Origin of the sequence: Xanthomonas sp. DAR 34887 (assembly GCF_041245805.1) — a bacterium.
Taxonomy (GTDB): Bacteria; Pseudomonadota; Gammaproteobacteria; order Xanthomonadales; family Xanthomonadaceae; genus Xanthomonas_A; species Xanthomonas_A tesorieronis.
Map to the genome: position 1 here is coordinate 5,285,507 of NZ_CP162490.1, position 51,643 is coordinate 5,337,149.

Consider the following 51,643-nt stretch of genomic DNA (forward strand, 5'->3'; position numbering starts at 1 on the left):
AAGATCCCGGAGCAATCCATCCCCGACAAGCTGCTCGACGAGGGCCGCGCGATCGTGGTGATCCCGGACACGCTCAAGGCCGGCCTGGTCATCGGCGGCCGCCGCGGCCATGGCCTGATGTCGGTCAAGCGCCCGGACGGCACCTGGTCCAACCCGGTGTTCGTCAAGCTCACCGGCGGCAGCATCGGCTTCCAGGTCGGCGTGCAGTCCTCCGATGTGGTGCTGGTGTTCCGCAACGACCGCAGCCTGGACAACATCGTCAACGGCAAGTTCACCCTCGGCGCCGATGCCGGCGTCGCCGCCGGTCCGGTCGGGCGCAATGCCGCCGCCGCCACCGATGGCCAGCTCAAGGCCGAGATCTGGTCGTGGTCGCGCGCGCGCGGCCTGTTCGCCGGCGTGGCGCTGGACGGCGCGGCGCTGCAGATCGACGATGCCGCCGACCTCAACGTGTACGGCGGCAACACCACCCCGCGCATGATCTTCGAAGGCCGCACCACCACGCTGCCGTCCAACGACGTGGTCGCGTTCCGCGACAAGCTCGAGGAAGCCACCTACGCGGCGCGGCAGAACCGCGGCACCGACAGCGGCGATCGCAGCACCGCCATGGCGCCGCCACCGCCGCCGGCGGCGCAGACCGCCCCTCCGCCGGTCGCCGAACCCGCCAACGGCGCCAGCACCGCGCCGTTGCAGGCGCCGCCGCAGACGCCGCCGCAGCAGGGCTTCCAGCCGGTGTCCGAAGGCGAGATCCGCACCGAGTCGCTGGACGGCAACCGCTAGAAACCGCGGCACGACGTGCAGCACTGAACGCACCGCGGCGCGGTGCGTTATCCTCCTTGTTCCTTACGACTTCTCTGCGAGCGGATCATGGGCGGTTTTAGCATCTGGCACTGGCTTGTGGTGCTGGTGATCGTGCTGCTGGTGTTCGGCACCAAGCGGCTGACCAGCGGCGCCAAGGATCTGGGCAGTGCGGTCAAGGAATTCAAGAAAGGCATGCGCGACGACGACAAACCCGCCGGCCAGCTCGGCGACGAGTCGCGCAGCAGCGAGCAGTCCCGCCAGACCCAGGCCGAACGCGACCACGACGCGCGCTGAATAGGAAGCTGTCGGCGTGTTCGATATCGGATTCAGCGAACTGCTGCTGATCGCTGTGGTGGCGTTGGTGGTGCTCGGCCCCGAACGCCTGCCGAAGGCGGCGCGCTTCGCCGGCCTGTGGGTGCGCCGCGCGCGCGCGCAGTGGGACTCGGTGAAACAGGAACTGGAGCGCGAGCTGGAAGCGGAGGAACTCAAGCGCAGCCTGCAGGATGTGCAGGCCTCGCTGCGCCAGGCCGAATCGCAGTTGCGCGACAGCGGCCAGCAGTTGCAGCGCGAGACCGAGGCGCTGCGCCGCGAGATCGACCCGACCGGACCCGAACCGCCGGCCGAGGCCGCGCCGGCGGCCATCGAACCGCAACCGACGTCGCCAGCAGCGGAACCGTTGCCGCCGTCCGCCGCTCCCGCCGCCGCGGTGCCGGCCGGCGCGACACCCGCGCCGACCGCACAGACGCACGCGGCAGGCGACGCGACACCGCCCGCCGCGCACGACCCTGCCCCCGCACCGCCGACGCCGGGCGCCGCATCGCCAAACGGCGACCCTGAGACGCCGCGATGAATCCGGAAGCCGAAAGCAGCCTGATCGAGCATCTGGTCGAATTGCGCGCGCGCCTGGTGCGCGCGCTGACCGGCCTGGGCGTGGTGGTGCTGGCGCTGCTGCCCTTCTCCAAGACCATCTACACCTGGCTGGCCGCGCCGATGCTGGCGCAGCTGCCGATCGGGCAGAGCGTGATCGCCACCCATCCGGCTGGCGCGGTCTTCGCCCCACTCAAGCTGACCTTCTTCGTCGGCGTGTTCATCGCCGCGCCGTGGTTGCTGTACCAGGCCTGGGCGTTCGTCGCGCCCGGCCTGTACCAGCGCGAGAAGCGCCTGGCGCTGCCGCTGCTGGCCTCGGCAGTGCTGCTGTTCTACGTGGGCTGCGCCTTCGCCTATTTCCTGGTGCTGCCGGCGGTATTCCACTTCCTGACCACGTTCAAGCCGGACATCATCCAGCTCACCCCCGACGCCGGCGCCTACCTGGACTTCGTGCTGGCGATCTTCTTCGCCTTCGGCGCCAGCTTCGAACTGCCGGTGGCACTGGTGATCCTGGCCCTGCTCGGCTGGGTCACCCCGCAGCAGCTGCGCGACGGCCGCGGCTACGCGGTGGTCGGCATCTTCGTGCTGGCCGCGGTGCTGACCCCGCCGGACGTGGTCTCGCAGCTGATGCTGGCGATCCCGATGTGCCTGCTGTACGAGATCGGCATCATTGCGGCCAGTGCGGTAACCAAGAAGCCGGGATTGGAGATTCGGGATTAGGGATTCGCAAAGGCTGGCGCGGCGGCGCCTTTGCCGTGCGGGAACGCCTCTGGCCTTGTCGATCGTGGCGGCCAAACCGTGGGGACCGAAGCCCCTCCTACAGATGCGAGCGACCTGCCAGGGTCGACAATCACCTGCGCAGCAATGGCCGGGAAGCCGTCAGCTTCCGCTTTTACGAATCCCCAATCCCAACTCCCCAATCCCGGCCCTCAGGCCGCAAACACATTGGAAGGCGGCGGCGGCACTGCCGGCGCGGCATCGCCGTTGTGCACGAACATCTGCTTCCAGGCCGCATAGACCGCGCCGGCCAGCGCCGGCATCGCCAGCGCCATCAGCAGCAATTGCGCGACCAGGGCGGCGATGGTCGGCCCGGCCAGCGCCTGCACCAGCAGGATCACCACCACCAGGGCGAAATACAGCGCGAACATCGCGATGAAGGCGAGGACGAAGAACACCAGCATCGCCGGCAGGTTGTGCAGGCAGGCACGCAGGCTGTTGCGCATCGCCGCCAGACCGCCGCGGCCGTCGAACATCACCTGCGGGGCGAGCACGAACAGGGTCAGCGTCACCGCCACGAAGCCCACGAACACCATCAGCAGCCACAGCAGGATGCGCATCGCCGGCAGCGTGGCCACCAGCTGCTCGACCTGCGCCGGATCCGGCTGGGCACTGGACTGGCCGAGCTCGTTGAGCTTGTTCATGACCGTCCCCAGCTGTTCCCAGCCGCTCTGACCGACCACGACCAAGGCCAGCGCCCCCAGCCCCAGACCCACCAGCACCTGCGGCAGCAGCGCCACCAGCAGGCGCGGCGCACGGCCGTCGTGCAAGCCCTGCAGCAGGTGCGCCGGCTGCGCGAGACGGCCCTGGTCCACTTCGCGCACCGCCCACACCAGCCCGCCGAACAACAGCGGTCCGGCCAGGCCCAGCAGCAGTTGCGCCAGCATGCCCAAGGTCGGGTTCAGCGCGCCCAGCAGCAGCGCCAACAGCGCCGCCAGGCCCCAGATCACGCCCAGCAGGCCCAGCGCCAGCGGCGCCCGGCGCAGCAGCGCAATTCCGCTCAACAGCCATTCCGCGCCGGCCGAGGCCGGCAGCTTGCGAATCTCGATCATTGCCAATCCGAAGTGGGGGAACGCCGTACAGCGCGGCGCCTGCACAGATTATCGCGGTTTTGCCTGGCCGCCGGCGGTTTGCTGGCCGCGCGCGTGCTGAACGAAGCGCCGCAGCAGCTTGCGCGCCAGCGGCGCGGCGCTGACCTCGCGAGCGATGGTACGGGCGCAGCGGCCGGCGCTGCGTAGACACTCGGCGCGGGCGTGCACGTAGCCGCGCATGTGGTGAGTGGCGAACTCCGGGTGGAACTGCACGCCCCAGGCCGCCTCGCCCCAGCGGAAGGCGTGGCACTGGTCCTGCGCCGAGCGCGCCAGCACGGTGGCGCCGGCCGGCGCGCGCAGCACCGTCTGCAGGTGCGTGGCGTGGGCCGGGAAGCGTTCGGGCAGGCCGGCGAACAGCGGGTCGTCGAACGCCGGCGGATGCAGGTCGATGTGCACGGTGCCCGATTCGCGCCCGGCCGGGTTGTAGGCGACTTCCCCGCCCAGCGCGTGCGCCAGCAGCTGATGCCCGTAGCAGATGCCCAGCAGCGGGGTGCCGGCGTGGGCGGCCTCGCGCAGCCAGTCGGCCGAGCGCTCGCTCCACTCGGCGCGGTCGGTGACGAAGGCCGCCGAGCCGGTGACGATGATCCCGGCGAATCCCGTGCGCGCCGGCAACGCGGCGCCGCCGGCGACATTGGCGACCACGGTGTCGCGCGCAGCCAGGCCGGCGGCGACGCGGATCCAGTGCGGGAAGCGCCCATAGCGCCGCATCGTCGCCACCGGCTCGCCGGTTTCGAGGATCAGGAAGGGCGCAGGCGTCATCGGCAGGCGGCAACTCTTGGGGGGATGACCCGATTGTAGACAGACCTTTCCGGCTTTTTCCAAGCCTGTGGCGCATTGCGCAGCTGGCGCGGGTGCCAATTCAGCTGCACGACAGTCGCACGGCACGGCCTGGCGCCTGCGATGGCGTCAGCGTCGCGCGGCGACCGCGCGCTCAGAGCAACGACAGCGAATGTGCCAGCGACAGGCGCAGGTCGATGTCCAGCAGGCGGCCGTCGGCGGTGTGCAGCAGCAGATGGTCCGGCTGCTCGCGCGCATCCAGCACCACGTCCACCGGCGTCTCCAGCGTGGCGATGCACATGGCATTGGCGAAGCGGACCACGAAGTAGCGGCGGCGGTCGCTCAATTGCACACCGATCAGCATGCCCTGCGCGAGCGCGACGAAGTCTTGGCCCAGCAGTTGTTCCGCCTGCAGCTGCGGCAGCACGCAGGCACGCTGATCTGCGCCGTCGCGGTAGACGAACGCCACCGTGCCGTCCTCGCGCACGTCCAGCTGCGGCTGCTGGATCGCGCCGCAGCGATGCGGCATCGCCGGCAGGCCATCCAGCAGCGCGATGTCGTCGCGCCCGCGCAGGCGCCGCTGCGGCAACGCATAGCTCCAGTCCTGCAAGGTGCTGCCTGCGCGTACCAGGAACACCTCGCAGTCGGCGAAGAAGCCGGCGGCGGCGATCGGCCCGGGCAAGTCGCCGACATGCCACAGCACCTCGCCCAGGCCCTTGCCCACGTCGATCACCAGGATGCGGTCGTTCACCACCACGGTCCAACCGGTGCCATTGAGCGTGGGAGCGGCGAACTGCAAGGCCAGCGCACCGAGTTCGACGCTGCTGCGCGTGGCCAGATCCAGGCGCGCGATCCGCGCGACGTGCTCGCGCGGCGCCACCGCCAACGCCACCTGCCCGCTGGCCGCGAGCACCAAGCGGTAGGCCGGCACCGGGTAGCGCTGGACCACGCGGCCGCGTGCATCCAGCACGGCCGCGCCGGCCTCGCCGAGAGCGACCAGATAGTGCCGGTCGGGCAGGATCGCCGCGTCGTGGATCCGTTGCACGCCGGCGGCGGGCAGCGGCAGGTCCAGCGCCGTATCCCGCTGCCAGAACGGCGACGGCGTGCCGGCCTGCGCGACACGCCATGGCGGCATGTCGCTCTTCAGGCAGGCATCGCCGGCCAACTGCAGCAGCCCGTCCAGATCGCTGCGCCCCAGGCCGTTGCGGCCGACGCTGCAATCGGCGGCGACGGCCGGCAGCACGCAGGCGGCCAGGCGGTGCAGCGCGGCGCTGTTGCCCTTGATCGCCAGCAGGGCGTCGGCCAAGGCGGCCCGCGGGACCGGGTCGGTGCCCGGGTCGGCCAGCGTCTCTATCCTGTCCTCGTACTGCTGCAAGGTGTCCGGCAACAGGCTGGCGCGCTGCACCAGTGCGCGCGCCGACAGCGCGGCGCCCGCGTGCTCGGCCGCCAAGAGCCATTGCAACGCCTGCTCGCGCGCCTCGCGCAGCGGCCACACCACCTCGACCGCTTCCAGCCAGTGGCCGCCTTCGACCAGTGCCTGCCCCCATTCCAGCCGCAGCCGCGCCGCCAGCGCCGGATCGGCGTCCTGCAACTGCCGGACCGCGTCGGCGAAGGCGCCGTCGCGTCGCGCCACCTGGATCGCGCGGCGATGGTCGCCGGCCAACATCAGCAGGCGGATGATCAGTGCCGGCGGCATGTCCCAGCCCAGCGCCAGCTCGGCGGCCTGCGCATGGCGGCCGTGCCGGACCAGATAGTCCAGCGCCTCCTGCCGCGCATTGAGCAATTCGGCCAGCACGAACACGGCCTCGTCGATCCGGCCCCTGCGATCCAGGGCGGCGAACGCGTCGCGGTACATGCGCCGCAGGTGCGCGGTCAGGCCTTCGTCCAGGCCGAGGTTGGCGCTGCGCCCGATGCGACCGGACAGCTGCAGGCTGTCGCGCCGGCCCGGGGAGCCGAACGCCTGGCCCAGAGATTGTCCGTCCCCGTCCAGCGGCAGGGCATTGCGCAGCGCCTCGTCCAGGTCACCGTGTTCGAACATGGCCATCATGCGGCGCAGATAGGCGCCGTGCCGATAGCCGATCAGCTTGCCGAGGCGGCTGATCGCAGCCAGCCGCGCCAGCGTGTCGCGCCAGGCGCTGGGCCGCCCGCTCGACTGGCGCGCGGGCACGCCACCGCGTGGCGTGGCCGCCGCCGATGGCCGTGGCAGCACGCGCGACAACAGCGCGAGGGCGGCGCCCAGTACACCCTCGCGCACCGCGGCCATGCCGCCGCGCAGCGCTCCCGCCGGACGTGCGCCGGCCATCGCCTGCAGGAACGCCTCGCTCTCCGCGCTGCGCGGCGGGATGGCCTGGCCGAGCGCGCCGCGCACGTCCTTGCCCTGCAGCTGCGCCACCTCCAGCGCCGGCGGTGGGACGCGGCAATCGTAGGTGTCGTGCAGCGGGTAGTCGTCCAGCGCGATCGCTTCGGACAGGTCCAGGCGCGTGCCCTGATCGAAACGCAGTCCCTGCACCGCGGCGCCGGCGATCAGGCCGATGTCGATGGCCGCACACCCGGCCAGTTCCGCCGCCGTCAGCGGCGCCGAACACAGCACCCCCTGCAAGCGGCGCAGCGGCACCGCGTCCAGCGTTTCGCAGTACAGCGGCTGCGCGCGGGCGAAGCACAGCGCGTCGCCCTGCGCGAAGCGATAGGCCCGGCAACCGGGATGCCAGGCGGCCAGCATGCGCGCCAGCCGCTGCGGCGCAGGCAGCACGCCGGCGGGCCACCACAGGCCATCGAGGTCCTGCAGGCCGCGCCACACCGGATCGCGTACGGCGCTGGCCGCAGTCGTCGCCTTCATCACCTCATTCACCGGCATCGCCCCCGCGCTGCCCGCGCACGCGCAGCAGCACGCGACGGCCGCCGTCGCCCAGGACCAGCACCTGTCCTTCCAGGTCGACCAGGGCCACCGCGGCGCCATCGAAGGAGACCGACGCGGCGCTGATGGCGCTGGATGCCTGGAACACGACCTCCTGGTCCTGCGCGCCGAGGGCGACCAGGGCGCGGCGGTCCGGGCGCAGCATCAGCAGCCGGCTGCGCTCGCCATCCTGCGGATCCGGGACCAGGCCCAGCAGCTTCCAGTCCGGCGGCGGGCGCAGTTCGAATTCGGAATACCCCTGCTGCGGCCCGCCTTGGTACAGGCGGCACACGCGCCCGCCTGCTTGCGCGCCGGCGCGGTACTCGATGCAGATCCCGCCCTGCCACTGGCCATCCTGCGTCAGCGCGCGGAACGCGAGCTGGGTCGGCCGCGATGGCGCGGTCAACTGGGTCAGCAGTTCGATGTTGCCCTCGCGGTGCATGCAGCTGATACGCAGGTGACCGGACGCGTAGCGCGCATACACCAGCCGCTGCGCGTCGATCTGCTGCATCGCCAGCACCTCGTCGTCCACCTGGGCGTGAGCGGGGCCATCGCGTCCAGGCCAAGTGCTGGCATTGGTCCACGACAGCAGGCGCCCGGCGCCATCCAGGATGACCACGCGCTGCGTGTGTGCCTTGTTCGCACCGCCCTTGAGCCAGGCGCAATGCAGCCAGCGCGCGGTGCCCGGCACCACGGCGAAGGCATCGGCCGGCGGCCGCGCGACGACGCCGAAGCCCGGCATCTTCCAGAACTGCAGGCCGCTGTGGATCGCCACCACCCCGGCGAAATCCTTGTGCACGATGACGCCGCAGAGCAGTTCGGCGCCGGAGGTCCATGCGCTGTAGCGCGGCCCGGCCTTCTTGTGGCGGGCTTCGCGCGGCACCTGCAGCATCACTGCCTGGTGCTCGCCCGCCAGCGGCAGCGCCACGTAGCGTCCATCGACACTGAACAGCGGCGGCTGCCGCAACGACACCCTGCCCTTCAGCGTATCGGTCGGCGCCGCCACCGGTTGCGGCAGCGGCGTGTCGAACTCTCCGCGCAGCAGGCGCGCGGCGCAGGCCGGGCGTGGCATGGCGAGCGCCAACGCGCGGCGCGCCTGCCCGGTCCGCACCGCCACGTGCAGCTGGCGATCGAAGCCCTGGCGTACCTTCACGCTGCGCTCGCCGCCGGCAACGACCTCCTCGTAGCCGGTGATCCACCAGCACTCGCTGGCGGCCTGGCCGCTCCCGGCGAGATGCGCGCGCCAGGCGCTGCGGTCGGCGTCTGTCGCCAATTGGTGCGTGCGGGCCCGCAGCAGCGCGCGCAACGCGTCCGCCGTGCCGGCGTCGTGCATCTCGCCCGGCCGCTGCAGCACGCCCCAGGCGAAACGCGCGCGGGCCGCTTGCGCGCGGCGCGCCAGCAGGATCCACATCGCCACATGCAGCAGGCGCGGCGCGCCGCGCTGTGCGGGGCCGGCGTCGAACAGCGCGACGACCAGCGCGTCGGTCTGGCACTGGATCAGCTTCGGCGCCAGGAACAGGTGCTCGTGGTGCGCGGCGCGGCGCAGAAATTCGTCGGGCAGCAGGTCGGCCACCGCCCACTCGCTCAACAGCAGGCGTTCGTATGGTCCACGGCGACGCAGATCCTCGATGCCGTCCGGATCGGCGATGCCGTGCTGCACGTGCGCCGCACCGCGGCCGAGCAGCGGCTCCAGCCGCACCAGCCAGTCGCCGAGCAGCGCGGCGATGTCCGGCTCGAACCATGCCAGCCAGGCATGCCATGGCTGCAACGCCGGCGGCAGCGTCGGTGCCGCGGTCATGCCGCCCAGCGCCCGCGGATCTGCTCCACCAGCGTGGCGCCGAACGGCAACAGCCGGCTCAGCGGCACCAGCGCCGCCGGCGCGGGCAGCAGCAGCCAGGGCGGTCCGGGATGGCGGCGCGCGACCGCCCGTTCCAGCAGATCCAGCGCGGCGTTTGGCCGCTGCGCGGTCGGCAGCCACAGCGCCGGCGCCTCCGGGCGCGGCGCGATGTACAGCACGCCGTCCAGCCACGGCAGCGCCGCCGCCGGTCCGGTCACGACCAACAGGGTGTCGCTGGCGGTCGCCATCAGCGCATCCGGCGTCTGGCTGCGCGCGGCATTGTCCAGCAGGCGCCGCGCCAGCTCGCCCATGCCCACGACGCCCTGCGGCGGCGGCGGCGCAGGATCGTCGCGCCACGTCCAGGTCATGCGGTGGCGCCGATCCGTTCGATCAGGCGCGTGCGTTCGGCCGCAAGCGCCGGCGGCATCGACGCCGCGGTGAAGTTGGCGTCGATCTCGCGCAACACGTCGGCGGCGCTGCGTGCGGCGACGCCGTCGGCAGCGGCGGCAGCCAGGCAGCTCTGCGCGGCCTCCAGCAACCGCGCCACGCGCGACATCGGCTGCAGGGCCGCATGTTCCACCGCGGCGCGCAGGGTCGGATTGGTGGCCAGCGCCAGGGTGTCGCGCAGCGCGTCTTGCGCGGCGGCCTGCGCCTCGCGCGTGGGCATCACATAGAACAGCGGCCACAGGTCGGCTTCGGTGGCGACGCTGCGTCCGGCCAACACGGTGGCTGCGGCCACCAGGCGCTGGGTCTTGACGATGCGGCGGTCGGACAGCATCAGCCCGGCCTCGCGCAGTTTGCGGATTGCCCGCGCCAAGGCGCTGCGTGCGTCGTCCATCTGCACCTGCCGCACCTGGCCGGCGAGCATGTCCAGGTCGGCCAGGTCGGCCGCATGCACCACCTCGGCGCGCTCGGCCTGCCAGCCGCCGGCCAGCAGGGCTTCCAGCTGGTGGTCCGGCACCGCATCGACGAACAAGTGCAGCAGGAAGCGGTCGGCGAAGGCCGCCAGCGACTCGTCCTCGGGGAGCGCGTTGGCTGCGCCCACGCAGATGCGCAGCGGGCAGGCCACGTCGGTATGGCCACGCCGGAAACGGCGTTCGTTCAACACCCCGAGCAAGGTGTTGAGGATGGCGGTTGAGCCCAGGAAGACCTCGTCGAGGAAGGCGACGTCCGCCTCCGGCAGCATGCCGGCCACGTCGGTTTCGACCAGGCCTTCGCGCAGCTTGCGCAGGTCCACCGGACCGAACAGCTCGGACGGCTCGGTGAAGCGGCCCAGCAGATACTCGAAATAGCGGCCGCCGAGGGCGGCGGCCACGCGCCTGACCACGGCGCTCTTGGCCGTGCCGGGCGGACCGACGATCAGCAGGTGTTCCTGGGCGATGGCGGCCAGCACCATCAGCTCGGCGAGCTGGTCGCGCTCGACCAGACCGACAGTGGCGGAATGGACGGCCGCGCGGACGCGCGCTGCGGCGGATTCGATGGAGACAGGCATGCAGGCTATCGAAGATGCGCGGCGTGCGCGAAAGTCGCCACGGCGCGCGGAGCGGGAGGGTCCGCCGACTTTAGATCAATTTGAATGCAGCGCAAACCGCGCCACTCACGCCTCGCCAGTGGAACGCGCGCGCCCTCGCGCGAATCGATCGACGTCGTCCATGCCAGCCTCTCGTCTGTGCGCCGCGACGCACACCACAGGCTCACTCGCGCGGCGGCAGTACCGATAGCACTTCCTCGATGGTGGTCAGGCCGGCGGCGACTTTTTCCAGGCCGGCGCGGCGCAGGCTGCGCACGCCTTCGGCCTGCGCGGCGCGGCTGAAGCCGGCCAGGTCCATGTCGGCGCGGATCAGGCTGCGCAGGCGCGGCGTCACCGGCAGCAGTTCGTACAGGCCGACCCGCCCCAGGTAGCCGGTGCGGCGGCATTCCAGGCAGCCGACCGGGGCGTGCACCTGCAGGTCTTCGGGCAGCGCTTCGCCCGGCGCGCGCAGCGCATCCCATTCGCTCTCGCTGAGCGTGTGCGGGCGCTTGCAGTGGCCGCACAGGGTGCGCACCAGGCGCTGCGCCAGCACGCCGTTGAGGGTGGAGGCGACCAGGTAGTGCGGCACGCCCAGGTCGAGCAGGCGGGTCACCGCCGAGGGCGCATCGTTGGTGTGCAGGGTGGACAGCACCAGGTGCCCGGTCAGCGAGGCCTGCACCGCCATCTGCGCGGTTTCCAGGTCGCGGATTTCGCCGATCATGATGATGTCCGGGTCCTGCCGCAGCAGGGTGCGCACGCCGCTGGCGAAGTCCAGGTCGATGTTGGTCTGCACCTGCATCTGATTGAACTCCGGCGCGATCATCTCGATCGGGTCCTCGACGCTGCACACGTTCACGTCGGGGGTGGCCAGGCGTTTGAGCGTGGAATACAGCGTGGTGGTCTTGCCGGAGCCGGTCGGGCCGGTGACCAGCACGATGCCGTGCGGGCGCTCGACCAGCGCCGCCCACCCGGCCGCTTCCTGCGCGCTGAAGCCGAGCTGGTCTACGCTCTTGAACGCCGCGTCCGGGTCGAAGATGCGCATCACGCACTTCTCGCCGAACGCGGTGGGCATGGTGGACAGGCGCATCTCGGTCTCGCGCCCGCCCGGCGAACGGGTCTTGATGCGCCCGTCCTGCGGCCGCCGCCGCTCGGCCAGGTCCATGCGCCCGAGCACCTTGATCCGGCTGACGATGGCGGTCATCACCGCCGGCGGCACTTCCAGCACCTTGTGCAGCACGCCGTCGATGCGGAAGCGCATGCGCCCGGCCTCGCGCCGCGGTTCCAGGTGGATGTCGCTGGCGCGCTGCTCGAAGGCGTACTGCAGCAGCCAGTCGACGATGTGCACGATGTGGTGGTCGTCGGCGTTGACGTCGCCGCCGCGGCCCAGTTCCACAAGCTGCTCGAAGCTGGGCAGGCCGCTGCTCTGCTCGGTGCGCCCGTCCTTGGCGCCGCGCACCGAGCGGGTCACGCCGAAGAACTCCATCGTGTAGCGGTGCAGGTCCAGCGGGTTGACCACCGCGATCTCGATCCGGCGCCGCGCCAGGTGCTGCACGTCGGCCAGCCAGTCCAGCGCCAGCGGCTCGCTGGTCGCCACCAGCAGGCGTTCGCCGTCCAGCGCCAGCGGCAGAATGCGGTGGCGGCGCGCGTAGGCGTGCGAGACCACGGCGGTAACCGCGGCCACGTCGACCCGGGTCGGATCGATGCGCAGGTAGCGCAGGCCGCAGCGCTGCGCCAGCCATTCGGTCAGCCGTTCCAGGCCCAGCTCGCTGCCGGGCGGACGGGTGGCGGCCAGTTTCAGGTTGGACAGCAGCACCAGCGGATGCACATCGCTGACGGTGCGCGTGGACTGCGCGGAGAACTGCACGCGGCCACGTTCGGCCGGCGCGACCAGGCCGTCGGCGAGCAGCGCGGCGGCCACGCGCTCGAAACTCAGGCGCCCGGGCGGCAGCGGCACGGTCACGGGGGCGGGCACGGCGGGCGGCTGCGCGGCAGGTCGCGAATCCATGATCAGGTCCGGTGCGCGGAAGTCCCCGCAAGTCGGTCGCTATACTAGCGCACCCCTTTACCGGCCCCTTGCTAGATGTCCGTCTCCCGGTCCGTTCCGATCACGTTCCAGGGTCTGATCCAGACCCTCAACCAGTTCTGGGCGCAGCACGGCTGCGTGCTGATCCAATCGCTGGACCTGGAAGTGGGGGCCGGCACCTTCCATCCGTCCACGTTCCTGCGCGCGCTCGGGCCGGAGCCGTGGAATGCGGCCTACGTGCAGCCGAGCCGGCGGCCCACCGACGGCCGCTACGGCGAGAACCCGAACCGCCTGCAGCGCTACTACCAGTACCAGGTGGCGATGAAGCCGAACCCGGACAACATCCAGCAGCTGTACCTGGACTCGTTGCAGGCGCTGGGCATCGATCCGCTGGTGCACGACCTGCGCTTCGTCGAGGACAACTGGGAATCGCCGACGCTCGGCGCCTGGGGCCTGGGCTGGGAGGTGTGGCTCAACGGCATGGAGGTCACCCAGTTCACCTACTTCCAGCAGGCCGGCGGCCTGGAGTGCAAGCCGGTGCTGGGCGAGATCACCTACGGTCTCGAGCGCCTATGCATGTACCTGCAGAACTGCGACAACGTCTACGACCTGGTGTGGACCTACGGCCCGGACGGCGCGCCGGTGACCTACGGCGACGTCTACCACCAGAACGAGGTGGAGCAGAGCGCATACAACTTCGAGCATGCCGACGTGGCCGAGCTGTTCCACCGCTTCGACGCCTGCGAGCGCGAAGCGCAGACGCTGGTCGACGTCGGCCTGCCGCTGCCGGCCTACGAACAGGTGACCAAGGCCAGCCACGCCTTCAACCTGCTCGACGCGCGCCGCGCGATCTCGGTGACCGAGCGCCAGCGCTACATCCTGCGCGTGCGCGCGCTGGCGCAGGCGGTGGCCAAGGCCTACTACGCGCAGCGCGAGAAGCTGGGCTTCCCCGGCGTGAAGCGCTGAGTCCATAAAGCCCCTTTCCCACCGGGAGAGGGGTTGGGGTGAGGGTCCGCGGCGAAGCCCTGCAGACCTGAACTTCCACAGGCTCCGCCGTACCCTCATCCGCCCCTTCGGGGCACCTTCTCCCGCAGGGAGAAGGGAACCGCTAGCAAGGTCTGACACATGAGCGCACTACATCCCCTGCTGATCGAACTGGGTACCGAGGAACTGCCGGTCAAGGCGCTGCCGGGCCTGGCGCAGGCCTTGTTCGACGGCGTGATCGCCGGGCTGGAGAAGCGCGGCATCGCGGTCGAACGCGGCGACGCCAAGCCGCTGTCCACCCCGCGCCGGCTGGCGGTGCTGCTGCCGGGCGTGGCCGCCGAACAGCCGGAGCAGCGCTCGGAAGTGCTCGGCCCCTATCTCAACATCGCCCTGGACGCCGACGGCCAGCCGACCAAGGCCTTGGCCGGCTTCGCCGCCAAGGCCGGCATCGACTGGACCGCGCTCGAGCGCACCAGCGACGCCAAGGGCGAGCGCTTCGTGCACCGCGCCGTGACCCCGGGCGCGCAGACCGCCGCGCTGCTGCCGGAGATCCTGCGCGAGGCGATCGCGGCGATGCCGATCCCCAAACCGATGCGCTGGGGCGACCACGACTACGGCTTCGCGCGGCCGGTGCATTGGCTGGTGCTGCTGTTCGGCAGCGCCGTGGTGCCGGTGCAGGTGTTCGGCGTGCAGGCCGGCCGCGACAGTCGCGGCCACCGCTTCCTGCACGACGCGCCGGTCGCCCTGGCGCAGCCCGGCGACTACGTGGCCGCGCTGGAAGCGGCGCAGGTGCTGGTGGACCCGGATGCGCGCCGCGCGCGGATCGTCGCCGAGGTCGAGCAGGCCGCGCGCCAGGCCGGTGGCAGCGCGCGCATCGCCGAGGACAATCTGGAGCAGGTGGTGAACCTGGTCGAATGGCCGTCGGCGGTGCTGTGCAAGTTCGAGCCGGCGTTCCTGGCGGTGCCGCAGGAAGCGTTGATCGAGACCATGGAGAGCAACCAGAAGTTCTTCCCGGTGCTGGATGCCGGCGACAAGCTCACCGAGCACTTCATCGGCATCGCCAACATCGTCTCGCGCGATGTGGCCGAAGTGGCCAAGGGCTACGAGCGGGTGATCCGCCCGCGCTTCGCCGACGCCAAGTTCTTCTTCGACGAAGACCTCAAGCAGGGCCTGGAGGCGATGGGCGCCGGCCTGGCCAGCGTCACCTACCAGGCCAAGCTCGGCAGCATCGCCGACAAGGTGCAGCGCGTGGCCGCGCTGGCCGAGGCGATCGCGCCAATGGCCGGCGTGGACGCCGCGCAGGCGCGCCGCGCCGCCGAGTTGAGCAAGAACGATCTGCAGTCGCGCATGGTCAACGAATTCCCCGAACTGCAGGGCATCGCCGGCCGCCACTACGCCGTCGCCGCCGGCGAGCCCAGCGAGATCGCCCTGGCGATCGACGAGGCCTACCAGCCGCGCTTCGCCGGCGACGACATCGCGCTGTCGCCGCTGGGCAAGGTGCTGGCGATCGCCGAGCGTTTGGACACGCTGGCCGGTGGGTTTGCCGCGAGGTTGAAGCCGACCGGCAACAAGGATCCGTTCGCGCTGCGGCGCAACGCGCTGGGGTTGGCGCGGACGGTGATTGAGAGTGGGTTTGAGTTAGATATACAAGAGTTGATTCGGAGATCTCGGCTTGCGGCCTTGATTTTTTCTAATGCAGCGGCGGGTTCTGAAGCAAGGCGTTCTTTCGCCGAGGCCATTAGAAAGATCGGGGCTCTGGGCGTAGATACATCGGATCTGAAGTATGACGGTGGCTTTCTAATCACCAGAGAAATCTGGGACGAGGCCGCGAAGTTCGAAGACATCTACGACTTCATCTTAGATCGTCTACGCGGCTATTACGCTGACAAGGGCGTGCCGGTAATCCATTTCAATGCAGTGGCGGAACTGAAGCCGGCCTCGCTCTACGATTTCGACCGCCGCATCGATGCGATCGGCATCTTCGCCACGTTGCCGGAGGCCGAGGCGCTGGCCGCGGCCAACAAGCGCATCCGCAACATCCTGCGCAAGGCCGAGGGCGCGATTCCGGCGCAGATCGACCTGGCGCTGCTGCGCGAGCCGGCCGAAAGCGCGTTGGCCGAAGCGGTGGAAGCGGCGATCGTGGAAACCGACGGCGCGCTGCGCCAGCACGACTACGTCACCGTGCTGAACTTTCTGGCGCGCCTGCGGCCGCAGGTGGACGCGTTCTTCGACGGGGTGATGGTCAACGTCGAAGACCCCGCGCTGCGCGGCAACCGCCTGGCCCTGCTCAAGCGCTTGGGCGACCGCCTCGGCAGCGTCGCGGCGATCGAGCATCTGTCGTCGTAAGCGGCGCACGCAGCGGGCAGATGCATGGAGGGGCTGCGAAAGCAGCCTCTTCTTTTTGTGGGGAGCGGCTTCAGCTGCGGTGCGCAAAGCCGGCAGCGCCACAACCAAGTGAAATCGCGTCGGGACTGAAGTCCCTCCCACAGTGCACCCGACCGGCTATGTCCGAGCGCCTGTTTTTAAGCCCCTCTCCCCTCGGGAGAGGGGTTGGGGTGAGGGTACGTCGGCGCAGCAACAGCCCGGTGCGCTCGAACTTTTCCGGCTTCGCCCGTACCCTCATCCGCCCCTGCGGGGCACCTTCCCCGAAGAGGGGGCCATGGTCCCGAGGGGAGAAGGGAACAGCTGGCGCATCCCGCCATATTGCCCGCCAGCCGCGGCACCCGCAGCGCGACGCAAAACCGCCGTTGCGAATCCCCAATCCCCAATCCCCAATCCCCAATCCCCAATCCCCAATCCCTGCTTCTAATCGAACAACGCCTGGATCGCCGCCAAGCCCGCATTGGCGCGTTCCTTCTTGCGCTCAGCGTCGGCCACCGGGTCGGCGCCGTCGCGCTGCATTTCCTCGGCGGGGATTTCGGCGAAGAAGCGGCTGGGCTTGAGCCGGATGTGCTCGCCGAACTTGCGGGTCAGCTTGCTGTAGCTCATCCACAGCTGTTCCTTGGCGCGGGTGATGCCCACGTACAGCAGGCGCCGCTCTTCCTGCAGGTTGCCCTCCTCCAGGCTCACCTCGTGCGGCAGCACGCCGTCCTCGCAGCCGACGATGAACACGTAGCGGAACTCCAGGCCCTTGGACGCGTGCATCGTCATCATCCGCACCTGGTTGCCGCCGTCGTCCTTGTCGTTGCGCGACAGCAGCGCCAGCTGCGCCGCCAGGTCGCCGACGGTGGCGCCGCGCGGGCCGCCCTCGAACCACTTGGCCAGTTCCTCCAGGTTGCCGCGGCGGCGCTGGAAGGTGGCTTCGTCCTTGCATTGGCTGCGCAGCTCGCGGATCAGTCCGGACTGCTCGGCAAGCTGGCGCACCACATCGGCCGAAGACAGCGTCTGCGAGGCGCTACGCAACTCGTGCAGCACGTCGACGAAATCGCTCAGGCCGTTGGCCGCGCGTGGCGGCAATTGCTGCAGCGCGCCCATCGACTCGGCCGCGCGCGACATCGGCAGATGCTTGGCCGACGCCAGTTCGGCCAGCTTGGCCAGCGAGGTCGCGCCGACCTCGCGCTTGGGCGCCTGCACCGCGCGCAGGAACGCGGCATCGTCGTCCGGATTGACCAGCAGCCGCAGCCACGACAGCACGTCCTTCACTTCCTGCCGTTCCAGGAACGCGGTGCCGCCGGTGATGTGGTACGGCACGCCAGCGATCTGCAAGGCCTTTTCCAGCGGCCGCGACTGGAAGTTGCCGCGGAACAGGATGCAGAAATCGCTCCACGGCACCTGTTTGGCGGTGCCCAGGTAGGCGATCTCGGCGGCGACCTTCTCCGCCTCGTGCTCGCTGTCGCGGCACTCCCACACGCGGATGCGCTCGCCGTCGGCCTGGTCGCTCCACAGCGTCTTCAGGTGCTCGTGCGGGTTGTGCGCGATCAGCGCGTTGGCCGCGCGCAGCACGCGGTTGGAGCAGCGGTAGTTCTGCTCCAGCTTGATGATCTGCAGGGCCGGATAGTCGCGTCCCATCTGCGTCAGGTTTTCCGGGTTGGCGCCGCGCCAGGCGTAGATGCTCTGGTCGTCGTCGCCCACGCAGGTGAAGTTGCCGCGCGGGCCGGCCAGCATCTTCAACATCCGGTATTGCGCATCGTTGGTGTCCTGGCTCTCGTCCACCAGCAGGTAGCCGATGCGCTCGCGCCATGCCATGACGATGTCCTCGTTCTCCTCCAGCACCTGCACCGGCAGGCGGATCAGGTCGTCGAAGTCCACCGCGTTGAAGGTGCTCAGCCGCGCCTGGTAGCGCTCGTACAGGCTGGCCGCTTCCTGCTCGCGGGTGCTGCGCGCGGCGGCCATCGCCTGCTCCGGCGACAGCCCGGCGTTCTTGGCGCGCGAGATCAGGTTCTTGGCGTCGTCGATCGCATCGGGTTTGGCGCCGTGCATCAGGTCCTTGATCTGCGCGGCGGCATCGTCGGCGTCGAAGATCGAGAAGCCGCGCTTGAGGCCGACCGCGGCGTGCTCGATCTGCAGGAACTTCAGCCCCAGCGCGTGGAAGGTGCAGATGGTCAGGCCGTCGGCGGCGTCGCCGCGGATGCGCTTGGCCACGCGCTCGCGCATTTCCTTGGCCGACTTGTTGGTGAAGGTGATCGCGGCGATGCGCTTGGCCGGGTAGCGGCCGGTGGCGATCAGGTGCGCGATCTTTTCCACGATCACGCGGGTCTTGCCGCTGCCGGCGCCGGCCAGCACCAGCAGCGGGCCTTCGCAATGCAGCACCGCGGCGCGTTGGGGGGGATTGAGACCGTGCATGAAGAGGTTTCCTGGGCCGCGCATTGTAGCGGGCGCCGACCGGCGGCGAGGACCGCCCCGCCGCGCTGGCGCTGAACGGGTTTTCCCGCGCGCATCCGGCCTGCGGCGGAGCCGGCCGCCGCGCTAGAATCGGGCCATGGCGAAACTGTATTTCTACTATTCGGCGATGAACGCCGGCAAGACCACGACGCTGCTGCAGTCGGCGCACAACTATCGCGAGCGCGGCATGCGCACCGCGATCCTGACCCCGCAGCTGGACCACCGCGACGGCAGCGGCATCGTCGCCTCGCGCATCGGTCTGCGCGCCGATGGCAACACCTTCGTGCCGGACACCGATCTGCTGGCGCTGCTGCAGGACGACATCGCCGGCAACGGCGCGCTGCATTGCGTGCTGGTGGACGAGGCGCAGTTCCTCAGCCGCGCGCAGGTCTGGCAGCTCAGCGAGGTGGTCGACCGGCTGCGCATTCCGGTGCTGTGCTACGGCCTGCGCACCGATTTTCGCGGCGAGTTGTTCGAGGGCAGCCAGTACCTGCTGGCCTGGGCCGACGAGCTGCAGGAGATCAAGACCATCTGCCACACCGGCAGCAAGGCGACGATGACCGTGCGCGTGGACGCGGACGGCCATGCCGTGCAGGACGGCCCGCAGGTGGAGATCGGCGGCAACGAGCGCTACGTGTCGGTAAGCCGCGCAGAATTCAAGAAGATCATGCGCGGCGAGGGCCGCATCGATCCGTTGCAGATCGCGTTGCCGCGGTAGTCCATCCGCTGCGCCAGGCTGACCACTGCGGCGCCAGACGAACCACGACGTTGGCCGGAGGCTGCGCTGCATTTCGCGGTGCAGTCGCATGCGCAGGCGAACGCCACGCGAGCGCCATGCACTGTCCTGGTGCGTCCCATTCGCCGATTCGGTTCGGTCGCGTTCGACGCGACACCGAGCATGAACGCCGGTTGAAAACTGCAGCGCGGCCCTCGGCCGCATAGGCCATCAGTCTATGGATCGCGGCCACGACGCGCCCATAGAATCGTCGGCGATCGTACTCATGGGAAGAGTTCTATGCAGCAGTTCAAGGGATACGTCGTCGGCGGCTGCGCCGCACTTGCCGTTGCGGTGGCGCTGGCGCTGTCCGCGCCGGCCACCGCCGCCGACAACGCGCGTACGTTCGACGACATTCCGGCGCAGGTGCTGACCGACGGTTTCCTCGAGGCGCACCTGGACCTGTTCTATCGGCGCGCCGGTATCCGCGCCGACAAGAAGGGCGAGTTCGCCGAGGCCAGGAAGAGCTACCAGCTCGCCGCGCGCTATGCCGACAAGCCGTCGCAGGCGCGGCTGGGCGAGATGTATTGGGAAGGCCAAGGTGGGGCGCAGGATCGCGCGATGGGGTTCCTGTGGATGGCGCTGGCCTCCGAGCGCGGCTATGAGGCCTTCACCGCACGCAAGATGGAGTACTGGAACCAGCTCACGCCCGAAGAGCGGCAGCGCGCGATCAAGCAGGACAAGAAGATGCTCGCCACCTATGGCGATGCGGTCGCCAAGCCGCGGCAGGAAGCGGTCCTGCGCCGCGAGGCGGCGCGCAGCACCGGCAGCATGCTCGGCCACTCCGGCGCCTCCGCCTTGCAGATCAACGGCCCGCGCGGCGGCAGCATCGATCCGGAGGTGTTCTACGCCAAGGAATTCTGGGAGCCGGGGGCGTACTGGAAGCTGCAGGACCGGGTCTGGGACGGCCGCACGCCGGGGCGTGTGGATATCGGCGATGTCGAGGACATCACCCAGGAAAGCGCGCCGAAGCCGCAGGAACCGGGCAAGCCCTGAGCCGGCTGCGACCCGACGCCGGACACGCCGCACGTCGGGACTGAAGTCCCTCCCACAGCCGCGAGCTTCTGTAGGCGCGGCGCCAGCCGCGACGGGTGAAGCCGGAACTGCACCGGCGGCGGACACTGTCTGTCGGGGCTGAAGCCCCTCCTACAGTGCACCCGGCACGGTAACTGCGCGGTTTGTAGGAGCGGCTTCAGCCGCGACAACTAACGTCGGGCACTGCATGCGGGGCCGCTGCCGCGCACCGCGCGGCAGCGGCCGGCCATGCTCAATACAGCTTGCGCTCGGCCGCCGGTGGCGGCGTCCACTGGTACAGCCAGGTCTCGGTCAGCGGCCTGTCGCCGGAGCGCAGGAACAGGCGAATGTCGATCTGCTGCGTGCCCTCGTCCGGCGGCACCACGTCGAACATCGCACGGTAGCCGGAGAGTTCGTGCAGCGGCCGCGCCGAGACGATCTCGGTGCTGCCGCGGCTCAGCTGCAGCACCGCCTCGACCTTGGCGTCCTTGTCCTTGCCGAGCTTGGCCAGCTCGCCGCCGACGAAGTCCACCGCGAAGCGCCAGGAGAAATGGCTGCGCTTCTGCCCGACCACGCCGCCCAGGCCGGTGCGCGTGGCCACGCACTGCGCCAGCGGCGAGGACGCCGGCGGCTGCGCGCCCCAGTACAGGCGATAGCCGAACAGCAGCTCCTGCCCGGGCTGCGGCTTGTCCTGCGGATTCCAGAACGCGACGATGTTGTCGAAGGTCTCGTCGACGGTGGGAATCTCCACCAGCTGCACCGAACCCTTGCCCCAGCCCTGCTTCGGTTCCACCCACAGGCACGGGCGCTTGTCGTAGTACACGCCGTCGTCGTGGTAGTGGTCGAAGTTGCGGTCGCGCTGCAGCAGGCCGAAGCCGCGCGGGTTCTCGTCGACGAACATGTTGAAGCGCAGCTGCGGCGGATTGCACAGCGGCCGCCAGATCCATTCGCCGCCGCCGGTCCACATCGCCAGGCCGTCGGTGTCGTGGATCTCCGGGCGCCAGTCCCAGTCCATGCGGCGGTCGTTCTCGCCGACCTGGTACATGCTGGTGCACGGCCCCAGGCCCAGCCGCTCGATGCTCTTGCGCGGATACAGTGCGCTGTCGATGTCCATCAGCAGCACGTCGCCGTTGGTGATCGCGAAGCGGTAGGCGCCGGCCACGCTCGGCGAGTCCAGCAGCGCGTACACCACCACCGTGTCCGAGCCGGCCTTGGGCTGCTCCAGCCAGTAGGCGATGAAGTCCGGGAATTCCTCCGGGCCGCCGGTGCCGGTATCGATCGCCAGGCCGCGCGCGGACTGCCCGTACTGGCCTTCCTTGCCCACCGCGCGGAAATAGCTGGCGCCGAGGAACGCGGCGAAGTCGCGGTCGGTGTCCTGCTTGGTATTGAGGCGGAAACCGGCGAAACCCAGGTCCTTGGGCAGATGCTTGCCCTTCAGCCCGCTGCTGCCGTAATCGAACGCGGCGCCGTCGTAGGCCAGTTCCTGCGCCTGCCCGTCGACCAGGTCGAACATGTGCACCGGCGACTTGAAGTACAGGCCCAGGTGGAAGAACTTGGCCTGGAACTTCGACGCGTTGTCCACCGCCCACAACGCATGGTCCTGGCGGTAGCGGATCGACTGGTACTGGTCCCAGTTCAGCGACTCCAGCGGCCCCGGCAGCACCCGCTTGTGGCTCTGGTAGGGCTCCTGGGCCATGGCCCGGGCGCGGCCCTTGAGCCAGGCGTAGTCGAAGGGCTGCGGCTTGCCCAGCCGGCGCAGGCCGACCGCGGGTGCGGCCTGGCCGAGCATCGGCATCGCGGGCAAGCCCATGGCGGCGAAGGCGGCGGCGGCGTTCTTGAGGAAATCGCGTCGTTGCATGGGCCGGATCGAAGCGGAAAGGGCCTCCATCATAGACAAGCGGTGTTGAACGCGAGAGCTAGGGCGCTTGTTCGATTCCCAAGCGGGTCGCATTGGGTCGGTCGGGGCGCCCGCCGGTGCGGCGTGGTGCGGCGTATGGCGGGCGGTGAGGTCGCTGGCGCCCGACAGGCCCGACCCGCGCGGCCGCGCGCGCTTGCGCTGGCGCTGCGTCATCGCCCGCTCGGAATTCTTCCACGCCTCAATGCTCTTCTTGCCCCGCGCACGCGCGCACGCACGGAGCGGCGCGATCCGCGTGGGGATTGACGACGTTCCCCCTAGGGCGTCGCGCAGGCCCCGTCCAACGCCAGCGCCGCGGCGTGCCCGCACAGGAAGGCGCGCTGCTGCGCCGGGTCGTCGCCGCCGGCGTAATCCAGCAAGGTCCATTGCTCCTCGGCCTGCATGGTCTGGCCCGGCGCCAGGGTCCGGTACGGCGCGTGCACCTCCATTTCCAGCAGGCCGCTGCCCGGATCGGCGGCCGCCGCATCCAGGTAGAACTCGACCTGGCCCTGCTCGGGATGGATCCGCGCCAACGGCTGATGCGCGAAACGGATCACCCAGGCCTGACCGCCGGAGAAGGCGGCGATCCAGCCCGCCGAAGGCTGCAGCAACAGCTTGCCGCGTTGTCCAGCGCTGCCGGGCGGCGCCGCCGCCAGCGCCATCAGTCCGCCTTGCAGCACGTACTGCGGCGGGGCATAGCCTGCGCCATCGCTGGGCTGCACGCGGATATCGGCGGCCGCTGCGACCGGCACCAGCACCCGCGTGGCCGCGCTGACCCGCGTGTTGAACCACAGGTCCCAGGCCACTGCAGCCTTGCGCACGTTCTGCGCCTGCACCTGCAGCAGCACGCTGTCGGCGCGCTGCGGCGACAGCGCGAAGGTCTTGCGCAGCCGCACGCCGCTGATCGGGCTGTCCACGCCGCGCAACTGCAGGCGCTGTGGCGTGCGTGCGGTGACGGTGGTGGTGGCGAAGCTCAGGTACGGGTCCGGCGGCCAGTTCGCATGCGCCGCACGCCGCGCCGGATTGGCGTCCTGATGCTGCCACCACGCGCTCTGCGGCCCGACCCAGACGTCGTGGCCGAAATACGGGATGTCGTTGGCCGCCGCGCTGACCGTCGGCAACGGCTGGCGCTGCACCGCGTCGCCGACCTTGATCAGGTTCGGCCCGCCGCTGCGCTGGAAGCCGAGCACGCGCCCGCCCAGGGTCGGCGTGACCGTGAGCCGGACCACGCCGTTGTCCATGACCCACGGCGCCGTCGCATCGGTGCCAGGCGCGGTGGCCGCGGCCGTGGCGGCGAGCAGCGGCCAGGCGCCGAGAAGCGCGAGCAGCGCTGCGTGCCGGCGCCGCCGTCCATTCTGCGTATCGGTACGCATGGCGAACCTGTCGTCGAGGAAGGAAGCCTGATTGTGGCGACTCTGCGCCCGCGGCGACAGCCGGCCGGTTGCGCCGCCGCCGTGGTCACCGTTCGGCGCAATCCGGCGGATACGGTTGTCGCTGAGCGTGCGCAGCGTCGGCCATGGGTCGATCCGACAGTTGCACCTGCCGCGCCAGCGCGACGACGGTCACAGCGATTGCGGTGGCGGCTGAAGAAGCCCTCAAATAGACGTCGTGGCGTCTCGTGCTCCTCGACAGGTCAGCGCGGAACTGCAGGCGTCGCTAGTGCAGCCATGGCGCTTTGCCGCTTACCGCCACGGCCGCCACGTCACGCGCATGAATGCACCGCGCGTCCGCGTGGTATCTCGCTCAAAGTGCCGGATGACGCTGCGGCAGATGCGGCATCACCGCCTGTTGCAGCCGCAGCGCTCTGCCGCTTTGCCGCCGCGGCCGCGACCCGGCGCATATGGATGCACCACTCGGCCGTGTCTTCTCGCTCAAAGCGCCAAATGACGCCGCGGCAGATGCGGCGTCACCGCCTGCTGCAGCTGCCGCACCAGCGCCGGATCCATGAACGCGTAGTCGTCGGGAATGTCCAGGCAGACGATGCGCTTGCCGCTCAGATGCCGCTGGAACGCGGCCGACAGTTTGCTGCGGTGGCGCCGCTCCATCACGAAGATCAGGTCGGCCCAGGCCAGCAGCTCCGGCGTCACCGCGGTGTCGGCATCGGCATTGACCCCGGCCGAGGCGGTCTCGATGCCGGGCCAGTCGGCGAAGAGTTGCTCGGCGGTCGGGCTGCGCAGCCGGTTGCGGGCGCACAGGAACAGGACATGGCAGACGGGCATGGGGCGTGGGTCGGAGGGCGGTGAACCATGGTAGCGGCGAGCGCCGGCTGTTCGGGGCGGCACTGCCAGGCCTTCGTCGACTGGGGAGCTGACATTCGCGCCTGGAGCGGCCGGTGCCGGGCTCTCCGCAGCAGGACTCAGCGCGCCGCGGTCAACGCTGCCGGACCGCCGCACGCCGCACTCAGTCCCTCGATCTCGTGCACCAGCGTGCCGCCCTGCGGCTGCGCCAGCGCCAGTTCGCGCTGCAGCGCCTGCAGTTCGCCACGGCCGTCGCCGGCACCGCCGCGCTGGTGGCAATGCAGCTCGGCGGCATAGGCGCGGGCGCGCCAGCGCAGCTTGCGGCTTTCGATGCCGTCCCCGCCCTGCCGCGCCTGCGTCTCCAGTTCGTGCAGCGCCTGCGCGTCGTGGCCGAGCCGGCCCAGGTTGCGCGCCCAGGCCACGCGCACCGCGCGGCTGCGCGGATGGTCCGGGCCGTAGCCGCTCTCGGTGCGGCGCAGCGCCTGCGCCAGCAGCGCGTCGGCCTGCCGCGGTTCGCCGAGCGCGGCGCGCGCCTCGGCGATCAAACGCTCGCTGTCGCCGACCGCCGGGTTGTTCTGGCCGAGCTGCGCGATCCAGCGCGCGCGCGCTTCGTACAGCGGCGCCAGCGCGTCGCGGTAACGGCCGGCGGCCGACAGCGCCAGGCCCTGGTTGAGCAGCATGTACGGCAGCAGCGCCTGGCTGTCGGGGGCACGCATGATCGCCACCGAGCGATCCATGTCGGCGATCGCCTGCGCGTCCTGGCCACGCTCCAGTTCCAGCATCGCCAGCGAACTCCAACTCATGCCGGTGTCGCGGTGGGCGGGGCCCAGCCGCTCCACGGTCAGCGCATGCGCGGCGCGCAGTTCGCGCTCGGCGATATCGAGACGGCCCTGGTCGATCATCACCGCCGCCCGCAAGCGCCGCAGCCCGAGGCTGACCGGGTGGCGATCGCCGTTCAGGCTGCGCGACAGCGCCAGCGCCGCGCTCACCGCCTGCTCGGCCTGATCGACATCGCCGCGATCGCGGTAGGCCACGCCCAGGCTGCGCAGCAGGTTGACGCTGAGCGGATGCCGCGGGCCGGCCTGGCGGTCGAGCAAGGCCAGGGCCTGCAGGTAACCGGCGATCGCCGCATCGGTGTTGCCGATGTCGCTGTCCATCGAGGCGACGTCGGTCATGCTCTCGACGATGCCGGCCGGGTCCTTGAGCACGTCGCGGTGCAGCGCCAGCGCGCGTTCGAACCAGTCCCGCGCCGGCGCGCGTTCGCCGAGCACGCGCCGGCAGCGTCCCAGTTGCGAGAAGAACCCCGCGGCCTGCAGCGGCAGCTGCGCCTGCGCTTCCTGCGCCTGTGCGGCCAGCGGCTGCAGCAGCGTCACGCACTCCTGCGAACGGCTCAGCAGGCGCAGCGCGCGCCCATGCTGCGCCGCCGCTTCCAGGCGCAGCGCCAGCGGCACATCGTCCTGCGTGGCCAGCAACGCGCGCTGCCGTTCCAGCAGCAGCAACGCTTCGCGATAGTCGCCCAGGCCGATGCGCAGGCGCGCGATCACGCCCTGCAGTTCCGCGCGCGCCAGCGGCTGCCGCAGCAGTTCGCGTTCGCCGCGCTGTTCGCCGCTGGCAAGCAGCCCGCGCAGGTCGAAGCCGTCGCCGCGCTGCGCGTTGCCGGCGCGATCGAACAGGCCGATCACGAAATCCTGCATGGCCTGCGCGCGCACGGTTTCGCGATGCGCCTCGCGCACCTGCCACAGCGCCACACCCGCGGCGCCGAGCAGCGCGGCGGCGATCAGGCTGCCGAACACCAGGCTCCAGCGATGCCGCTGCAGGTATTTCTGCAAGCGGTAGGCCATGCCCTGCGGGCGTGCCTGCACCGTGCGCCCCTGCAGATGGCGGCGCAGGTCCTGGGCCAGCGCCTCGGCCGAGGAATAACGCTGCGGCAGCGGCTTCTGCAGCGCCTTGAGCAGAATGTTGTCCAGATCGCCGCTCAGCCGCCGCGCCAGGCGCCGCGCCTCGGCCGGATCGCGCTGGCCCTGCTGCGCGACGCGCAGCACCGCCGCCGACGGCCGCGGCGCCTCCACCGCCAGGATCGCGCGCTCCCATTCGGCATCGCTGCTGCGGCACAGGTGGTAGGGCTTGCGGTCGGTGAGCAGTTCGTACAGCACCACGCCCAACGAATACACATCGGTCAGGGTGGTGACCGGTTCGCCGCGCACCTGCTCCGGCGCGGCGTAGTGCAAGGTGAAGGCGCGCACTTCGGTGCGCGGATGCGCGTCGGCTGCAGGGTCGGTCTCGGTGTCGAGCAGCTTGGCGATGCCGAAGTCGAGCAGCCGGACCTCGCCTGCGGCATTGACCAGGATGTTGGAAGGCTTCAGGTCGCGATGCACGATCAGGTTGGCGTGCGCGTGGCTGACTACTTCGCATACCTGCAGGAACAGCCGCAGCCGCTCGCTCACCGGCAGGTGCAGACGCTGGCAATAGTCGGTGAGCGGCTCGCCTTCGACATAGGCCAGCGCCAGGTAGGGACGGCCGTCGCTGGCGATGCCGGCGTCGAGCAGGCGCGCCAGGTGCGGGTGCTCCAGCCGCGCCAGGATTTCGCGTTCGCGGGTGAAGCGCTGGCGCAGCGCGGCGTCGGCATAGCCGGGGCGCAGCAGCTTCAGCGCGACCTGGCGCTGGTACAGGCCGTCGGCGCGCTGCGCCAGCCAGACCTGGCCCATGCCGCCTTCGCCGAGCAGCCGCTCCAGCGCATATGGCCCGATCCGGCTTCCGGCGCACAGGCATTCGGTGGCGGTGGCCAGCAGCGGCTCGCTGAGCAGGTCCGAGCCGGCCGCATCCAGCGCCAGCATGCGCACCAGGTCGTCGGCGCTGGCCGGATCCTGCGCGTGCAACTGCGCCAGCCGCGTCGCGCGCGCCTCCGGGGTCAGTTCCAGCAATTCGTCGAGCAACGGCGACAGGCGTTGCCACTGCAGCGCGTCCATGCGTGCTCCGGCCGGTCCTAGTGATCCTGCATCGCCGCCAGCAGGAAGATGCGCGCCTTCTGCCAGTCGCGGCGGATGCTGCGTTCGGAGCGCTGCATCAGCTCGGCGATCTCCTGTTCGGACAGGCCGGCGAAATAGCGCAGCTCCACCACCTTGGCCAGGCGCTCGTCGATCGCCTGCAACCGGTCCAGCGCCACGTCCAGCGCCAGCAGGTCCTCGTCCAGGCGCACCCCGCCGCTGTCCTCGGGGATCTCGGCGACGCGTTTGAGATCGCCGCCACGCTTGCGGGTCAGGCGATTGCGCGCGTAATCCACCACCACGCTGCGCATCGCCGAGGCGGCGTAGGCGAAGAAGTGCGCGCGCCCGTCGAAGCGGGCCAGTCCGTGCGCGCCGAGCAGCTTCAGATAGGACTCGTGCACCAGCGAGGTCGCATCCAGGGTCTGCGCCTGCTGCCCGGCCAACTGGCGCCGGGCCATGCTGTGCAGTTCCTGGTACAGCGTGCTGAGCACGCGGTCCAGCGCCTCACGGTCGCCGCCGCGCGCGGCGTCCAGCCACACGGTGATCTCGGGTGCAGTCTCTACCACGGCGGTCTCTCCTCCGGCCGGGAGTCGCGCGGACTATAGCGCGCGCCGACGGCCAGCGGCTGCCGCCCGTCAGCGCTGGCAGCTTGCGCACCAGACGCTGGCGCGCTGGCCGATGCTGGCGTGGCGCAGCGGCCGCCCACAGCGCTTGCAGGCCTCGCCCTCGCGGCCGTAGACCGCCAGCTCCTGCTCGAAATAGCCCGGCGCCCCGTCCGGGCTGATGAAGTCGCGCAAGGTGGTGCCGCCACGGGCGATGGCATAGCCGAGGATCGCCTTGGCCGCCTCGGCCAGGCGCGCATAGCGTGCCCGCGAGACCTCCCCGGCCTCGCGCAGCGGACTGATTCCTGCCTGGAACAGGCTTTCGGCGGCATAGATGTTCCCGACTCCGACCACGACGCGTTGATCCATCAAGAACGTCTTTACCGGCGCACTGCGGCCACGGCTGCGCCGGAACAGGTAATCGCCGTCGAACGCGTCGGACAGCGGCTCCGGCCCCAGTTCCTCGAGCAGCGGGTGGATCTGCCCCGGCGCCTGCCACAGCAGGCAACCGAACCGGCGCGGATCGTTGAAGCGCAGCACGCGCCCGTCCTCCAGGCTGATGTCGACATGATCGTGCGCCCGCGGCGGCGTGTCCCCGGGCAGCACGCGCAGGCTGCCGGACATGCCCAGGTGCAGCAGCGCGCTGCCGGCTTCGGTGTCCAGCAGCAGGTATTTGGCGCGGCGGCGAATGGCCTCGATGCGCTGCCCCGGCAGCTGCTGCGCCACCTCCGGCGGGATCGGCCAGCGCAGGTCCGGCCGCCGCAGGATCACGCCGTGGATGCGCCGCCCCAGCAGATGCGGCTCCAGGCCGCGCCGGGTGGTTTCTACTTCGGGGAGTTCGGGCATGGGGGTGCTGGACGGCGGTAGTATGTGATGGGCAAGCTTAGCGGCAGACGGCATCACCGTCGCCATGACGCGCGGCAGGCTTCACGCGTCGGCATGGAGGCACCTCCCAATCGAGATCACCGATGGACCCGGTCAAGCACCTCGCACTGCGCATCGTTTTCTTCCTCGCCGCCTTGCTGGCGTCGGCCAATGCGCTGTGCCAGGAACTGGAAGAGCGCGCCGTCATCTGGAAGCAGACGCTGGCTGCACTGGAAGGAGGCGATTTCGCCGCGCTGGAGCAACAGGCTGCACGCTTCCGGCAGGACCGTACCCGCACCTCGAGCGGTCTCTGGAAGCTGAGCCTGTTCTACGCGGCCGTTGGCGATTTCTTCGACACCGACGAACGCGGCGACACGTACTGGTCGGAACGGGGCAAGACCGTCGACCGCTGGGTCAAGGCCTATCCGAAGTCTCCCACCGCGCGCATCGCCTATGCGCAATGGCTGCTCAACTACGCCTGGAGCTACCGCGGCAACACCTATGCGAAGAGCGTCAAGCCGGAGAACTGGGCACCCTTCCACGCCGGAACGGAATCGGCGAGGGCATATCTGGAGAAGTACAAGAAGATCGCCGCGGTCGATCCGCAGTGGTACAAGACGATGGAGACAGTGGCCACCCGGCAGAGCTGGGCCGACGACAGATTTCAGGCATTGCTCGACGAGGCGCTGACCCGGCATCCGCAGTTCTACGAAATCTACTTCGCCGCGGTGACCTTCTATTCGCCCAAATGGGGCGGCGACGCGGGCGCCATCGAGACGTTCGCACGGCTGGCGGTGGAACGTACCCGCGCGCAGGAAGGAAACGGGCTGTACGCCAGGATCTATTGGTATGCCTCGCAGGCGCAGTACGACAACCGCCTGTTTACCGAGTCGCTGGCGCGCTGGTCGACGATGCGGGCAGGCATCGACGATGTGTTGAAGTCCTATCCGGACGAGTGGAACATCCAGAACTTCGCCCGCTTCGCCTGCCTGGCGCAGGACCAGGAAAAGACCCTGGAGCTGATGACGCGCATACGAGAACCTACCTACCCAAGTGTCTGGGGAGCCGAAGACGCCTTCCAGCGTTGCCGAACCTGGGCGATGCGCGCGGTGATCTGAGTATGGAGACGCAATGGCGCTGGCGTCCGCGGCCTCTGTACTGCTCGCTTCCTTGAGGTCAACACATGAAGCAATCGACCCACCTCGCAATAGCTGTCTTTTTCGTACTGCTGGCTCTAGCGATGATCGGGATACGCAGTGATGGCGTTGCGGTCGTTTTCTTTCTGCTGGGACTACGTCATTCGATTTCAGGCATCGCAGCAGAACGGTGACGACCGCGCGGCTGGAGGTCGGGCTTGGCATATCAAAGGGACCACGCAATGGCGCAAGACGAGCGAGACAGTCACGGTGAGGCCCGATGCGCGGCATCGTGGAGCGGCGCGACGGACGCCGGCTTGGCAGTCCACGGGCGCCGACGCGCGTTCCAACGCAGCACGTTCTACCTGTGCCTGGTGTTGCTGGTCGGCGGCTGCGCGCCTGCTCCGCAGGCGATGCAGGACGCGGGAACTTGCGCTACCCCTTTCGAGATTCTGCAGGCGGTCGCGGACGACCCAGAGACCGAGACCTATGCAGCTGCCCACCTCGAGTCCCGGAGCATCGCCGTTCTATGGAATGCGATGCCACCCTCACTCGAAGCGTGTGGCCCTTCCGGGAACCCTTTCAGTTTCACTCGCTCGTCGTCGCCGAGCTTCGATCCGCGAAGCGAATTTATCGCAATAGACAAGTTGTACTTCGACGCGGATGCCGCATTCCTCGAGATCAGCTTTCCGCCGACTGGCAAGAATGGCGACTTCTTTCTCAGGAGAAAGGCGGGCAAATGGGTGATTGCGCAAAAGGCGTTGTGGGAGTCCTGATCGAGCTGCAGTGAGCTTGCCAACACCCGGGATGCGAGCCGTCCGCATCTGCGGCTGCAATGCTGCGGGATGACGGCATGCATCACGCTCTGACGTCACTCGATGGACAATGTTTGATCTTGATTGATGCCGTTCGATCCGTCGCGGACGAATGCAATGGCTTTGCTGCGAGACGCCGCGCTTTTTCGCGTCTTCACTGCGGCGGCGCTGCCAACTCCGTAGCGCTGAGATACCCATCGCCATTGCTGTCCTGTTTGCGAAAGCGCGCCGTCAAGGTGGCCTGGTGCTGCGCGCGGGTGATCGGCTTGCCGCGGCCGCCGGGCAGTTCGGCGGGGCTGAGCACGCCGTCGTGGTCGAGGTCGCGGGCGTCGAAGGCGTAGCTCATCCAGGCCAGGTATTCGTCCAGGCCGACGCGGCCGTCGCCGTCGCGGTCCATGCGTTGCAGGTAACCGCCGGTGGTATCGACGACCTGCGCGCAGGCCATGGCGATCGCGCCGCTGAGCGTGACCAGCAGGACCAGCGCTGCCATGAACGACGAACGCCGCACGAGGCGGCGTTCGCGAAGCGGCTGCAGGAAGCCGCGGGTCATGCCAGGGCGTAGCCCTTCAACCGCGCGGCGTAGGCCTGCAGGGCGGCGATGCCGCTGGCCTCGGCATCGTGGCACCAGGCCTGCAATTGCTTCAGGCGCTCGCTGGCGTCGTGGCTGCGCGCCTCCAGCAGCGCGGCCAGGCGCGCGCGGTGTTCGACCAGGGTACGCATGCGTGGGCGCTGCGCGACCCAGTGCTGCAGCTGTTCGCGCGCATCGGGTTTGAGCCAGCGGCCGTCGTCGACCAGGCCCTTGCGCAGGCGCCGCGGCAGCAGCTGACGCAGCTTGGCCCCGGCCTGCGCGGCCTCTTCCTTCAGCGCCGGGGTGAAGACGTTGCGCTGGTAGTCGGTCATCGCCTGGAAGCGGTGCGAGAGCAGCGCGCGCAGGGTGTCGGCATCGGGCACGGCGATGTTCGGGCGCACGTCCAGGGTCGGCGCCACGCGCAGGATCTTGGCCAGGCGCAGCGACGCCAGCGCGCGGATCGCGATCCAGCCGATGTCCAGTTCCCAGCGCCGCATCGAGAAGCGCGCCGAGCTCGGGAACGCGTGGTGGTTGTTGTGCAGCTCTTCGCCGCCGATCCACAGCGCCCACGGGGTCAGATTGGTCGAGGTGTCGGCCGATTCGAAGTTGCGGTAGCCCCACCAGTGGCCGAGGCCGTTGACCACGCCGGCGGCCCAGAACGGGATCCATGCCATCTGCAGCGCCCACAGGGCGATGCCGGGCAGGCCGAACAGCAGGACGTTGAAGGCGAACAAGGCGATCGGCCCCCAGTTCGCGTGCGCGGTGTACAGGCGGCGCTCGATCCAATCGTCCGGGGCGCCCTTGCCGTACTGCTCGATGTCGCCGCGCATGGTGCGCGCTTCGCGGTACAGCTCCACGCCACGCCAGAACACGCGGCCGATGCCCTTGGTCTGCGGGCTGTGCGGATCCTCGTCGGTCTCCACCTTGGCGTGGTGTTTGCGATGGATCGCCACCCACTCCTTGGTGATCATGGAGGTGGTGAACCAGGTCCAGAAGCGGAAGAAGTGCGACAGCAGCGGATGGAAATCGACGCCGCGATGGGCCTGGCTGCGGTGCAGGTACAAGGTCACCGCGAAGATGGTCAGCTGGGTGAACAGCAGCAGCACCGCCAGCATGCCCCACCAGCCGACGTTGAGCAGGCCGGTACTGAGGAAGTCGAGGATCGCGTCGGACATTGCCAGAACTCCAGGCCGGTTAAGGCGTGCGCCAGGTTGGTATAGAAGACATGATGGGGCCAGTGGCGGCAAACTTCACCCACCGCCTGCGTACGGTATTCAGCCGCTGCGCGCTCTTGATCACAGAACGGTTTCACTTCCATGTCCGTCCCTCTCTCCGATGCAACTCCCGTGCCGGCCGCCGCGCCACTGATCGAGCTGGATCGCGCCAGCGTGGTGCGCGGCCAGGTGCGCGTGCTGCACGAGCTGAGCCTGCGCATCGCGCTGGGCCAGCACACCGCGCTGCTCGGCCCGAACGGCTGCGGCAAGTCCTCGTTCATCAAGCTGATCACGCGCGAGCTGTATCCGCTGGCGCGCGCCGGCGAAGCTGCGCCGGTGCGCGTGTTGGGACAGAGCCGCTGGCAGGTGGACCGCCTGCGCAGCCAGCTGGGCATCGTCACCGGCGACCTCAGCGTCAATCTCGCCGACATGCCCGGGCTGGACGTGGAGAGCGCGGTGCTGTCCGGTTTCTTCGCCAGTTACGTGGTGCCGCCGCACCGCGAGGTGACCCAGGCCATGCGCGACCGCGCGCGCGAGGCGCTGCAGCTGGCGCACGCGTTGCCGCTGCTGCAGCGGCCGTACGCGGAGCTGTCGGCCGGCGAGACCCGGCGCGTGCTGATCGCGCGGGCGCTGGTCAACCGGCCGCACGCGCTGCTGCTGGACGAACCCAGTACCGGGCTGGACCTGATCGCGCGCCAGCACCTGCTGGCGACGATGCGCGGCCTCGCCCGCCAGGGCATCACGCTGGTGCTGGTGACCCACCATCTCGAGGAGATCGTGCCGGAGATCGATCGGGTGATCCTGCTGCGCGGCGGTCACGTGTACGCCGACGGCACGCGCGAGGAACTGCTGGCCGATGCGCCGTTGTCGGCGGTGTTCGGCGGTCCGGTACGGGTGCGCCGCGACGGGACGACCTACAGCGCGAGCGTGGCCGAGGTGGAATGAGCGGATGCGCGGGCGTGTGGTCTGCGCAGTGCCGTCGATGCTGGTCTTTCAAGGTGTGTTCGCTGGACATGCCGTCAAGCTATCGGTGCCGAGGCGTCCACTCGACCTGGCGTGCCGATGGCTTCGTTCGTCGCGGCTGAAGCCGCTCCCACAGTGGCGTTATGTGGGAGCGACTTCAGTCGCGACGCGCGGTACCGACACGCCTTCGCAACTGCAGTCCTCCCGACACCACCACCTCTGCGCCCGCTACTTCGCCAATCGTAGAAGCCTGCGCGGAATGCACTAGCCGCCAGGCCCATCGGCAGCCGGCGGTAGCGCCTGATGCAGGTCCAGCGCCAGGAAGTGGTGCACCACCGGCCGTTCCGGCCCGATGTGGTAGCGCAGCGCCGCGTGCTGCAGGTCGGCGTCGGCGTGCGACACGCGTTGATGCTGGCGCAGGTGCTCGGCCCAGGATTCGACCAGGAACCATTCCATCACCCGCTCCGGCTCGTTGCTGTGCTCGGTGATGCCCCAAGCGTACGCGCCGTCGCGGCGCCGCTCTTGCGACAGTTCGCGCAAGGCGTGCAGGAACGGCGGCCGGTCGGAAGCGCGCACGCGATATTCGATCTGCACCATGACCGGGCCGCGATCGTGCGCCACCGGCGCGTTGAGCAAGGGTTCGGGCCAATGGTTGGACGGCTGCAGGTCGGCCTCGCCCTTGGGCAGGCGCAGGCGATGGAACGCCAGCGCGACCAGCAGCAACGCGCCGGCACCGAGCAGCAGCGTGGCGGCGATGCCGAGCTGCGCGGCGATCAGGCCCCAGCCCAGGCTGCCGCCGGCCATCGCGCCGTTGAACACGGTCAGGTACACCGCCAGGCCGCGGCCGCGCACCCAGTTCGGCAGCACCGCCTGCGCCACGCCGTTGAGCGTGGTCAGCGCCACGATCCAGCCGACCCCGAGCACCAGCAGCAACAGCACCGCCAGCGCCTGCGACGGTGCGGCGGCCAGCGCCGCCATCACCGCCGCGGTCAGCACCGCGGCCAGCAGTACCAACCCGTCGGCGTCCAGGCGCTTGCGCAACTGCGGCAGCATGATCGCGCCGAGGATCGCGCCGACCCCGACCGCGCCGAGCAGCACACCGTAGAACCCGGCGCTGCCGCCGAGCATGCGCCGCGCCACCAGCGGCAGCAGCGCCCACACCGAACTGGCGAACACGAAGAACACCGCCGCACGCAGCAGCACCACGTGCAGCTCGCGGCTGGCGCGGGCGTAGCGCAGGCCGGCGCGGAAGGCGCCGAAGAACTGCTCGGACAGGCCGCTGTCGGCGGCCTTGGCGCGCGGCCACCACAGCAGCGCCGCAACCACGAACACGTAGCTGAGCACGTCGCTGGCGTACGCGGCGGCCGCGCCCAGGCTGGCCAGCAGCAGGCCGCCGCCGGCCGGGCCCAGCGCGCGGGCGATATTGATGCCCAGCGAGTTCAGCGCCACCGCGTTCTTCAGATCCGCGCGCGGCACCAGCTCGGGCACGATCGCCTGCCAGGTCGGTCCCATCAGCGCGCTGCCGATGCCGCCGACGAAGGTCAGCGCGATCAGGGATTCGACGGTGAGCGCGCCGGTCTTGGACAGCAGCAACAGGCTGCCGCTCACGCAGGCCAGCAACACCTGCACGCAGATCAGGAAGCGGCGCCGGTCGAGAATGTCCGACAGCACCCCGGCGGGAATCGCCAGCAGGAATACCGGCAGCGTCGCCGCGGTCTGCATCAGCGCCACCGCGGCCGGATTGTTGGACAGGTCGGTGACCAGCCAGGAACTGGCCACGTCGCGCATGAAGCTGCCGACGTTGCCGAGGACGGTGGCCGCCCACAGCACCGCGAACACGCGATGCCGCAGCGGGGCGAAGCTGCCGGTGGCCGGCGCGGGGGCGGTGGACTCAGCCATGCGCACGCTCGCGCAGGTCGTGCCAGGCCACCAGCACGAAGCCGCCGACCAGGCCCAGGTGTTCGTAGAACGCGTTCATCGCCGCGAAACGTTGCATGCCGCTCATCTCCCAATAGCGGTTGGCCACGCACGCGGCCACCAGGGTGAAACCGGCCAGGGCCAGTGCGCCCAGCCAACGATACGCGCCGCTGAGAATCAGCAGCGACGCGCCCAGTTCCAGCGCGATCACCGCCGCCGCCAACGGCGCGGCCGGCGCCATGCCGAAGTGCACCATCTCCGCCACCGCGCCATCGAAGGCGAAGGCCTTGACCAGTCCGCCTTGCAGATAGGCCGCGCACAGGCCGAGCAGCGCCAGCCAGCGCAGCCAGGCCGGCGTCAGGCGCGTGGCGGCCGAACGGGTCGCCTCATGCATGGCGCACGCTCCGTGCGATGCCGGCGGCAGGCGCCACGTTCCGCGCGCCGACGTCGGCCTGCGCGCCGATCGCGCGCGTCCGGTTCATACCGCCCAGCACGCGCAACCCAGCGCGCCCCAGAAGCTCTTCAGGTCGGCGATCGGCAGCTGGCTGCTCCACGCGGTGGCGTGCTGGTGCCCATGGATCGTGCAGTCGTGGGCGCAGCCGCAACCGGCCGCGCTCTGTTGCGCCAGCGCCGCCTTCGGCGCCTCGCCCCATGCGCCGTAGCCGCGGAAGCTGCGCGCCGGCGACCAGTCCGGCAGTACCGGCGGCGGTGGCGCTTCGTCATATTCGGCGAACGCGCCACTGGCCCACACCACCTTGCCGCCGACCATGGTCAGCAGCGCGGTGGTGTCGGCGATGTCGCTTTCGGCGCAGCCGAAGTAGTCGCGGTCCGGCACCACCAGATCGGCGAACTGGCCGGCCTGGATGCGGCCCTTCTTGCCTTCCTCGTTGCTGAACCAGGTGACGTGTTCGGTCCACATGCGCAACGCGGTTTCGCGGTCCACGCAATTGCGCTGCGGATACAGGCGCAGGCCGCCAACGGTGCGCCCGGTCACCAGCCACGCCAGCGACACCCACGGATTGTACGACGCGACGCGGGTGGCGTCGGTGCCGGCCGAGACCTTGACTCCCTTCTCCAGCATGCGCTTGACCGGCGGCGTGGCCTGCGCCGCGCCCATGCCGTAGCGCTCGACGAAATACTCGCCCTGGTAGGCCATGCGGTGCTGCACCGCGATGCCGCCGCCGAGCGCGGCGATGCGATCGATGGATTGCTCGGAAATGGTTTCGGCATGGTCGAAGAACCAGTGCAGCCCCTGCAACGGGATCTCCCGGTCCACGCGCTCGAACACGTCCAGCGCGCGGCTGATGGTCTCGTCGTAGGTCGCATGCAGGCGCCACGGCCAGCGGTTCTGCGCCAGGATCCGCACCACGTCTTCCAGCTCGTTTTCCATCTGCGGCGGCATGTCCGGGCGCGGCTGGCGGAAGTCCTCGAAGTCGGCAGCGGAGAACACCAGCATCTCGCCAGCGCCGTTGTGGCGGAAGTAGTCGTCGCCCTGCTGGTAGCGCGAGCTGGCGGTCCAGTGCAGGAAGTCGTCCTTCTCCTGCTGCGGTTTCTGGGTGAACAGGTTGTAGGCCAGGCGAAGGGTCAGCTGGCCGGCGTCGGCCAGTTCCTGGATCACCTTGTAGTCGTCGGGGTAGTTCTGGAAACCGCCGCCGGCATCGATCGCGCCGGTGACGCCGAGCCGGTTCAATTCGCGCATGAATTGCCGGGTGGAATTGACCTGGTATTCGTAGGGCAGCTTCGGGCCCTTGGCCAGCGTGGCGTACAGGATCGACGCGTTCGGCTTGGCCAGCAGCAGTCCGCTGGGATTGCCGTCGGCGTCGCGCACGATCTCCCCGCCCGGCGGCGCCGGCGTGTCCTTGCCATAGCCCACCGCACGCAGCGCGGCGGCATTGAGCAGCGCGCGGTCGTACAGGTGCAGCAGGAACACCGGCGTGTCCGGCGCCACCGCATTGAGTTCGGCGATGGTCGGCAGGCGCTTTTCGGCGAACTGGTGCTCGCTGAAGCCGCCGACCACGCGCACCCACTGCGGCGTCGGGGTGATCGCCACCTGCCGGCGCAGCATGTCCATCGCGTCGGCGAGGCTGCGCACGCCGTCCCAGCGCAGTTCCAGGTTGTAGTTGAGGCCGCCGCGGATCAGGTGCAGGTGGTTGTCGGTCAGGCCCGGCAGCACGCAGCGGCCGTGCAGGTCGATGCGCCGGGTGTGCGCGCCGGCCAGCGGCAGGATCTCCTCGTCGCTGCCGACCTGCAGGAAGCGGCCGTCCTTGATCGCCACCGCCGCGGCGCTGGGACGCGCGCGGTCCAGGGTGGTGAAGCGGCCGTGGTGCAGGATCAGGTCCGGCGCGGCGTCGGTCGCATGCGGCTCAGCCATTGTCGTGTTCTCCCCGTTCCGCTTGCGCCGGCGTGCGCGTGCGCTGCGGCAGTTCGCCGAACACGTGCGGCTTGACCTGGTGGTGGAACCACGAGGTCGGTTGCGCGTCGCTGCGCAGCAGCCGCTGCACCAGCGGCGGCAACTGCTCGCCGAGCAGGATGCCGAGCAGGCCCACCAGCGCGATCACCGGCGGCGCCGGCGAACGCACCTTGAACAGCGCATAGATCACCCCGACCAGCAGGCCCAGGCCCAGGGACACCAGATAGGTCTTCATCGGCGCGCTCCGCTCAGCCTTCATGGGCGCCGAACATGGTCCGGGCATAGACGATGCCCAGGCCGTAGGCGCCGCCGTACTTGCGCGCCACCTCGGTGGTGCTGGCGTAGGTGTCGCTGCGCGCCCAGTCGCGCTGCAGTTCCAGCAGGTACTGCAGCGCGGTCATCGGCCGGCCGCCGGCCTGCACGATGCGCTCGATGGCGCGGTTGTGCGCCTCGGCCGACACGTCGCCGCAGGCGTCGGCGATCACATAGACCTCGAAGCCCTGGTCCAGCGCCGACAGCGCCGGGCCGACGATGCACACGCTGGTCCACAGCCCGGCCAGCACGATCCGCGGCTTGCCGATCTCGTTGACGCGCTGGATCACCGCGGCGTCTTCCCAGGTGTTCATCGAGGTGCGGTCGAGCAGCGCCTGGCCCGGGAACGGCGCCACCACTTCCTCGAACATCGGTCCGGAGAAGCTCTTCTCCGCCACCGTGGTCAGGATCGCCGGCACGCCGAAGCTGGCCGCGGCGTTGGCCACCAACGCCGCGTTGGTGCGCAGCGCGCTCGCGTCGATCGAGTGCGTGGCGAAGGCCATCTGCGACTGGAAGTCGATCATGATCAGGGTGTGATCGCCCGGGGACAGCAGCGAGGCGCCCGGAACGGGCAGAGCGGCGAGCGGCATGGCGAGATCCTGGTGTGCGGGGGAAAGCGCGATGCTGGCGCGTGCTGGCGGCGGCGTCTTGGAGATTCGTGTCGCGTTGCGCGCCAAATGCAGGGCCGCTGCCGCAGCGCACGGCTACCAGGCCCAGCGCAATTCCGCGCCGACATAGTCGCTGTCGCGTGCGCCGGCCTGGCGCAGCGCGCTGCCCACGTCGTAGCGCACCGCTTCCAGCGCCGCGACGAGCTGCGGCGACAACGGACGCTGCAACCGCAGCTGGGTATAGCGGCCGGTCCAGCGCCCGCCATGGCCGGCGGTGCCGGCCACCGGCGCGGCGGGCTGCAGGTACACCGCATCGGCGGTGCTCTGCCGCCACAGCAGGCCCACGCCCAGCGTCGCGGTCAGCGATGGCGCGGCCTGCCACTGCAGCGTCGGCTTGACGTGCAGCAGATTGCTGTAGCCGGTGTAGCCGGCGAGCGCGAAGTAGTAGCCGTTCGGGAACAGCGGATTGAACGTGCCCACACGGCCGTCGCCGGCGTGCGCATCGCCGGATGCGGCATCCAGCTGCAGTCCCAGCCGCGGCTGCACGGCGAACCCGCGCAACGTGTAGCCGCTGCGCGCGCCGAACGCCCAGGCCCGGATCGCCTGCCGACCCACGCTGCCGCGCTGCGCCATCGCTTCCAGGTCCCAGTCCACGCCGCTGGCCGCACCGGCGAAACGCAGATCGAACACGTGCCGGCGCTCGCGGCCGCCGCCATCCAGATAATGCGCCTGGTCGCGCGCGTACAGCGCGTAGTAGGCCGACAGTTCGTTGTCGCCGACCACCTTGCGCTCGGCACGCAGCGTGCTGAAGCGCACGCGGCGGCTGGAACTGTCGTCGAAGGCGCGCGCGTCGGCGTACTGCACCGGCTGGCTGAGGAAACCGAGCACGCGCCAGCGCGCGGTTTCCCAATCGGCCCACACCGCATCGAACGATTGACGCACATTGGGGCCGTCGCGCGAGGACACGAAGCGTTGCAGGTCGAAGGCGAAATCCTGGCGCCCCACGCGCGCCTTGAAGGTGCCGGCGGCGAAGGCATGCTGGTAGGCGACGAAGGCCAGGCGCAGGTCGAGCCGGTTCTGGTCCGCGCCCGAATGCACGCGCTTGGCATAGGCGCGTACGTCCTCCAGTTGCGCGAACGCCTGCCATGCCCTGTCCAGGCGCAGGTCGGCGTGCAGCTGCATGCGCTGCAGCAGGTAGGCATCGGCCGCGCCGCCGGTGCCCAGGCCCGGGGCATCGTTCGACTCGAAACGCTCGCGCAGGTTGGCGCCGAACGACAGGTAGCGTTGCGGGTCGTCGGCGTCCAACGGCAGGTACTTCAAGCGGTCCAGCGGCGTTTGCCGCAGCGCCGGATCGGCCAGCGCCGACCAGTCTTCCTGCCAGCGATTGGTGCTAGGCGCCGGTCGCGTCGGCAGCGCAGCTGGCTGCGGCGCTTGATCCGCGGCGCACACCGGTGCCGAGATCGCGAACGTGCAGACCAGCACCAGCGCCACCGTCGCGCCGTATCGCATGCGCCGTTCGCCGCGCGTATCCCGGCTCAATGCGCCAGCGGGCCATGGATCTCGGCGACGTAGCCGCCGGGGAATTCCACCACCGCGCTGCGCCGGTCCTGCGCGGCGAACGGCGCCACCAGCACCTGCACGCCGGCCGCCTTGGCCTTGTCCAGCGTCTGCTGCAGGTCCTCGACTTCGTAACCGGTGGTGTCGCGGCCGTACGGATACGGCAGGTGCCCGTCGCTGACCGCCACCGTGGTCTTGCCGAAATCCGAGAGCAGGCGGATGCGCCGGTAGTGTTCGCCCGGGCGGCCGATCTCCTGCCCCGGCGCCTGCCGTGCATCTTCCACCAGCTTGCCGTGGGAGAAGGCGAGGAAACTGCGCACGAAGGCATCGGCGCGGTCCGGCGACAGGTACACGCGGTTCTCCGGCAACGTGCGGAATGCCGCGTACGACGGCTTCGTGGTGTGCCAGTACAGCTGCGTGTTGACGCCGCCGGGCCACTGCACCACCGCATCGCGACCGATCGGATCGGGGAACGGCGCGACCAGCACATCGGCGCCCGCGGCGCGCGCCGCGGCAACCGCCTGATCCATGTCGCGCACCAGCAGGCCGTTGCGCTCGGCACCGAACGGGTACGGGATCGGCGTGGTGAAGCCGAACAGCGAGACCGTGCCGACCGGCGTCTGCAAGAGTTGCGAGGTGGTGCTGCTCGGGGTCGGCGTCACCGTCGCCACCACCTGGCGCGTGCTGCTGCCGCCGAAGGTGGCCAGGAAGCTGGCGACGAAGCGGTCCACGTCGGCCGGCGCCACGTACACGTGGGTGGTGTCGTACTGCGGGGCGACCGCGACCGGCGGCGTGGCCGCGGCGTGCGGCGCAGCCACGGCGACGAATGCGGTCAGCGAGGACATGCCGAGCGACAGCGCGGCGGCGGCGAGTTTCAGGCGCATGCGGAACATCCTCGACTTGCGGCGAACACCGGCACCGCACGACGGCACCGGCAACCGGCACCCGATGCGCCGGCGTTCGCATGCTGCGCCGCGTGGCGGCGGCGGTCTTGGAAATTCGCGCGGTGTTGCGCCGCCGGCGCGCGGCGCCGATCGCTCAGAGCACCTGGACCTGGCCCAGCGGCAGGCGCCGCTCGCTGTCCTGGCCGTCGTTCTGCGGCGCGATATGGCGGCGGCCCGGTGCGTCGTCGGCCAGCGCCAGGCGCAGCGCGTAACTGCCCGCCGGCAGCGACGCGGGGACGGTGAAGCTGGCGCTGCGGCTGAGCGTGGCGCCGGGCATGACCTCGTTGAGCGCGACGCCGGCCACGCTGGCGCGCGCACGGGTACTGCCGTCGGCCGCTACCCAATGCAGCTCCACGTGATAGCCCTGGTACAGCGGTGCCGAGCCCTGGTTGCTCATGTCCAGTCGCAGGGTGGCCTGCTGGCCGCGCGTCTGCGTGTCCGGCCAGCTCACCTTGGCGACCGCCAGGCGGTAGCCCAGATCGCGCTTGATCTCGCCGAGCTTGGCGGCGTTGCCGCTGGTTTCGTGCGCGCCGGCCGGGCCGAGAAAGCTGAAGTGGTAGTCGCGCAACAGCTTGCGGATGTCGGCGGTGCGGTTGATCCAGGTGCTCTTCTGGTTGGCATTGGGGCTCTCGCCGCTGATCGGGCTCACCATCCAGTTCTGGCGCGCGGCGGGCACTTCGTTGCTCAGGCCGTACTCCAGGTTCCACCAGCCATCGTCGCTGCAACTGGGCATGGCCGGACTGAAGGCGGCGCAGCTGGCGGTGAAGGAGGGGAAGTAGTCCTCGTGGAAGCCGAACATCGCCGATCCCACATCGGACTGGCGCGCGTAGCGGGTCTGCAGCGGCGTGCGGGTGAACGCGGCGACGTAGGCGTCGCGGATCAGCGCGCGCGTCTGCGCGTTCGGCTGCAGGTCCTCGCAGCCGCTGGTATGCCATTCGCCCCAGAAGCCGAGCAGCCCCACCTGGACCGCGGTGATGCGCGGATCGCCGTCGTAGCGCGCGGCCAGCGCCGCGACGAACTGGCGCATCTGCTCGCGCGCGTTGGCGTTGTTGTAGTCCAGGCTGCGGACCGGCCCGTCGCCATCGCAACTGGCGCGCACCGCGAACGGAATGGACAGCGGTGCCTGTTCGAGGAACTTGGGGTAGTCGCGCTCGTTCTCGCCACCGGTGTAGTGCGCATCGATCCGGCTGCCGGCGCTGTCCGGGTAGTCGGCGACCGGGCGCAGCACGAAGGTGGCGAGCGGATCGTCGTTGAGGATGGGTTGCAGGTAGTGGGTCTCGACTGCCTGCCAATCGAAGACCTGGTCGGCGGTCTCGATCATCCGCCACGGCAGATACACGTGATAGATGTGCGCGCCGTGGAAGTTGTCCACCCCGCCATCGGCGGCGTAGGAACTGCCCCACAGCATGAACCCGCGATGCGGATTGTCGAACTCCTGGGTGGACACGGCCGGCGTCAGCGAACCGGCCTGCGCACACGTGGCGCTGAGCAGGCAGGCGATGGCGAGGGACAGGCGTCGGGAAGCGGAACGTGGCGACATGGGGCGACCTCTGCGTTTATGAAGGTGTGTCGGAGACGTTGCGAGGCAACGGACATCGCGGTTCGGTCGCCGCCGTGGCAATCGAATCGGCGTCGGGCGGCGATGGCGTTCGGTCGCACCGCGGTGCGGTTCTAAAAGGTCCTACGGCGCTTGCGGCAGCGCGTTGCCTCTCAGGAGAGCACGTGCGATGCGACGAAACGAGCCTATTTTAAGTTTCGTTATGCATCAACAACGCAAGATAACGAAATTCCATCTGTCTACCGGAGTGGACTGGATGTTTGATCGCCGCCACCGTTTGGCGGCATTGCCGGAGCGGCGGCACGATCTCGCACCGGCGCTCGCAGGGGCCGGGCATGCCGCTCGTCGCATCAGGCGAACGCCGCGCGCCGCAGTGGGACCGGGCACAGATGCACGAGGCCACGCCGGCGGCGGATGCGTGTTGCAACAAAAGGACGTGGTAGCCGGCCGGCACATGAGCGCCCCGCGGCCGCACTGCATGCGCGCTGTTCGATCAGAGCAGGCGCGCCCGCCGCGGCTAGGCGCGGCGGCGGGTCTCCATGGGCGCCGCGGTCTCGGGCGGCGCGGCCGCGAAGGCCGCGCGCGCGGCGCGGACGTCGCCATGATGGGCTTCCGCCCAGCGCACCAGGTGCGTCAGTGGTTCACTCAAGGAGCGGCCCAGCGGCGTCAGCCGGTATTCCACGCCCGGCGGCACCAGCGGCAGCACCTCGCGCGCGACCAGCCCCTCGCGCTGCAGGTCGCGCAGGGTCTGGGTCAGCATGCGCTGGGAGATATCTGGCACCGCGCGGCGCAATTCGCCGAAACGGTGCGGCCGCTCGGCCAGCAGCAGCAGGAACAGGGTGCTCCACTTGTCGCCGATCTGCCCGAGCACGTCGCGCACCGGACATTGGTCGATGGCCACGCCGGCGCGTTGGTAGTCGTGCAACTGCTGGCTCAAGCGCGGCTCGGAGGCGGCCGCCGACGGCGTGGCGGTGTCCATGGTGGTTACCTAAAAGTAATCAGGGGCGGAAAAAGTGCCGTCTTTACAGCGCGGCGCCGGTCTCTAGGATAGACCAGGTTCCTTTTCCAGACCATGTCGCTTGCCGACACCCTTCCCTTCAGGAGACCCCATCATGTCCACCTCTACCGATTCCCTGCTCGTCACCGGCGCCGGCGGCCAGTTCGGCCAGCGCGTACTCGCGCACCTACTCGACACCCTGCAGGTGGCGCCGTCGCGGGTGGTGGCCATGACCCGCCAGCCGGAACGTCTGGCGGCCTGGGCCGCGCGCGGCGTCGTGGTGCGCCAGGGCGATTTCGACGACGTCGCCTCGCTGGACGCCGCCTTCCACGGCGCCGGCCGCGTGTTGCTGATCAGCACCGACGCGCTGGACCGCCCCGGCCACCGCCTGCAGCAGCACCGGGCCGCGATCGCCGCCGCCGAGCGCGCCGGCGCCGGCCACCTGGTCTACACCTCGTGCCCGGAACCGCACGACTCGCCGCTGTTGTTGGCCCCCGACCATGCCGGCACCGAGGACACGCTGGCGGCCAGCACCCTGCCCGCCTGGACCGTGCTGCGCAATCACTGGTACTTCGAAAACCTGTTCATGAGCCTGCGCTCGGTGCTGGCCTCGGGCCACTGGTACAGCGCGGCCGGCGACGGCGGCATCGCCCACATCGCCCGCGACGATCTGGCCCGCGCCGCCGCGGTCGCGCTGGCCAGCGGCGACGGCAAGCGCACCCTGACCCTCAGCGGCGCGCGCGCCTACACCACCGCCGAGATCGCCGCGCTGGTCGCGCAGGTGCTGGACGTACGGATCCAGGTGGTACCGGTGCCGGTCGAAGGCCTGGTCCAGGGCATGGTCGGCGCCGGCCTGCCCGAACCGGTCGCGCGCGTCTATGCCTCCTTCGACACCAACACCGCCGCCGGCCGCGTCGCCACGGTCACCGGCGACTATCAGGCACTGACCGGGCAGGCGCCGCTGCCGTTCGAACAGTGGCTGCAGGAGCAGCGCGCGCAGCTGGCCGCGCTGAAGCCGTAGGAGAGAAGTCGGCGGCGTTTTGACGAGGCAACTACTTGCCGATGCAGAAGCTGGAGAAGATCCGCCCGAGCAGGTCGTCGGCGCTGAGCGCGCCGACGATCTCGCCGAGCGCGGCGTGGGCCAGGCGCAGTTCTTCGGCGGCTAGTTCCAGGCGTTCGTGGTCCAGTTCCGCCGCGGCCGCGGCCGCGTGCGTGGCCGCGCGCTGCAGCGCATCGACGTGGCGCGCCCGCGCCGAGAACTCGCCGTCGCTGCCCTCGCCGGCCGCGGCGCCGGCGATCGCGCGCAACTGCGCGTGCAACTGTTCCAGTCCGCTGCCGGTGGCGGCGGAGACATAGACGCGCTCGGCGCCGGCCTCGGGCACGGCGGCGAGCAGGTCGCTCTTGTTGTGGATCCACAGCCGCTGCGGCACGTCGGCAATGGCGTCGGCGATCGCGGCATGGCCAGCCTCGGCTTCGCGCGCGTCCAGCACGATCAGCGCCAGGTCGGCGCGCTGCAGTTCCTGCCGCGCGCGACGCATGCCTTCGCGCTCGATCGCATCGCCGCCCTCGCGCAGGCCCGCGGTGTCGACCAGGGTCAGTTCGACGCCGTCCAGGCGCACGGTCTCGTGCAAGGTGTCGCGGGTGGTCCCGGCGATGTCGGTGACGATGGCGCGCTCGCTGCCGGCCAATGCGTTGAGCAGCGAACTCTTGCCGGCATTCGGCGGCCCGACCAGCACCGCGTGCAGGCCATCGCGCAGGCGCCGGCCACGTTCGGCCTCGGCGGTGAGTTGCGCCAGGTCGGTGCACACCTGCGCCAGGCCGGCACGGACCTGCGCGCCGCCCAGCGTGTCCAGCGGCTCGTCGGCGAAATCGATCGCCGCTTCGATATGGATGCGCAGGTGCACCACCTGCTCGGCCAGCGCATCGACCCGGCGCGAGAACACGCCGTCCAGCGACCGCCGCGCCGCACGCGCCGCGCGCAGGTCGCCGGCGGCGATCAGATCGGCGATCGCCTCGGCCTGAGCCAAGTCCAGCTTGCGATTGAGGAACGCGCGTTCGCTGAATTCGCCGGGCCGCGCCGGCCGCGCGCCGAGTTCGCAGCAGCGCGCCACCAGTTGCCGCAGCAACACCGGGCTGCCATGCGCCTGCAGTTCCAGCACGTCCTCGCCGGTGAAGCTGCGCGGCGCCGGGAACCACAGCGCGATGCCGTCGTCGAGCGTCTGTCCTTGCGCATCGCGGAAGCGCGCATAGCGGGCCGTGCGCGGGGTCAGCCCATCCAGGCCCAGCGCCGCGCCGATCGCCGCGGCCCGGCGCCCGGACACGCGCACCACACCGACGCCGCCCGCACCCGGAGCGGTGGCGATGGCGACGATGGTGTCGGTGGCCTGCGGCATGGCGAAAACGTCCCGGCGGCGCTGCAGGCTACAACGTCTGCAGCTGGGTGCGTGCGTAGGCCGCCGAGGCGCCGCTCGGCTGCAGTTCCAGGTAGGTCTGGAACGCATGCTTGGCCTTGGCCGCATCGCCCATCTGCCGATAGGCGTCGCCGAGGTTGATGTAGGCCACCGCGCGCGAGGGATCGATCTTCAGCGTGTTCTCCAGCCAACGCGCGGCCTGCGCGTACTTGCCCTGGCGGTAGTAGATGAAGCCGAGGTTGTTGGCCGCCAGCGCGAAATCGGGGCGCAGCTTCAGCGCTTCGGTGAACTGCGCCTCGGCCTCGTCGTAGCGCTTTTCCTTGTACAGCTGCAGGCCGCGGTCGTTGGCGCGCTGCGCCTGCTGGCGATCGGACAGCGGCCCGGCGGCGGCCGGCACCGCCAGCGGCCGCTCGCCGCCCTGCAGGTCCTTGACCACGGTCGGCTTGGCCGCCGGCGCCGCGGTCGACGCCGCCGTCGCCGTGGCAGGCGTGGCGACGGCCGGCACCGCCGCCGCGACCTTGTCGTTCATCGCGATCGCCGCCGAGGACAGCTGCTGGGTGTTGGCGGTCAGGAATTCGTCGCCTTCGGGCACCTGCAGCACGAACTCGCCGCCCTGCGAGCCGGGCAGGCTGCCGAACGCCGGCGTCTGCGGCGAAATGCTCGACACCGCCGGCGCCACGTACGCGGCCAGTTCGGTGCCGGTGATCAGGCCGTCGCCATTGAGATCGCCCTTGCCCGACAGCGCCTGCAGCAGCACCCAGGTGAACACCGAATGGCCGTTGGGGCCGCTGTCGGCGACCTGCTGGTCGGCGCCGCCGGCGGTGAGCATCTGCCGCGCCACGCGCCGCGCGTTCTCGCGCAGGTAGGCGTTGGTGCCGCCGCCGCCGCGGGTCAGGCCCAGGCCGCTGTAGCAGGCGTCCATCACGAACAGCACATGCTTGGCTTCCAGGCTCTCGGCGATGTCCTGGATCTCGGTCATCGGGATCGCGTCGGTGGCGAACTGCGCCGGGTCCGAATCGGCCGGCACGATATAGCCCAGGTCGCGCCCGGAGGCGAGCTTGCGGGTGGCGCCATGCCCGGCGAAGAACACGAACACGCGATCGTTCTTGCCCACTCCGCCGTGCGCCAGGCGGTCGTGGAACGCGGCCAGGATGTTGTTGCGCGTGGCCTCCTGGTTCTTCAGCACGATCACCTGCGAAGACGGGAAGCCGAAGCTGCCGGTCAGCGTCTGCGCGATCGCCTGCGCGTCGTTGGCCGCGTACTGCAGCTTCGGCCAGCGCGCGTAGTCGTCGATGCCGATCACGATCGCCCACGACTTGTCGTAGCCGCTGGTCACCGCCGGCGCCGCCGCGTTGGCCGCCGCGCGCGCCACGCTGAAATCGCGCCCGTTCCAGGCGGCGAACTGGTAACCATCGGCGCTGAGCCGGTCCAGGATCTGCGGCAGCGCCTTGACCGTGCGGGCGTGGATATCGTGGAACAGCAGGATGCCGCGCTGCTCGCGGCCGACCTGCTCGAGCACGCGTTGCACGATCGATTCGGGCACCGGATCGGCCCAGTCCAGCGAGTCCACGTTCCACATCACCGACTTCAACCCGGCCTCGCCGAGGATCTGCATGCCCTCGGCGTTGCGCGCGCCGTACGGGAAGCGGAACAACGGCGCGCGCTTGGCATCGACCGCGCGCAGCATGCGGTCGGTATCCAGGATCTGGCTGCGCAGCGCGGCGCCGGTTTCCTTCGACAGCTGCGCATGGGTCAGGCTGTGGTTGCCGACCGTGTAGCCCTGCTCCATCAGCTCGCGGCTGACGCTGGCCAGCGGCGCCAGTTCGACCTTGCCGTCGGCATCGAGCTTGCCCAGGTTGCGGCCGACCTCGAAGAACGTGGCCGGCACGTCGTAGCGCTTGAGGATGGCGACGATCTCGTCGGTGTACTCGCGGTGCGGGCCGTCGTCGAAGCTCAGCACCACCGTCTTCGGAGGCAGGTCGCGGCCGAACACTTCGCGGTCGCTGTCCTGCATCGACATCGGATACGGGGTGATCACCCCGTAGTCGCGCAGGATGCGTTCGCGCGTGTACAGCGTGCCCAGGTGGGCGACGTAGTCCTCCCATTTCTCGCGCTTCTGCACGATCGCGCGGGTGCGGTCGAAGCGGCTGAAGATCGCGGTGATCTCGCGGTTGTAGGTGCGCTCGATCTCGTCCAGCGCTTCCAGGTCCTCGCCGATGCGCTGGTGCAGCTTGATCGCCGGCAGCGACGAATCCTTGCCGATGCGCACCTGCCAGTCGGCGAGGATCTCGCGGAACGCCAGGCGGTCGGCGTCGTACAGGTCCGGCGCCGATTCGACGTAGTCCAGCAGCGCGCCGACCGCGGCGAAGCGCTGCGCGTCCGGCTGCGCCAGCAGCGCATCGAACTGCTTGGCCAACGCCTCGCGCCGTTCCAGGCCTTCATGGAACAACTGCTGGCCGACGCCGCTGGAGGTCTGCCGCTCGGCCGGCGATTGCTTGGCCTCGTCGGCCAGCAGCACGATGATCTTGCGCTGCGCCGCCAGCTGTTCCTGCAACTGCGTGCGGATCGCCGCGGCCTTCGCCTGCAGCGCCGGCGAACCCGGCAACGGGGTGGCGTCGGCGTCCGCTGCGTGCGCGGACGGCGACGCGCCGCCCGTAGCCGAGGTCGTGGACGACGCACTGCGCTGGCAACCCGGCAATGCAAGCACGATCAGGCACAGCGTGGTGGACAGCAGGGAAGCGGAACGGCGGTCGAGCATGGCCCGGGGCTCGCAAGGACGGTGGCAGGACAGGCGACCGCGGCGTGCCGCGGCCGCATGCGCAACGCCCGCCTGGCGGCGGGCGTTGTCTGGGTTATTTCTTCGGCTTGGCCGGCGGTTTGGCGCCGGCGCCAGCGGTGGCCGCCTCGCCGTGACGCTTGGTCATCCACCACTGCTGCAACAGACCCAGCGAACCGTTGGTGACCCAGTACAGCACCAGGCCCGACGGCACGAAGGCCATCATCACGCCGAATACCAGCGGCATGAACTGCATCATCCGCGCCTGCATCGGGTCCATGCCCGGCGACGGCGTCAGCTTCTGCGTCAGCCACATCACCGCCACGTTGATCACCGGCAGGATGAAGTACGGATCGCGCGCGGTCAGGTCCTGGATCCAGGCGAACCACGGCGCCTGGCGCAGTTCCACCGATTCCACCAGCACCCAGTACAGCGCGAAGAAGATCGGCATCTGCACCAGCACCGGCAGGCAGCCGCCCATCGGGTTGATCTTCTCCTTCTTGTACAGCTCCATCATCGCCGTCTGGAACTTCTGCTTGTCGTCGCCGTAGCGTTCCTTGAGCTGCTGGATGCGCGGCTGGAACTTGCGCATCTTGGCCATGCTCTTGTACTGCGCCGCCGAAAGCGGATACAGCATCAGCTTGAGCAGGATCACCAGGCCGACGATCGACCAGCCCCAGTTGCCGAGCAGGGTGTGCAGGTGGCTGAGCACCCAGAACAGGCCCTGGCCCAGGATCGCCATCAGCGAGAACCGGCTGTAGTCGACTACGCGATCCAGGCCGCGCACGTTTTCCTTGGCGATCTGGTTGACCAGCTTCGGCCCGATCCACAGCCGCGCCTCGCTGCTGGCGCGCGCGCCGGGAGCCACGGTGAAGGCCGGGCCGCGCGCTTCGATCACATGCCGCGGGCCGTCGTTGGACAGCACGTACAGCGCCTCCTGGTCGGGCTGCGGAATCCAGCCGGTGAAGAAGTGGTGCTGCAGCAGCGCGATCCAGCCACCCTTGATGGTCTGGTTGACCGGGCCGTCTTCCAGGAAATCCTTGAACGCGCGGCGCTGGTAGCCGTCCTGCGCGCTGAACCAGGTGGCGCCGTTGAAGCTGAAGGAATCCGGGTTGGTCATGCCGCGGCTGACGATGGTCGGCACCCGGCTCAGCTTGCGGAACACGTAGCCCTGCCAGGGCTTGCTGCCCTGGTTGACGATCTCGTCCTTGATCTGCACCGCGTAGTGGCCGCGCTGCACGGTGTAGACGCGGCGGATGGTCACGCCATCGGGGCCGTTCCACACGAACGGCACCTGCAGCGCGTCCTGGCCCTTGGCCAGCACGTAATCCTTGCCCGGCTGCTCGGGGCGGAAGCCGCCCGGGCCCGGCGACGGCGCGTTGTTCTCACCGACCCAGCCGCTGGTGGCGGTGTACGGATGCACCGGGTCCTCGGTCAGCAGCGCCACCGGCGGGCTGCCGGGCTGCTTGGTCTGCGGGAACAGCAGCAGATCCGCATCGAACACGCTGCGGCCGTCCAGGGTCAGGTGCAGCACGTCGGTGGTGATGGTGACCCGCGGCGCGACGCCGGCGGCGACCGGCGCGGCGGTCGCGCTGCTGGCGCCGGGTACGGCGGGGGCGCCGGCTTGGGTGGCGCGCGGCACGGCCGGGGCACCGCTGGCGCCGGCATCGGCGTCCTGCGCGGGCGGCACCGTGGTCGCGGCCGCAATGGCGGTCGCATCGGCCGCAGGCGCGGCATGCTCCTTGTTCCACTCCATCCACAACAGGGCCGCGACCATCAGCCAGGCAAAGATCAGGAAAAGGCGGGTCTGGTTCATCGGACAGGCAAGCTCGGCTCAGCCAGAAACGGGTTCTGACTTGGAAGTGGGGGAAGAAGGAGAGATGGGCGGCGGCATTGTGCCGTCCGCGGCCGGGACCGGCAATGCGCCAGCGCGACGCAGCAGGCGCAGATAGGCCTGACGCAGCTGTTCGCCGCTGGCCTGGGCGGCGGCGCTGCGCGCCACCACCACATAGTCGCCCGGCGCCAGCCACGGCAGCAGATGCCGCGTGGCGTCGCGCAGGACGCGTTTGATGCGATTGCGGACCACGGCGCGCTTGTCGACCTTGCGCGACACGGCAAGGCCCAGCCGCGCCGGGTGATCGGCGCTGCGCCAGTGCAGGCTCATCAGCGGTTCGGAGCAGCGGCGCGCGGCATCGAACACGACGCGGTATTCCGCAGACGTGCGAACCCGCGCAGAGCGAGGAAATCGCCTACGCGGGTCGGGATGTGTCACGGTCCGGATTGCAGGCGCCGCCTGGGGCGGCGAAGCAATCAAGCGCTAAGGCGCTTGCGGCCCTTGGCGCGGCGACGGGCCAGGATCTTGCGGCCGTCGGCGGTCGCCATACGGGCACGGAAGCCATGGTCGCGCTTGCGCTTGAGGTTGCTGGGCTGGAAGGTGCGCTTGGTGGCCATCGGGGCGCTCTGTCTGAATGAGGCGGAAAGAACCGGAAATTCTATAGAACCAACCGGGGTGCGGTCAACTGCTGTCTATCCCACGCCGAAGCGGGCGCCGCATGCGGCCTGTGGATGGATCTGTGAATAGATGCGGGAAAACCATTCCAGACCCTGCGTGCCGATGGTAGTCTGGCCCATCCGCTTTCCTCTTCTCACCGGCCGAGTGCGCCGCGATCGTTCGCGCCTCACGCCTGGTCTCTCAATGAATTACATCTG

The 51,643-nt window shown here is 69.9% G+C and carries 43 protein-coding genes (1 of these 43 only partly in view); 13 read left to right on the top strand and 30 right to left on the bottom strand.

Features of this window, described 5'->3' with window-relative positions:
• The 4 genes from AB3X08_RS22340 to tatC all read left to right on the top strand — a co-directional run.
• Positions 1-777: the 3' portion of a lipid-binding SYLF domain-containing protein gene (locus tag AB3X08_RS22340; protein WP_369935277.1), read on the top strand. Its footprint begins 123 nt before the window's first position; the window shows 777 of its 900 coding nt (coding positions 124-900); the start codon falls outside the window, past its left edge; its stop codon occupies positions 775-777.
• An 87-nt stretch (positions 778-864) separates the two neighbouring features.
• The gene (tatA, locus tag AB3X08_RS22345) at positions 865-1,092 is read left to right on the top strand and encodes a Sec-independent protein translocase subunit TatA (RefSeq protein ID WP_184414493.1); all 228 of its coding nucleotides are present in this window, start codon (positions 865-867) and stop codon (positions 1,090-1,092) included.
• Positions 1,093-1,108: 16 nt separating this feature from the next.
• Complete coding sequence (gene tatB, locus AB3X08_RS22350) at positions 1,109-1,648, top strand: Sec-independent protein translocase protein TatB (RefSeq protein ID WP_369935279.1); 540 nt, start codon at positions 1,109-1,111, stop codon at positions 1,646-1,648.
• Positions 1,645-2,385 (top strand): twin-arginine translocase subunit TatC, encoded by a 741-nt coding sequence (gene tatC / locus AB3X08_RS22355; RefSeq protein WP_369935282.1) that lies wholly within the window; start codon positions 1,645-1,647, stop codon positions 2,383-2,385. The genes tatB and tatC overlap by 4 nt, the downstream gene beginning before the upstream one ends.
• Positions 2,386-2,594: 209 nt before the next feature.
• Here the strand turns inward: tatC and AB3X08_RS22360 are convergent, their stop codons facing one another.
• From AB3X08_RS22360 to AB3X08_RS22390, 7 genes are all read right to left on the bottom strand, one after another.
• On the bottom strand, positions 2,595-3,494 hold the full coding sequence (locus tag AB3X08_RS22360) for a BPSS1780 family membrane protein (RefSeq protein WP_369935283.1): 900 nt from the start codon (positions 3,492-3,494) through the stop codon (positions 2,595-2,597).
• 48 nt (positions 3,495-3,542) lie between these two features.
• Complete coding sequence (locus tag AB3X08_RS22365; protein WP_369935284.1) at positions 3,543-4,292, bottom strand: glutamine amidotransferase; 750 nt, start codon at positions 4,290-4,292, stop codon at positions 3,543-3,545.
• A gap of 172 nt (positions 4,293-4,464) precedes the next feature.
• The gene (locus AB3X08_RS22370) at positions 4,465-7,146 is read right to left on the bottom strand and encodes a bpX6 domain-containing protein (protein WP_369935285.1); all 2,682 of its coding nucleotides are present in this window, start codon (positions 7,144-7,146) and stop codon (positions 4,465-4,467) included.
• Positions 7,147-7,150: 4 nt separating this feature from the next.
• A complete protein-coding gene (locus AB3X08_RS22375) occupies positions 7,151-9,001 on the bottom strand; it encodes a hypothetical protein (protein ID WP_369935286.1) in 1,851 nt (616 codons plus the stop codon).
• Complete coding sequence (locus AB3X08_RS22380) at positions 8,998-9,408, bottom strand: hypothetical protein (protein ID WP_369935287.1); 411 nt, start codon at positions 9,406-9,408, stop codon at positions 8,998-9,000. Before AB3X08_RS22380 ends, AB3X08_RS22375 begins: the two co-directional genes overlap by 4 nt.
• Complete coding sequence (locus AB3X08_RS22385) at positions 9,405-10,532, bottom strand: AAA family ATPase (RefSeq protein ID WP_369935288.1); 1,128 nt, start codon at positions 10,530-10,532, stop codon at positions 9,405-9,407. Before AB3X08_RS22385 ends, AB3X08_RS22380 begins: the two co-directional genes overlap by 4 nt.
• Before the next feature lie 202 nt (positions 10,533-10,734).
• Entirely contained in the window at positions 10,735-12,555 is a 1,821-nt protein-coding gene (locus AB3X08_RS22390; RefSeq protein WP_369935290.1) for a GspE/PulE family protein, read from the bottom strand.
• Between the two features lie 75 nt (positions 12,556-12,630).
• Between AB3X08_RS22390 and glyQ the strand changes: the two genes are divergently transcribed.
• Both glyQ and glyS read left to right on the top strand, forming a co-directional pair.
• Entirely contained in the window at positions 12,631-13,539 is a 909-nt protein-coding gene (gene glyQ, locus AB3X08_RS22395; protein WP_369935292.1) for a glycine--tRNA ligase subunit alpha, read from the top strand.
• Positions 13,540-13,698: 159 nt separating this feature from the next.
• The gene (glyS, locus tag AB3X08_RS22400) at positions 13,699-15,903 is read left to right on the top strand and encodes a glycine--tRNA ligase subunit beta (RefSeq protein ID WP_369935293.1); all 2,205 of its coding nucleotides are present in this window, start codon (positions 13,699-13,701) and stop codon (positions 15,901-15,903) included.
• Between the two features lie 459 nt (positions 15,904-16,362).
• Here the strand turns inward: glyS and rep are convergent, their stop codons facing one another.
• Positions 16,363-18,339: a DNA helicase Rep gene (gene rep, locus AB3X08_RS22405; RefSeq protein WP_369935294.1), complete on the bottom strand. Its 1,977-nt coding sequence runs from the start codon at positions 18,337-18,339 to the stop codon at positions 16,363-16,365.
• A gap of 136 nt (positions 18,340-18,475) precedes the next feature.
• On the opposite strand from rep, the gene AB3X08_RS22410 reads away from it, so the two are divergent.
• Both AB3X08_RS22410 and AB3X08_RS22415 read left to right on the top strand, forming a co-directional pair.
• Positions 18,476-19,096, top strand: a complete 621-nt coding sequence (locus AB3X08_RS22410; RefSeq protein WP_184414480.1) for a thymidine kinase — start codon at positions 18,476-18,478, stop codon at positions 19,094-19,096.
• 297 nt (positions 19,097-19,393) lie between these two features.
• The gene (locus tag AB3X08_RS22415) at positions 19,394-20,149 is read left to right on the top strand and encodes a sel1 repeat family protein (RefSeq protein ID WP_369935296.1); all 756 of its coding nucleotides are present in this window, start codon (positions 19,394-19,396) and stop codon (positions 20,147-20,149) included.
• Positions 20,150-20,420: 271 nt separating this feature from the next.
• On the opposite strand, the gene AB3X08_RS22420 is transcribed toward AB3X08_RS22415, so the two are convergent.
• From AB3X08_RS22420 to mutM, 6 genes are all read right to left on the bottom strand, one after another.
• Complete coding sequence (locus AB3X08_RS22420; protein ID WP_369935297.1) at positions 20,421-22,025, bottom strand: glucan biosynthesis protein; 1,605 nt, start codon at positions 22,023-22,025, stop codon at positions 20,421-20,423.
• Between the two features lie 314 nt (positions 22,026-22,339).
• The gene (locus tag AB3X08_RS22425; protein WP_369938619.1) at positions 22,340-23,302 is read right to left on the bottom strand and encodes a DUF4380 domain-containing protein; all 963 of its coding nucleotides are present in this window, start codon (positions 23,300-23,302) and stop codon (positions 22,340-22,342) included.
• 630 nt (positions 23,303-23,932) lie between these two features.
• Positions 23,933-24,280 carry a low molecular weight protein tyrosine phosphatase family protein gene (locus tag AB3X08_RS22430; protein WP_369935298.1) on the bottom strand — a complete coding sequence of 116 codons (348 nt, stop codon included), beginning with the start codon at positions 24,278-24,280 and terminating at the stop codon, positions 23,933-23,935.
• 137 nt (positions 24,281-24,417) lie between these two features.
• Positions 24,418-27,264 carry a protein kinase domain-containing protein gene (locus AB3X08_RS22435; protein ID WP_369935299.1) on the bottom strand — a complete coding sequence of 949 codons (2,847 nt, stop codon included), beginning with the start codon at positions 27,262-27,264 and terminating at the stop codon, positions 24,418-24,420.
• Between the two features lie 17 nt (positions 27,265-27,281).
• Entirely contained in the window at positions 27,282-27,848 is a 567-nt protein-coding gene (locus AB3X08_RS22440) for an ECF-type sigma factor (RefSeq protein WP_184414475.1), read from the bottom strand.
• A 69-nt stretch (positions 27,849-27,917) separates the two neighbouring features.
• Positions 27,918-28,730, bottom strand: coding sequence for a bifunctional DNA-formamidopyrimidine glycosylase/DNA-(apurinic or apyrimidinic site) lyase (gene mutM / locus AB3X08_RS22445; protein ID WP_369935301.1), 813 nt, complete (start codon positions 28,728-28,730; stop codon positions 27,918-27,920).
• Between the two features lie 122 nt (positions 28,731-28,852).
• Between mutM and AB3X08_RS22450 the strand changes: the two genes are divergently transcribed.
• From AB3X08_RS22450 to AB3X08_RS22460, 3 genes are all read left to right on the top strand, one after another.
• Complete coding sequence (locus tag AB3X08_RS22450; protein ID WP_369935303.1) at positions 28,853-29,866, top strand: DUF4034 domain-containing protein; 1,014 nt, start codon at positions 28,853-28,855, stop codon at positions 29,864-29,866.
• 65 nt (positions 29,867-29,931) lie between these two features.
• Positions 29,932-30,078, top strand: a complete 147-nt coding sequence (locus tag AB3X08_RS22455) for a hypothetical protein (RefSeq protein ID WP_369935305.1) — start codon at positions 29,932-29,934, stop codon at positions 30,076-30,078.
• Positions 30,079-30,126: 48 nt separating this feature from the next.
• The gene (locus AB3X08_RS22460) at positions 30,127-30,660 is read left to right on the top strand and encodes a hypothetical protein (protein ID WP_369935306.1); all 534 of its coding nucleotides are present in this window, start codon (positions 30,127-30,129) and stop codon (positions 30,658-30,660) included.
• Positions 30,661-30,853: 193 nt separating this feature from the next.
• Here the strand turns inward: AB3X08_RS22460 and AB3X08_RS22465 are convergent, their stop codons facing one another.
• Positions 30,854-31,249 carry an EF-hand domain-containing protein gene (locus tag AB3X08_RS22465; protein WP_369935307.1) on the bottom strand — a complete coding sequence of 132 codons (396 nt, stop codon included), beginning with the start codon at positions 31,247-31,249 and terminating at the stop codon, positions 30,854-30,856.
• Positions 31,246-32,442, bottom strand: a complete 1,197-nt coding sequence (locus AB3X08_RS22470; protein ID WP_369935310.1) for an acyl-CoA desaturase — start codon at positions 32,440-32,442, stop codon at positions 31,246-31,248. The genes AB3X08_RS22465 and AB3X08_RS22470 overlap by 4 nt, the downstream gene beginning before the upstream one ends.
• A 141-nt stretch (positions 32,443-32,583) precedes the next feature.
• Here AB3X08_RS22470 and AB3X08_RS22475 point away from each other — a divergent pair, with 141 nt between their 5' ends.
• Positions 32,584-33,426 (top strand): ABC transporter ATP-binding protein, encoded by an 843-nt coding sequence (locus AB3X08_RS22475; protein ID WP_369935312.1) that lies wholly within the window; start codon positions 32,584-32,586, stop codon positions 33,424-33,426.
• Between the two features lie 282 nt (positions 33,427-33,708).
• On the opposite strand, the gene AB3X08_RS22480 is transcribed toward AB3X08_RS22475, so the two are convergent.
• From AB3X08_RS22480 to AB3X08_RS22520, 9 genes are all read right to left on the bottom strand, one after another.
• On the bottom strand, positions 33,709-35,343 hold the full coding sequence (locus AB3X08_RS22480; RefSeq protein WP_369935313.1) for an MFS transporter: 1,635 nt from the start codon (positions 35,341-35,343) through the stop codon (positions 33,709-33,711).
• Positions 35,336-35,755 (bottom strand): DoxX family protein, encoded by a 420-nt coding sequence (locus AB3X08_RS22485; protein ID WP_369935315.1) that lies wholly within the window; start codon positions 35,753-35,755, stop codon positions 35,336-35,338. The genes AB3X08_RS22480 and AB3X08_RS22485 overlap by 8 nt, the downstream gene beginning before the upstream one ends.
• Before the next feature lie 84 nt (positions 35,756-35,839).
• Positions 35,840-37,732 carry an amidohydrolase gene (locus AB3X08_RS22490; RefSeq protein WP_369935317.1) on the bottom strand — a complete coding sequence of 631 codons (1,893 nt, stop codon included), beginning with the start codon at positions 37,730-37,732 and terminating at the stop codon, positions 35,840-35,842.
• Complete coding sequence (locus AB3X08_RS22495) at positions 37,725-38,006, bottom strand: DUF1427 family protein (protein ID WP_369935318.1); 282 nt, start codon at positions 38,004-38,006, stop codon at positions 37,725-37,727. Before AB3X08_RS22495 ends, AB3X08_RS22490 begins: the two co-directional genes overlap by 8 nt.
• Before the next feature lie 13 nt (positions 38,007-38,019).
• Entirely contained in the window at positions 38,020-38,673 is a 654-nt protein-coding gene (locus AB3X08_RS22500; RefSeq protein WP_369935319.1) for an isochorismatase family protein, read from the bottom strand.
• Between the two features lie 114 nt (positions 38,674-38,787).
• Positions 38,788-40,200 carry an alginate export family protein gene (locus AB3X08_RS22505; RefSeq protein WP_369935320.1) on the bottom strand — a complete coding sequence of 471 codons (1,413 nt, stop codon included), beginning with the start codon at positions 40,198-40,200 and terminating at the stop codon, positions 38,788-38,790.
• Between the two features lie 26 nt (positions 40,201-40,226).
• On the bottom strand, positions 40,227-41,132 hold the full coding sequence (locus tag AB3X08_RS22510) for a VOC family protein (protein ID WP_369935322.1): 906 nt from the start codon (positions 41,130-41,132) through the stop codon (positions 40,227-40,229).
• Between the two features lie 154 nt (positions 41,133-41,286).
• Entirely contained in the window at positions 41,287-42,732 is a 1,446-nt protein-coding gene (locus AB3X08_RS22515) for a DUF4832 domain-containing protein (protein WP_369935323.1), read from the bottom strand.
• Between the two features lie 535 nt (positions 42,733-43,267).
• Positions 43,268-43,729: a winged helix-turn-helix transcriptional regulator gene (locus AB3X08_RS22520; protein WP_369935324.1), complete on the bottom strand. Its 462-nt coding sequence runs from the start codon at positions 43,727-43,729 to the stop codon at positions 43,268-43,270.
• A 133-nt stretch (positions 43,730-43,862) separates the two neighbouring features.
• On the opposite strand from AB3X08_RS22520, the gene AB3X08_RS22525 reads away from it, so the two are divergent.
• Entirely contained in the window at positions 43,863-44,768 is a 906-nt protein-coding gene (locus AB3X08_RS22525; protein WP_369935326.1) for an NAD(P)H-binding protein, read from the top strand.
• A 31-nt stretch (positions 44,769-44,799) separates the two neighbouring features.
• On the opposite strand, the gene mnmE is transcribed toward AB3X08_RS22525, so the two are convergent.
• From mnmE to rpmH, 5 genes are all read right to left on the bottom strand, one after another.
• The gene (gene mnmE, locus AB3X08_RS22530) at positions 44,800-46,140 is read right to left on the bottom strand and encodes a tRNA uridine-5-carboxymethylaminomethyl(34) synthesis GTPase MnmE (protein ID WP_369935327.1); all 1,341 of its coding nucleotides are present in this window, start codon (positions 46,138-46,140) and stop codon (positions 44,800-44,802) included.
• Positions 46,141-46,168: 28 nt separating this feature from the next.
• Positions 46,169-48,916 (bottom strand): polysaccharide deacetylase family protein, encoded by a 2,748-nt coding sequence (locus AB3X08_RS22535; protein ID WP_369935328.1) that lies wholly within the window; start codon positions 48,914-48,916, stop codon positions 46,169-46,171.
• A 94-nt stretch (positions 48,917-49,010) separates the two neighbouring features.
• Entirely contained in the window at positions 49,011-50,750 is a 1,740-nt protein-coding gene (gene yidC, locus AB3X08_RS22540) for a membrane protein insertase YidC (RefSeq protein WP_369935329.1), read from the bottom strand.
• 18 nt (positions 50,751-50,768) lie between these two features.
• The gene (gene rnpA, locus AB3X08_RS22545) at positions 50,769-51,248 is read right to left on the bottom strand and encodes a ribonuclease P protein component (protein WP_369935330.1); all 480 of its coding nucleotides are present in this window, start codon (positions 51,246-51,248) and stop codon (positions 50,769-50,771) included.
• Positions 51,245-51,385: a 50S ribosomal protein L34 gene (rpmH, locus tag AB3X08_RS22550; protein WP_003469983.1), complete on the bottom strand. Its 141-nt coding sequence runs from the start codon at positions 51,383-51,385 to the stop codon at positions 51,245-51,247. Before rpmH ends, rnpA begins: the two co-directional genes overlap by 4 nt.
• Between the last annotated feature and the right edge of the window lie 258 nt (positions 51,386-51,643).

Coding starts and splice junctions, on each gene's coding strand:
- tatA (WP_184414493.1), top strand. CDS start 865: ATGGGCGGTTTTAGCATCTGGCACTGGCTTGTGGTGCTGGTGATCGTG.
- tatC (WP_369935282.1), top strand. CDS start 1,645: ATGAATCCGGAAGCCGAAAGCAGCCTGATCGAGCATCTGGTCGAATTG.
- AB3X08_RS22360 (WP_369935283.1), bottom strand. CDS start 3,494: ATGATCGAGATTCGCAAGCTGCCGGCCTCGGCCGGCGCGGAATGGCTG.
- AB3X08_RS22365 (WP_369935284.1), bottom strand. CDS start 4,292: ATGACGCCTGCGCCCTTCCTGATCCTCGAAACCGGCGAGCCGGTGGCG.
- AB3X08_RS22370 (WP_369935285.1), bottom strand. CDS start 7,146: ATGAAGGCGACGACTGCGGCCAGCGCCGTACGCGATCCGGTGTGGCGC.
- AB3X08_RS22375 (WP_369935286.1), bottom strand. CDS start 9,001: ATGACCGCGGCACCGACGCTGCCGCCGGCGTTGCAGCCATGGCATGCC.
- AB3X08_RS22380 (WP_369935287.1), bottom strand. CDS start 9,408: ATGACCTGGACGTGGCGCGACGATCCTGCGCCGCCGCCGCCGCAGGGC.
- AB3X08_RS22385 (WP_369935288.1), bottom strand. CDS start 10,532: ATGCCTGTCTCCATCGAATCCGCCGCAGCGCGCGTCCGCGCGGCCGTC.
- AB3X08_RS22390 (WP_369935290.1), bottom strand. CDS start 12,555: ATGGATTCGCGACCTGCCGCGCAGCCGCCCGCCGTGCCCGCCCCCGTG.
- glyQ (WP_369935292.1), top strand. CDS start 12,631: ATGTCCGTCTCCCGGTCCGTTCCGATCACGTTCCAGGGTCTGATCCAG.
- glyS (WP_369935293.1), top strand. CDS start 13,699: ATGAGCGCACTACATCCCCTGCTGATCGAACTGGGTACCGAGGAACTG.
- rep (WP_369935294.1), bottom strand. CDS start 18,339: ATGCACGGTCTCAATCCCCCCCAACGCGCCGCGGTGCTGCATTGCGAA.
- AB3X08_RS22410 (WP_184414480.1), top strand. CDS start 18,476: ATGGCGAAACTGTATTTCTACTATTCGGCGATGAACGCCGGCAAGACC.
- AB3X08_RS22415 (WP_369935296.1), top strand. CDS start 19,394: ATGCAGCAGTTCAAGGGATACGTCGTCGGCGGCTGCGCCGCACTTGCC.
- AB3X08_RS22420 (WP_369935297.1), bottom strand. CDS start 22,025: ATGCAACGACGCGATTTCCTCAAGAACGCCGCCGCCGCCTTCGCCGCC.
- AB3X08_RS22425 (WP_369938619.1), bottom strand. CDS start 23,302: ATGGACAACGGCGTGGTCCGGCTCACGGTCACGCCGACCCTGGGCGGG.
- AB3X08_RS22430 (WP_369935298.1), bottom strand. CDS start 24,280: ATGCCCGTCTGCCATGTCCTGTTCCTGTGCGCCCGCAACCGGCTGCGC.
- AB3X08_RS22435 (WP_369935299.1), bottom strand. CDS start 27,264: ATGGACGCGCTGCAGTGGCAACGCCTGTCGCCGTTGCTCGACGAATTG.
- mutM (WP_369935301.1), bottom strand. CDS start 28,730: ATGCCCGAACTCCCCGAAGTAGAAACCACCCGGCGCGGCCTGGAGCCG.
- AB3X08_RS22450 (WP_369935303.1), top strand. CDS start 28,853: ATGGACCCGGTCAAGCACCTCGCACTGCGCATCGTTTTCTTCCTCGCC.
- AB3X08_RS22455 (WP_369935305.1), top strand. CDS start 29,932: ATGAAGCAATCGACCCACCTCGCAATAGCTGTCTTTTTCGTACTGCTG.
- AB3X08_RS22460 (WP_369935306.1), top strand. CDS start 30,127: ATGGCGCAAGACGAGCGAGACAGTCACGGTGAGGCCCGATGCGCGGCA.
- AB3X08_RS22465 (WP_369935307.1), bottom strand. CDS start 31,249: ATGACCCGCGGCTTCCTGCAGCCGCTTCGCGAACGCCGCCTCGTGCGG.
- AB3X08_RS22470 (WP_369935310.1), bottom strand. CDS start 32,442: ATGTCCGACGCGATCCTCGACTTCCTCAGTACCGGCCTGCTCAACGTC.
- AB3X08_RS22475 (WP_369935312.1), top strand. CDS start 32,584: ATGTCCGTCCCTCTCTCCGATGCAACTCCCGTGCCGGCCGCCGCGCCA.
- AB3X08_RS22480 (WP_369935313.1), bottom strand. CDS start 35,343: ATGGCTGAGTCCACCGCCCCCGCGCCGGCCACCGGCAGCTTCGCCCCG.
- AB3X08_RS22485 (WP_369935315.1), bottom strand. CDS start 35,755: ATGCATGAGGCGACCCGTTCGGCCGCCACGCGCCTGACGCCGGCCTGG.
- AB3X08_RS22490 (WP_369935317.1), bottom strand. CDS start 37,732: ATGGCTGAGCCGCATGCGACCGACGCCGCGCCGGACCTGATCCTGCAC.
- AB3X08_RS22495 (WP_369935318.1), bottom strand. CDS start 38,006: ATGAAGACCTATCTGGTGTCCCTGGGCCTGGGCCTGCTGGTCGGGGTG.
- AB3X08_RS22500 (WP_369935319.1), bottom strand. CDS start 38,673: ATGCCGCTCGCCGCTCTGCCCGTTCCGGGCGCCTCGCTGCTGTCCCCG.
- AB3X08_RS22505 (WP_369935320.1), bottom strand. CDS start 40,200: ATGCGATACGGCGCGACGGTGGCGCTGGTGCTGGTCTGCACGTTCGCG.
- AB3X08_RS22510 (WP_369935322.1), bottom strand. CDS start 41,132: ATGCGCCTGAAACTCGCCGCCGCCGCGCTGTCGCTCGGCATGTCCTCG.
- AB3X08_RS22515 (WP_369935323.1), bottom strand. CDS start 42,732: ATGTCGCCACGTTCCGCTTCCCGACGCCTGTCCCTCGCCATCGCCTGC.
- AB3X08_RS22520 (WP_369935324.1), bottom strand. CDS start 43,729: ATGGACACCGCCACGCCGTCGGCGGCCGCCTCCGAGCCGCGCTTGAGC.
- AB3X08_RS22525 (WP_369935326.1), top strand. CDS start 43,863: ATGTCCACCTCTACCGATTCCCTGCTCGTCACCGGCGCCGGCGGCCAG.
- mnmE (WP_369935327.1), bottom strand. CDS start 46,140: ATGCCGCAGGCCACCGACACCATCGTCGCCATCGCCACCGCTCCGGGT.
- AB3X08_RS22535 (WP_369935328.1), bottom strand. CDS start 48,916: ATGCTCGACCGCCGTTCCGCTTCCCTGCTGTCCACCACGCTGTGCCTG.
- yidC (WP_369935329.1), bottom strand. CDS start 50,750: ATGAACCAGACCCGCCTTTTCCTGATCTTTGCCTGGCTGATGGTCGCG.
- rpmH (WP_003469983.1), bottom strand. CDS start 51,385: ATGGCCACCAAGCGCACCTTCCAGCCCAGCAACCTCAAGCGCAAGCGC.